This is a genomic window from Marmoricola sp. RAF53, assembly GCF_052114005.1.
Lineage (GTDB): Bacteria > Actinomycetota > Actinomycetes > Propionibacteriales > Nocardioidaceae > Marmoricola.
The window spans coordinates 112,339-167,977 of the sequence record NZ_JBFRDX010000008.1; the positions used below are offsets into that span (position 1 = coordinate 112,339).

Consider the following 55,639-nt stretch of genomic DNA (forward strand, 5'->3'; position numbering starts at 1 on the left):
CGTTCCCGCGCGTCGGTGTACTCGCTCATCAGCTGGCGGGCGCGCTCCGCGGCGGCCACGAGCTCGGGGTCGTCGGCGAAGTACGGCTCTCCGGCGAGCATCCGCTCGCGGGCACTGCGCTGGTCGGTCTGGTCCTCGGTCATGCGCCTCAGCCTAGGCAGTGATCTCGAACGCGCTGCGATCCAGGTGCCGGGTGCGGTCCTTGTACTCGATGACCGTGCCCGGCCAGTTCGTGGTCACCCGGCCGCCCTCGTCGCGGTACCAGCTGTCGCAGCCGCCCCAGACGCTCTCGGTGAGCCGGCGTTGCACCTCGGCGTCGAAGGTCTCCTCGGCGTTCTCCTTGACCGTGACGCTGCCGCCGTCGGCGACCGTCTCGACGAGCTGGCGGATGAGTCCCGACTGCGACTCCATCATGTTGATGATCGAGGAGCCGCCGAGGTTGGTGTTCGGGCCGTAGACGATGCCGAGGTTCGGGAAGCCGGGCACGCAGACGCCGAGGTAGGCGCGGGCGCCCTCCTTCCAGGCGTCCTCCAGTGCCAGCCCACCGACGCCGGTGATCGTCATCGGGGCCAGGAACTCGGTGGCCGCGAAGCCGGTCCCGTAGATGATCACGTCGACCTCGTGCACGGTCCCGTCGGCGCTGCGGACGCCGTTCGGCAGCACCTCGACGACGGGCTCGGTGACCACGTCGACGTTGGGCTGCACGATCGCCGGGTACCAGTCGTTGGAGAACAGCAGCCGCTTGCAGCCGATCGGGTAGTCGGGGCGCAGCTTGGCCCGCAGCACCGGGTCCTTCACCTGGTGGCGCAGGTGCACCCGCCAGGCCTGCTCGAGGAGCTTCTTCATCGGGTTGGTGCCGGTCAGCGACTTGTTGAGCTGCTCCGACATCGTCCAGGTCAGGTTGCGGCCGAACGCCTGCGTCCGGGGGAAGCGGGCGAAGGCCTTGTGGTGGATCCGGGTGTAGGCACGGTCCGGCTTCGGGACGACGTACGGCGCCGAGCGCTGGAAGACGGTGACGTGGCCGGCCTCGGGTTGGATGCCGGGGACGAACTGGATGGCACTGGCGCCGGTGCCGAGCACGGCGATCCGCTTGCCGCGCAGGTCGACGCCGTGGTCCCACTCGGCGGAGTGGAACGCCGGGCCGGCGAAGGAGTCGACGCCGGGCAGGCGCGGGATCACCGGCCGGGAGAGCTGGCCGACCGCGGTGACCAGGAAGTCGGCGGTGAAGGTCTCGCCGGCCGCCGTCGAGACGGCCCAGGTCGCGCTCTCCTCGTCGTACGACGCCCCGGTGACCTCGGTGCCGGTCCGGACCAGGTCGCGCACGCCCTGCTCGGCGGAGACCCGCTCGATGTACTGCAGGATGTCGGCCTGGCCGGAGTAGCGCCGGGCCCAGCCGGGGTTCGGCGCGAACGACCACGAGTAGAGCGACGACGGCACGTCGCAGGCGGCGTTCGGGTAGGTGTTGTCGCGCCAGACGCCGCCGATCTCGTCGGCCCGCTCGAGGATCGTGATGTCGTCGAAGCCGTGGTGGCGGAGCTCGATCGCGGTGCCGAGGCCACCGAAGCCGGCGCCGACGATGACGATCCTGGGGGAGCGGACGGGTGAGGTCATGGCCGCAAGGCTACGTTCCGTGCTCCCGGGGCGGGCTGTCTTCCGCGGCCACCGAATTGACAATTCCGGCCTATCATCGGGGCGTGGTCCAGGTCCTCGATCCCGCCGTCAGCGATGCCGGGTTCCCGCGCAGCGTCACCGGCCTGGCCATCCTGGTCGACCACGCCCGCGAGCACGGGCTCCCGGTCTCCGGAGCCCTGGCCGGCACCGATCTGGGGCCGCGCGACCTGGAGGACCCGGAGCGCGCCGTCACCGCCGACCAGGAGCTCCGGGTGGTCCGCAACCTGAGGGCCGCGGGCCTCGCCGACGGGGCCGCGGTCGGGCGACGCTACCGGGCGAGCTCGTTCGGCATCGCCGGGTACGCGCTGCTGAGCAGCCGGACCCTGCTGGACGCGATGACCTTCGCGCTGCGCTTCCTCGACCTGACCTTCATCTTCGCGCTCCCGCAGGCGCGGATCGGCGCGGACGAGGTGGTCGTCGAGCTCGACGACTCGGCGCTGCCCGCCGACGTCCGGGGCTTCCTGCTCCAGCGCGACATGGTCGCCATGGACGCGGTGATGCGCGAGCTGCTCGCCGGCGACCTCCGCACCACGGTCGATCTGGAGGCGCGCACGATCAGGTTCGCGGCCGCCGATCTCGCCCGGGTGCTGCCGCACGCGAACCCGGCGACGCTGACCCTCTGCGAGCAGCTCTGCGCCGACCTGGCCTCCGAGCGCCGGGACGGGAGCCCGCTGGCCCAGCAGGTCCGGGTGCTGCTCGCGCAGCGGCTCGCCTTCGACGCCTCGGTCGCCGGCGTCGCGGCCGGGCTCGCGATGAGCGAGCGCACCCTGCGCCGGCGGCTCGCCGAGGACGGCACCGGGTTCCAGGTGCTGCTGGACGAGGTGCGCACGTCGTTGGCCGAGAAGCTGCTGGCCACCGGTTCGCTCACCGTCGCCGAGGTCGCGCACCGGCTGGGGTACGCCGAGGCGGCCAGCTTCATCCACGCCTACAAGCGCTGGCACGGCCGCACGCCCAAGGCGCCTGCGAGCCTCTAGGCTGCCCAGCATGCTGATCGCTGCGCTCGTCCTCGCGGGTCTGGCCGCGCTCGTGCACGTCTACATCTTCTGGCTGGAGGCGATCGCCTTCGACACCGCCGGGCGGAAGGCCTTCGGGATCTCGGCCGCGGACGCCGCGGTCATGAAGCCGTGGGCCTACAACCAGGGGTTCTACAACCTGTTCCTCGCCATCGGGACCGCCGCCGGGCTCGGCCTGTACGGGCCGAACCACGACGCCGGAATCACCCTGATCACCTTCACCACCGCGTGCATGGTGACCGCGGCGCTGATCCTGGTCTCCTCGGACCCGGGCAAGGCCCGCGGAGCGGTGGTGCAGGGGTTGTTCCCGGCGCTGTCCCTGATCTGCCTCGGGATCTGGGCACTCGGCTGACGGGGATCAGGTGATGGTCATCCCGCCGTCGACCGGCAGGGTCTGGCCGGTGATGTAGCCGGCCGCGTCCGAGGCCAGGAAGACGACGCTCGCGGCGAGCTCGCGCGGGTCGCCCTTGCGGCCCATCGGGATCCGCTCCTGCTGCTTCTCCAGGTAGCCCGGCGGGTACTGGTCGGTCATCTCGGAGGCGAAGAAGCCCGGCGCGATCGCGTTCACCCGGATGCCCTTGCGGCCGGTCCACTGCTGGGCCAGGTCGCGGGTCAGGCCGATCAGGCCCGCCTTCGACGCGGCGTACGCCGCCTGCGGGAGGCCCGCGGTGGTGATGCCGAGGACCGAGGAGATGTTGATGATCGACGAGCCGGGGTTCATCACCCGGCCGCACGCCTGCGCCATCCAGTAGCAGCCGTTGAGGTTGATGTCGATGACCTCGCGGAACTGCGCGGGCTTCTCGGCGGTCGCCGGGACGGCGGTGCCGATGCCGGCGTTGTTGACCAGGACGTCGACCCGGCCGAACTCCTCCATCGCGGCCTTCACCAGCGCCTTGCACGAGTCCGGGTCGGCGACGTCGGTGGCCACCGAGAGAGCGCGCCTGCCGGCGGCCTCGACGAGGGCGGCGGTGTCGGCGAGCCGTTCGACGCGGCGGGCGCCCAGGACGACGTCGGCGCCGGCCTCGGCCAGGGCCTGCGCGAACGCGACCCCGAGTCCGGAGGAGGCGCCGGTGACGATCGCGACCTTGCCGTCGAGGCGGAACAGGTCGGTGACGGGGGAGGCTTCGCTGGAGGAGGACATGCGCCCGATCATGCCGGACCGGTGATCAGGGCCGGTGCAGGCCCTCCTGGAACACCCGGACGGTGCTCGCCGGGTCCTTCGCCAGAAGGGCGCTCGGCCGGACCGGCCGGGGGACGAAGTTGCCCCCGCAGTTCGGGCAGCGCCCGTCCAGGCAGCGCTCGACGCAGTCGGCGCAGAACGTGCACTCGTAGGTGCAGATCCGGGCCTCCGCCGCGTCGGCGGGCAGGTCGCGGTCGCAGCACTCGCAGCTCGGGCGGAGCTCCAGCACGGCGTCCCCTACCGCGCGGCCGAAGCGCGGCGTGCGCGCCAGGCGCTCTCGACCATGTCGTGCAGGTCCCGCTTCGCGCTCCAGCCGAGCTCGGTGCGGGCCAGGTCGCCGGTCGCGACGATCCGGGCCGGGTCGCCCGCCCGGCGGGGCGCGATCTCGGGGGTGAAGTCGATGCCGGTGACCTCGCGCATCGTGTCCATGATCTGGCGCACCGAGGAGCCGGTGCCGCTGGCGATGTTGTAGACCGGCGCGATCGGCTCGCCCGACTCCAGCTTCCGCGCCGCCGCGACGTGGCCCTCGGCCAGGTCCTGGACGTGGATGTAGTCGCGCACCGTGGTGCCGTCCGGGGTCGGGTAGTCGTCACCGAAGAGCTTCGGCGTCTTCCCCGCGATGAGGTCCTCGAAGACCCGCGGGAACAGGTTGTACGGGCTGGAGTCGTAGAGGTCGTCCGCGCCCGAGCCGACCACGTTGAAGTAGCGCAGCGAGGTCCCGCGCAGTCCGGTGGCCTTCGCCTGGTCGCGGATCAGCCACTCGCCGATCAGCTTGGACTCGCCGTACGGCGACTCCGGGCCGGTCGCGGTCTCCTCGGTGACGACGTCGACGTCCGGGGTGCCGAACGTGGCCGCGCTGGAGGAGAAGACGATGTTGTTCACGCCGGCCGCCGCCATCGCCTCCAGCAGCGTGACGGTGCCGGTGACGTTCTGGGTGTAGGTGTGCAGCGGCCGCTCGACCGAGACGCCGGCGTACTTGAAGCCGGCCAGGTGCACGACGCCGACGATGTCGTGGTCCTTGAGCACCTGGGTGACCAGGTCGGTGTCCAGGATCGAGCCCTCGACGAACGGGGTGTCCGGTCCGACGAACTCGCGGTGCCCGCTGGAGAGGTCGTCGAGCACGACGGCACGGATGCCGACGGCCTCGAAAGCGCGGACGATGTGCGAACCGATGTACCCGGCGCCGCCGGTGACAAGCCAAGACATGGCCCAGACCCTACCCAGCGGGCCGCGGCGGTATCATCACGGACATGAGGTCCGACCTGCTTCTTGCCTAGCCGCATCCCCGACAGGTGATGCGGCTGCCCCTCGTTCCCGAGGGGCTTTTCTGTGTCAGGACGAACCTCCCACGAACCCGGAGAAGGACAGATGAGCGAGCGAGACGAGCAGGTCGGATACGACGTCCACGCGACCGAGGCCAAGTGGCTGCCGGTCTGGGAGAAGCTCGACCCCTTCCGCGCGGACGACGACTCGCCGCGGGAGAAGCGCTACGCGCTCACGATGTTCCCCTACCCGAGCGGCGACCTGCACATGGGTCACGCCGAGGTGACCGCGCTGCACGACGTGATCGCGCGGTACTGGTGGCTGCGCGGGTACGAGGTCATGAACCCGATGGGCTGGGACTCCTTCGGCCTGCCCGCGGAGAACGCCGCGATCCGGAACAACGAGCACCCGGCGACGTACACCTACGCCAACATCGAGACCCAGGCGGCGTCGTTCAAGAAGTACGGGATCAGCTTCGACTGGTCGCGCCGGCTGCACACCTCGGACCCGGAGTACTACCGCTGGACCCAGTGGCTGTTCCTGAAGTTCCGCGAGCGCGGCCTGGCCTACCGGAAGAACTCGCCGGTGAACTGGTGCCCCAACGACCAGACCGTGCTGGCCAACGAGCAGGTCGTCGACGGCATGTGCGAGCGCTGCGGCGCCGAGGTCACCAAGCGCGAGCTGACCCAGTGGTACTTCAAGGTCACCGAGTACGCCCAGCGGCTGCTGGACGACATGGCGCCGCTGGAGGGCACCTGGCCCGAGCGGGTGCTGACCGCGCAGAAGAACTGGATCGGCCGCTCCGAGGGCGCGCACGTCGACTTCGTGGTGCACCTGGCCGACGGCTCCACGCGTCCGCTGACGGTGTACACCACCCGGCCGGACACCCTGTTCGGCGCCACCTTCATGGTGGTCGCCGCGGACGCCGCGCTGGCCGCCGAGATCGTCGCGCCGGAGCAGCGGGCGGCGTACGAGGCCTACCTGGACGAGGTGCGCAGGGCCACCGACATCGAGCGGCTGGCCAGCGACCGGTCCAAGACCGGTGTCTTCCTGGGGGTCACCGCGACCAACCCCGTCAACGGCGAGCAGATCCCGGTCTGGGCCTCGGACTACGTGCTGGCCGACTACGGCACCGGCGCGATCATGGCCGTCCCCGGCCAGGACCAGCGCGACTGGGACTTCGCGAAGGCGTTCGACCTGCCGATCGTCCGGACGGTGCAGCCCACCGAGGGCTTCGACGGCGACGCCTTCACCGGCGCCGGCCCGGCGATCAACTCCGCCAACGACGAGATCTCGCTGAACGGCCTGGCCGTCGCCGAGGCGAAGAGCACGATCATCGCCTGGCTGCAGGACAAGGGCTTCGGCTCCGGCACGGTCAACTACCGGCTCCGCGACTGGCTGCTGTCGCGGCAGCGCTTCTGGGGCTGCCCGATCCCGATCATCCACTGCCCCGGCTGCGGCGAGGTCGCGGTCCCCGAGGACCAGCTGCCGGTGGTGCTGCCCGAGCTGAAGGGGGCGGACCTGAAGCCGAAGGGCGTCTCCCCGCTGGCCGCCGCCGAGGACTGGGTCAACGTCGACTGCCCGCAGTGCGGCGGCCCGGCCAAGCGGGACTCCGACACCATGGACACCTTCGTCGACTCGTCCTGGTACTTCCTGCGCTACTGCTCGCCGAACGACGAGACGGCGGCGTTCGACGTCGAGTCCGTCCGCCGCTGGGGGCCGGTGGACCAGTACGTCGGCGGCGTCGAGCACGCGGTGCTGCACCTGCTGTACAGCCGGTTCTTCACCAAGGTGCTGCACGACATGGGTCTGGTCGACTTCGTCGAGCCGTTCACCGCGCTGATGAACCAGGGCGTCGTCATCAACCAGGGCAAGAAGATGAGCAAGTCCCTGGGCAACGGCGTCAACCTGGGCGAGCAGCTGTCCGAGTTCGGCGTCGACGCGGTCCGGCTGACCCTGGTGTTCGCCGGTCCGCCGGAGGACAACATCGACTGGGCCGACGTGTCGCCGGCCGGTTCGCTGCGGTTCCTGCAGCGTGCCTGGCGGTTGTCCGGTGATGTCGCCTCGCCGGTCGGCGCGGACGTCGCCGGCGGCGACGTCGGGCTGCGCAAGGTGACCCACAAGACGATCCACGAGGCCGAGGCCCTGCTGGACTCGCACCGCTTCAACGTGATGATCGCCAAGGTGATGGAGCTGGTGAACGCGACCCGCAAGGCGATCGACTCCGGCTGCGGTCCGGCCGACCCGGCCGTCCGCGAGGCCGCCGAGACGGTCGCGATCCTGCTGTCGCTGGTGGCGCCGTACACGGCCGAGGAGATGTGGGAGCGGCTGGGCCACGAGCCCACGGTCGCCCGGGTCTCCTGGCCGGTCGTCGACCCGGCGCTGCTGGTCGAGGACTCGGTCACCGCGGTGGTCCAGGTGCAGGGCAAGGTCCGTGGCCGGCTCGAGGTGTCCCCGGACATCTCCGAGGCCGACCTGGAGGCCGCGGCCCTGGCCGACGAGGCCGTGCAGCGGGCGATCGGTGACGCCGTGGTGAAGAAGGTCATCGTGCGCGCGCCGAAGCTCGTCAACATCGTCGTCTGAGGTCCCTCCTACTAGGGTTCTCGCATGCCCGTCGCCCTGGTCACCGACTCGACGGCCTCACTGCCCGGGGCCGTCGCCGAGGCCCGCGCGATCACGGTGGTTCCGCTGCAGGTGGTGATCGGCGCGACCTCCTACGACGAGGGCGTCGAGGGCGGCGCCACGCCGGAGATGCTCGCCGAGGCGCTGCGGGAGTGGACGCCGGTGAGCACCTCGCGCCCGAACCCCGAGGAGATGCTCGAGGTCTACGAACGGCTCGCGGTCGAGGGAGCCACCGAGATCGTCTCGGTGCACCTGTCCGCGGACCTGAGCGGCACCTTCGAGTCGGCGCAGCTCGCGGCGCGGCGCGCTCCGGTGCCGGTGCACGCGCTCGACAGCCGGCAGGTCGGGCTCGGGACCGGTTTCGCGGTGCTCGCCGCCGCGGACGCCCGGGACGCCGGCGGCACCGGCGCCGAGATCGCCGAGGCGGCGAGGACGCGTGCCCGGGCGACCACCTCGCTGTTCTACGTCGACACCCTGGAGTACCTGCGGCGCGGCGGCCGGATGGGTGCCGCGGCGGCGCTCCTCGGCTCCGCGCTGGCGGTGAAGCCGATCCTGCGCGTCGAGGCGGGCCGGATCGGGCCGTTCGAACGGGTCCGGACCTCCGGCAAGGCGCTCGGGCGGCTCGAGGAGCTCGCGGTCGAGGCGGCCGGCGACGCCGCGGTCGAGGTCGCGGTCGCGCACCTGGCCAGCCCTGACCGCGCCACCACCCTGGCCGAGAAGCTGGGCGTCCGGCTCGCCGACGGCCTGGAGGGCCGCGAGGTCGCCGTGGGCGAGATCGGCGCCGTCCTCGGCGCGCACGTCGGTCCCGGGATGGTCGCCGTCTGCGTCGCGCAGCGCGGTGCCCGGTCGGTCCCGGTCGAGGGAGCGGCCCCGGAGTCGTCGGAGGAGAACGCCGGCTGAGCGGGTCGGCCGGCGCACACCCGCCGCTGCCGGCCGCTCGTCCACAGCCCTGCGCACGACGCCCCGGGCACCGGTACGCCGCCCCTAGCGTCGCGGCATGCGACGGGAGTCCTCGGAGGAGATGGCCGCGGCGGTGCGCCGGCGGCTCGAACAGCTGGGTCGTGACCTCGGTCGGCCGGAGGAGGACCTCGTCCGGCCGGAGGTCGTGCCCGCACCCGGCCGGCACTCCCGCGGCCGCCCCGTTCCCGACACCCGGCTTCGCCGCGCGCACCTGCCTCTGCTCGGCTGCCTGGCGGCGGCGGCGCTCGCCGCGGTCGGCTGGTTCGCCGTGCGCGGGGACCCGGATCCGGTCCCGGTCGCCAGGACCGCCCCCGCGGTGTCGTCTTCGGGGCCTTCCTCCGGGCCTTCTTCTGGGCCCTTTTCTGGGCCGTCCTCCGCGGCGGCCCCGGCCGACGCGCGGTCGTCCTCACCCGCGGTGGTCGTCGTCGACGTGGCCGGCAAGGTCCGGCGGCCCGGCATCGCCACGTTGCCGTCCGGGTCCCGGGTGGTCGACGCCCTGCGTCGTGCCGGCGGCGCACGACCCGGTGTCGACCTGTCCGGGCTGAATCTCGCCCGGGTCCTGACCGACGGGGAGCAGGTCCTCGTCGGGACGAAGCCCGTCGGCGGGACCGCGGCGGCCGCTGCCGGTACCGGCGCCGGGACCGGGACCGGCGCGGGGGACCGAGGGCTGGTCAACCTCAACACCGCCGACCTCACCGAGCTCGACGCGCTCCCGGGTGTGGGCCCGGTGACCGCCCGCAAGATCGTGGACTGGCGCACGGAGAACGGGCCGTTCTCCGCCGTCGACGAGCTCCTGGAGGTCGACGGGATCGGGGCGAAGACGCTCGCGGAGCTCGCGCCGTGCGTGACCCTGTGACGCCCCGCGCCCCGGACCTCCGGATCGTCCTGCTGGCCGTGGTGGCGTGGGGGACGGCACTGGTGGCGTTCGCGGGGGCGGGGACCTGGCCGTGGGTGGTGGTGGTCGCCGGACTCGGCAGCGCGTGGCGGGCGCGGTCACCGACCGTCCTCGGTGCGGTGCTGGTCGGCGCTGCGGTCCTGGTCAGCGTGCAGGTCCACCAGCAGACGATCCGGGGCTCGCCGGTGCGCGCGCTCGCGACCCAGCGAGCCGTCGTCTCCGCGGTCGCTCAGGTCGCGACCGACCCGGTGCGTCGCACGGGCCGGTACGGCGAGGTCCTCCGGTTCGAGGCGACGGCACGGGACGTGACCGCCCGGGGCACGCGGCAGCGACTGCGGGCTCGCGTCCTGGTCACGGTCGACGACCCCGACGGCCCGGTCCCGCGAACCGGCGCGCGGGTGCGGCTGGTCGGCCGGCTGCAGCCCGCCCGGGAGCCTGAGCTGGCCGCCACCCTGCACGTGCGTGGCCGGGTCCAGGTCGTGGAGAGCCCGGGGCCGCTCGCCGCGGCGTCCGCGCGGATGCGGACGGCGGTCCGGTCCGCCAGCGCCGGGCTGGCGGACGGACCGGCCGCCCTCGTGCCGGCGCTGGTCGACGGTGACGAGAGCGCGCACGGCGGCACCGGGTCCATCGCGCCGGACTTCCAGGTGGCCGGGATGACCCATCTGCTCGCCGTCAGCGGGACCAACCTGACCCTCATCGTCGGAGCCCTTCTGCTGCTGGCCCGCTGGTGCGGGGTGCGCGCCCGCGGCCTGCTCCTGGTGGGCCTGCTCGGCGTCGCCGGGTTCGTCCTGCTCGCCGGCCCGGAGCCCAGCGTGCTGCGGGCCGCCGCGATGGGGACGGTGGCGCTCCTCGGGACGGGACGCGCGGGCCCGGGACGCGGGCTGCGGGCCCTCGGTGCCGGCGTGCTCTTCCTCGTCCTGCTCGACCCGTGGCTGGCGCGGTCAGTCGGGTTCGCCCTCTCGGTCGTCGCGACCGGCGGGATCCTGCTGCTCGGCCCGCGCTGGGTCGCCGCCCTCCGGGGCTGGATGCCCCGGGCTGCCGCCGAGGCGGTCGCGGTGCCGCTGGCCGCGCAGCTCGCCTGCACGCCGGTCGGGGCCGCGATCTCCGGGCAGGTCAGCCTGGTCGCGGTGGCGGCGAACCTGGTCTGTGCACCGCTCGTCGGTCCGGCGACCGTCCTCGGGCTCGCCGGCGGCGCGGTAGCCCTGCTCTCGACGACGGCGGGCCGGTGGGTCGCCGCACCGGCCGGCTGGGCGGCGGCGGGCATCATCGAGGTCGCCGAACGCGCGGCAGCGCTGCCCGTCCCGGCGATCGGCTGGTCGTCGGGCTCCGGCGCGATCCTCGCCCTGACCTGCCTCTGCCTGGTCGCGGCCGCGGTCCTCGGACGGGTGCTCGCGCGTCCCGGTCGGAGCCTGCTCGCCGCGGGGGTGGTCACGACGCTCGTGCTCGTCCCGGTCCCGGAGCCCGGCTGGCCGCCGGCCGGGTGGGTCCTCGTCGCCTGCGACGTCGGGCAGGGAGACGCGCTCGCCCTGCGGGTCGGACCGGGCACCGCGGTGGTGGTCGACGCGGGCCCGGATCCGCGAGCGGTGGACCGGTGCCTGCGACGGCTGCGGGTGCGGGCGGTCCCGGTCGTCGTGCTCACCCACTTCCACGCCGACCACGTCGACGGCCTCGCCGGGGTGCTGCGCGGGCGCACGGTCGGCCGGATCGACACCTCGCCCCTGGACGACCCGGCCGCGGGGGAGGAACAGGTACGCGCGCTCGCCCGGCGCCGGGACGTGCCGGTGCGCGAGGTCCGGTACGCCGAGACCACGGAGATCGGCCCGGTCCGCTGGCAGGTCCTCGGCCCGGTCCGGGTACCGGTCCCCGACTCGGACTCGCCGCCCAACGACGCCAGCGTGGTCCTGCTCGTGGAGGCCGGTGGGATCCGCCTGCTGCTGATGGGGGACGAGGAGCGGCCGAGCCAGCGGGACCTGCGCCGGGCCTGGCCGGGGCTGCGCGCCGACGTGCTGAAGGTGGCCCACCACGGCAGCGGCAACCAGGACGACGACCTGGTCGCGGGCACCGGTGCCCGGCTGGCGGTGATCTCGGTCGGCCGGGACAACGACTACGGCCACCCGGCCCGGACGACGCTCGACCTGCTCGGCCGGGCGGGGGCGGAGGTGCGGCGGACCGACCGGGACGGCGACGTCGCGGTCGTCGTACGGGAGGGGGAGCTCGCGGTGGTGACCCGCCGGTGACCCAGGGGGCGTCCAGCGGGGGTGCGGCCGCATAGGCTGCGCGCATGGCAACTCCGGACCCTTCCCAGGTGCTCGGCCGGATCACCCTGGTCACCGGTCCCGAGGAGCTCCTCTCCGAGCGTGCGGTCCAGCAGGTGCGGGCCGCGGTGCGGAAGGCGGACCCGGAGGCCGAGTTCAGCGAGACCGCCGCGGGCGAGCTCACGATGGCGACCCTCGGCGAGCTGGCGGCGCCGTCGCTGTTCTCCTCGACCCGGTGCGTCGTGGTGCGGTCCTTCGAAGACCTCCCGGAGGAGTCGGTCTCCGGTCTGCTCGACTACGCCGGTGCCCCGGCCGACGACGTCGCCCTGGTCCTGGTCCACGGTGGTGGTCCCAAGGGCAGCGGGGTGCTCACCAAGCTCCGCAAGGTCGCCAGCGTGACCGAGGTGAAGTCCGCGGCGCTCACGGCGCGGGAGTACCCGAGCTTCGTCGTCGGCGAGCTGCGCACCCTCAAGGTCAAGATCGACCCCGACGCCGCGGCGTTCCTGGTCCAGGCCGTCGGGCAGGACCTCCGCTCCCTGGCGGCCGCGGCCAGCCAGCTCGCCGGCGACTTCGAGGGCCAGCCGATCACCATCGAGATGGTGAAGACCTACTTCGGCGGCCGTGCCGAGGCGAAGTCGTTCGCGGTCGCCGACCACGCGATCTTCGGCCGCACCGCCAAAGCGCTCGAGGAGCTCCGCTGGGCGCTCGACCGCGGCACTGCACCCGTGCTCGTCACCAGCGCCGTCGCCGGCAGCCTCCGCAGCCTCGCCAAGTACAAGTCGGCCCCGCGCGGGATGCGCAACGCGGACCTGATGCGCGAGGTCGGAGTGCCCGGCTGGAAGCTCGACATCCTCCGCGACCAGGCCCGCGGCTGGGACGACGAGGGGATCGCGAAGGCGATCCGGCTGGTCGCCACCGCGGACGCGGAGATCAAGGGCATGGCCCACGACGCGTCGTACTCGCTGGAGAAGATGGTCCTCGAGATCACCCGGGCCCGTCCGTCGCGTTGAACCGGGGGACTAGGGTCGACGGCATGTCCGTGCCCGTGCTCGAGACCGTCCGCCGCGGCCTCGGTGACCTGCTCTTCGAGCGGGTCGCCGGACCGGAGGGGCCGCGCCGCCGCGACCGCATCCACGGCACGCCCGGCCCGCGCTGGCACGCCGAGGACAGCCCGGTCCGCACCGTCCACGGGGACGCGTCGATGTTCGTCGGCGGGATCCGGGCGCTGCTGCTGCAGTCACTGCACCCGGCGGCGATGGCGGGGGTCGCGCAGCACTCCGGCTACCAGGGCGATCCGTGGGGCCGCCTCCAGCGCACCAGCCACTTCCTGGCCGTGACGACCTTCGGCACCGCCGCGGACGCGGAGTCGATGGTGGCCGCGGTCCGTCGGATCCACGAGACCGTGACCGGCACGACCGACGACGGCACGCCGTACGCGGCCGGCGACCCGCACCTGCTGCGCTGGGTCCACGTCGCCGAGATCGACAGCTTCCTCGCCGCCTACCAGCGATTCGGGGCGGGCCGGCTCGCTCCGGCCGAGGCCGATGCCTACGTGGCCGGCGCGGCCCGGGTCGCCGAGGAGCTCGGCGCCACCGACGTCCCGCGCTCGACCGCGGAGCTGGCCGACTGCCTGGCGGCGTACCGGCCGGAGCTGCGCGCGACCGCGGCGGCCCGGGAGACCGCCCGGTTCCTGCTGCTGCGCCCGCCGCTGCCGTTGCCCGCGCGGCTGCCGTACGGCGTCCTGGCCGCGTCGGCGGTCTCGCTGCTGCCGGGGTGGGCGCGGCGCGAGCTCCGGCTGCCGCGACTGCCGGTGACCGAGGCGACGCTGGTCACCGGGAGCGGCCGGCTGGCGACCGGGACGATCCGCTGGGCGATGGCGCCGCGGCGCTGACGACGGCCGGTCAGCAGGCCTTCGGGTTGGGCTGGAGCTTCATCAGCGGGGCGCGCCGGACCTGGTCCTGGTGCTTGCCGACCTTCTTCATGGTCCAGTAGCGCGCCCAGTCCAGGCTCAGCACGGTGTCCCGCATCGGCTTGCCCGCGACCGGGATGAGCGCGAACCGCATCCGCAGGGGCACGTCGAGAAGCGCGGCCGGACGGGTCTCCTTCGCCACCACACGGGCGTCGAGGTAGAACGAGATCCGGTTCTTGCCGACCTCGACCGCGACGGTGTGCCACTGGTCCTGGCCGATGCTGCGACCGCTCTTGACGGACTTCACGAACTGGTTGGCCGGGAGCGTGTTGACCTCCATGCCCGCGGTGCGCGACTGCGACGGGTGGTACTTGAGCATGGTGATGCCCTGGCCGCCGCAGTGCGCGGACGAGCGCGGCGGGATCAGGCCGATCTTCAGGGTGTACGCCTCGGCGCTCTCCACCGCGCTGCGCATCTTGCTGACCTTGAACCGGGTCTCCCAACGGCCGGTGCGCTTCGACAGCGTCCAGGTGGTGCTGAGCCCGGCATTGCGGGTGGCCTTGAGCAGGAGCATGCCGCTGTGGGTCTTGTAGCCGCCCTTGCCGGACTTCTTGAACGCCGACGGGACGCCGCCCTTGAACTCGTACCGGCTCGCGGTCGGGTACCAGCCGTAGGTGGACCCGGCGTGCTGCAGCTCGAACGCGGTGCAGCCGGAGGCCCGTCCGCAGGCACCGGGCTGGGCCTGGGCGGAGGGGACGAGGGCCAGCGAGAGACCCACGCCGGCGACGGCGCAGAGGGCGATCAGTCTGGACAGGAGGCGTGAAGACATCCGAGCACCCTAGGCAGGACCTTGCGCCTGGGCCAAATCGGTGTGAACCAGGTCACAACGGATCCCGGCGCGCTCGGGACGGCAAGAAGGCGCCGACCCCCGAGGGGATCGGCGCCTTCCTGGCAGATCAGGGGAGCGTCAGAGCGACGCGGCCTTCTTCTGGATGGCCGACTTGCGGTTCGCGGCCTGGTTCTTGTGGATGACGCCCTTCGACGCGGCCTTGTCGAGCTGCTTGGCAGCGTCGGCGGCGAGGGTCTTGGCGTCCTCGCTCCCGTTGGCGGCAGCCTCACGGAACTTGCGCACGGCGGTCTTCAGCGACGACTTCACGGACTTGTTGCGCTCGTGCGCGGCAAGGCTCTGTCGGTTGCGCTTGATCTGGGACTTGATGTTTGCCACGGGGGCTCGCCTGTCTCTTCGTGCTTCGTTACGGGTGTGAGTTCTGGGGTGTGGACACCTGGTGCCCAGACACGAGGAGAAACGATACCAGCGCACCGACGGGGCGCCCAAATCGTGGAGTCAGTGCTCGGCGCCCAGGCGGGTGATCTCGTCGGCCTCGACGACCCGGTTCCCCGGTTCGCGGCGCTTCGCCTCGGCGACCATCGCCCGGGCGATGTCCTCGACGCGGGTCGGCCGGTACTTGCCGAGGACCGGGCCCAGCGCCCGCATGGCGCGCAGGCCGAGCTCCTCGGCCGTACGCCGGTCGGCCCGTTGGCCGTCGATCATCGAGGGCCGGAACGCGACCGTGGTCGGGATCCCCATCGCCTCGACGAAGTACTCGGTGTCGCCCTTGACCTTGTTGTAGAAGATCTTCGACCGCGGCGAGGCGCCGAGGGCGGTCACGTGCAGGAACTGGCTGGCGCCGTTGCGGAACGCCGAGCCGGCCAGGGCGATCACCGAGTCGTGGTCGATCACCCGGAAGGCGTTCCGGCCCCCCGCCTTCTTCAGGGTGGTGCCGAGGCAGCAGAAGACGTCGTCGGAGTGCGGCAGCTCGCCGATCGCCGGGAACGGCACCAGGAGCTGGGCGAGCTTCGGGTGCTCCAGGTCGAGCTCGCGCCGCCCGACGCTGACGACGTGGTCCCAGGTCGGGTCCTCGAGGAGGAGCGCCAGCAGGTGTCCTCCGACGAGGCCGGATCCTCCGGCGATCACTGCGGTCCGGGTCATCGCGTCAGTCCCACTTCCGTCTCTGCGCCAGCCACGACCAGGTGGCCGCGGCGTACCACTCCGCGTGCGTGCGGAGGTGGGGCGAGTTCGTCGGCACAGGGCGCGTGCGCGCGCCCAGCATGAAACCACACAGCGCGGCGAGCCAGGCGTCCACCTGCTCGGGATCGGCCTCCCGGGTGAGCGCGCACCCGCCCAGGAACGCCTCGGCGTCCAGTCCGTCGCCGTGCGCCGAGGCAAGCAGCACGACCGCGTCCAGCCAGACCGGGCCGAGGGCGGGCCAGTTCCAGTCGCAGGCCAGGGCGCGGCCGTCGTCGGTGAGCAGGATGTTGTCGTCGCGCAGGTCCGAGTGCACGAACCGGTCCGCCGGGAGCGAGCCGAAGAGCGCGGTGAGCGCGACCGCCTCGTCGCGGTGCGGCCAGGTCTCGGGCACCGTCGCCCAACCGGTGAGCAGCGGCGGCAGGTCCTCCACCAGCGGGTTCAGGTCGAGCCCGTCGGGGACGGTCTCGGTGCTGGCGGCGACCGCGACGGCCAGGTCGAGCGCCCGGGTCAGCTCGTCGGGCCGCCACGGCCGTCGTGGCGCCTGCGCCCGGACCGCCTCGAAGGCGAGCACCACCCAGCCGTCGTCGTCGCGGACCCATTCCAGCCTCGGTGCCGGGATCGCGCCCCCGAGGATCTGGTGCTTGCGGGCCTCCTCGGCGTACGACGCCGCCGTCGGCGCCTGGGCCACGCGGCTGGCCGCCTTCACGAACAGGCTGCTGCCGTCGGCACCGGTGAGGACCGAGGCGAACCCGGGGGTGAAGCCGCCGTCCTGCGAGGTCGCGTCCACCACCTCGGCACCGAGCCGGCGCTCGATCTCGTGGCGCAGCTCCGGCGGCAGGTACGGCCAGGTCAGCCGCCGCGCCGTGGCGCCGCGCGGCACGGGGACCGCCTCGTCGAGCGGGGTCGGGCTGTCGTACGGCATGCGCCGCAGTCTCACAGAAGCGTGCCGAAAACCCGGTGACCCCTGCCGCGGTGACCGCGAGACTCGGGGCATGGCCCGCTTCGTCGTCCCGGACGTCTCCCTCAAGGACTCCTTCCTCGCCGCGATGGCGGAGTTCGCCGCCGAGGGGCGCACGGGAGACGGGTCCGGGCTCGGTCGCGACCTGGACGAGTGGACCGGCCGGTGGGAGAGCGACGAGGGCTTCGCGGAGTACGTCGCCGCCCGGGTGGCCGAGCGGGACACCGTCGTCGACGAGGACTGGGTCCTCAACACGAACCTGTGGTGGGTCGACGAGAAGGGCTACATCGGCCGGATGTCGGTCCGCCACGAGCTCAACGCGTGGCTGCGCGAGGTCGGCGGCCACATCGGGTACGACGTCCGCCGGTCGCGGCGCCGCGAGGGCCACGCGACCGCGATGCTCGCCGCGGCGCTGCCGGTCGCCCGGGCTCTCGGGATCGACCGTGCCCTGGTCACCTGCGACGTCGGCAACGTCGGCTCCCGGGTCGTGATCGAGCGCAACGGGGGAGTGCCGGCGGGCGAGCGCGACGGCAAGCTGCGCTTCTGGGTGCCGACCGGACCTGCGGCCGGTTCCTAGGCCTCGGCCGTCGCGTCGGTGGCCCCCGGGGCCGCCTCCTCGAGCTCGGCCAGCGCCTGCTTGACCGCGTCGGCGAGCGCGTCGACGTCGGGGGCCACCTCCGGGGTGGTGACGAAGCCGAAGTCGACCCAGTCCAGGTAGCTGAAGACGGTGATGTTGAGCGCGACGTCGAGGACCAGCGGCCCGATCGGCAGCAGCGACCGCAGCGGCGCGGTGGCCATGTAGAGCGGGAAGCTCGGTCCCGGCACGTTCGAGACGACCAGGTTGATCGGCGCCAGCGAGTTCGACAGCCCGCTCATCGTGTAAGCGCGGGACGCGATCGTGAGCAGGCCCGGCGGGGTGATGTCGGGCAGCTGCATGATCTGGCGCGCGCTGAGCGCCTTGGCCATCTCCTTGGCGCCCTGGGAGCTCTCGAAGATCGTCCGGATCCGCTCGGCGGGGTCGGCGATGTCGGTGGCCATGTTCACGGTCATCGAGCTGACCTGGTTGCCGACCTGCCCGGCCGTGTCCTCGGTCCGGGTCGAGACCGGGATCTGCGCGATCAGCGGCTTGGCCGGGATGCCCTCGCGCTCGGCGAAGTAGATCCGCAGGGCGCCGGAGACGAGCGCCAGGACGACGTCGTTCAGCTTCACGCCGTACGCGTCCTTGAGGGCACGGACCCGGGAGAGCTCGACGCGCGCGCCGGTGATCCGGCGGTGCGGGCTCAGGGTGGCGTTGAACCGGGTCGCCGGGGCGGAGAAGAACCGCGGCGGCTTGTTCTCGTACTTCCGGGTGGCCAGCTGCTGGCGCACGGTCTGGTTGAGGATCCCGGCGATCCGGGCGGGAGTGCGCACCACCACGTTCACCCAGCCGCCGGCGAGCGCCTTGACCGCGTTCGGGGTGGCGCTGCCGATCCCGTGCACGACCTCGTCCGAGGGCGGCCGCGGCTCCGGGGTGATGTCGAGCAGGATCTCGCCGAGTCCGGCGCCGGAGACACCGTCGACGATCGAGTGGTGCATCTTCGTCAGGGTGGCGACGCGGCCGTGCTGCAGGCCCTCGATGACCCAGAGCTCCCAGAGCGGCCGGTTCCGGTCGAGCTTGTAGCTCATCAGCCGGCTGATCAGCTCGTCGAGCTCCTTGCGGGTGCCGGGCTGCGGGATACCGATCCGGCGGATGTGGAAGTCGGGGTCGAGGGTCTCGTCCTCGACGAACCAGGGCCGGTCGAGCCCGAGCGGGGACTCCACGACCTTCCAGCGCAGCTGCGGCATCTGCGGGAGGCGCTCGATCACGATCTTGCGGACGGCCTCGAAGCTGAAGTCCGGCGCGTCCACGGTGTCGTGGATCGCGACCGCCCCGATGTGCATGTGCCAGGCCGGCGTCTCGCCGTACCAGAATGCCGCGTCGACCCCGCTCATCCGCTTCATGGCGGAAGCGTAGGGGAGCCCGAGGCCCCGCGGGGAGGTACTGACGGGTGCCGTTACCTGGTTCCGGCGGCACCGTGGGCCAGCGACTCCAGCAGCGCGTTGGTGAATCCGGGCAGGTCGTCGGGCTTGCGGCTGGTGATCAGGTTGCCGTCGGTGACCAGCGGCTCGTCGACCCAGTCCGCGCCGGCGTTGCGCAGGTCGGTCTCCAGGCTCGGCCAGGAGGTCACCCGGCGGTCGGCCACCACTTCGGCCTCGGCGAGCATCCAGCCCGCGTGGCAGATGGCGGCCACCGGCTTGCCGCTGGCCACGAAGTCGCGCACGAACCGGACCGCGGTCTCGTCCATCCGCAGCGCGTCCGGGTTGGCGACCCCGCCGGGCAGCACGAGGGCGTCGTAGTCGTCGACGGACACGTCGGCGACCAGCCGGTCCACCGTCCGGGCCTCGGCCTTGTCGAGGTGGTCGTAGGTCTGCACCTCCCCGTCCTGCGTGCTCAGCAGCTCGGGGCGGGCTCCCGCGTCGGCGACGGCGTCCCACGGGTGGGTGAGCTCGACCCGCTCCACCCCCTCGGGGGCGGTCAGGAAGGCGACGGTCTTCTCCTGGAGTGTGGTCATGGGCTCCCGGTGCCCGAAGAGCGCCGGTGCATGCGTGGTCCTGCCCGGCTTCGGCGCGTGGGAGAATGCAGGGCCGGAAGTACGTCGAGCCCGAGAGTGATCCTTGTCCAGTCAGCATGCGCCCGCGCCGGGCAAGACCGACCCCGCGATCATCCGTAACTTCTGCATCATCGCGCACATCGACCACGGCAAGTCCACGCTGGCGGACCGGATGCTGCAGCTCACCGGCGTCGTCGGGGACCGGGAGGCGCGGGCCCAGTACCTCGACCGGATGGACATCGAGCGCGAGCGCGGCATCACCATCAAGAGCCAGGCCGTCCGGATGCCGTGGACGGTGACCGAGGAAGCGGCGGCAGGGCACGGCATCGATTCGGGGCCGGGCACCTACGTGCTCAACATGATCGACACGCCCGGCCACGTCGACTTCACCTACGAGGTGTCCCGGTCGCTGGAGGCGTGCGAGGCGGCCGTGCTGCTGGTCGACGCGGCGCAGGGGATCGAGGCCCAGACGCTCGCCAACCTGTACCTGGCGATGGGCGCCGACCTGCAGATCATCCCGGTGCTCAACAAGATCGACCTGCCGTCAGCGAACATCGAGAAGTACGCGCTCGAGCTGGCCAACCTGGTCGGCTGCGAGCCGGAGGACGTGCTGCTCACCTCGGCCAAGACCGGCCTCGGTGTCGAGGCGCTGCTCAACGAGATCGTCAAGCAGGTCCCGCCGCCGGTCGGCGACGCCGACGCCCCGGCGCGCGCGCTGATCTTCGACTCCGTCTACGACACCTACCGCGGCGTCGTCACCTACGTCCGCGTCGTCGACGGCAAGCTCACCCACCGCGACCGGATCAAGATGATGTCCACCGGCGCGGTCCACGAGATGCTCGAGGTCGGCGTGATCAGCCCGGAGCCGGTCAAGGCCGGCGACCTCGGGGTCGGCGAGGTCGGCTACCTCATCACCGGGGTGAAAGACGTCCGCCAGTCCCGTGTCGGCGACACCGTCACCAGCCAGCACCACGGCGCGTCCGAGCCGCTCGGCGGCTACGAGCACCCGAACCCGATGGTCTACGCCGGGCTCTACCCGATCGACGGCGACGACTACCCGACGCTGCGCGACGCCCTGGAGAAGCTCCAGCTCAACGACGCCGCGCTCGCCTACGAGCCGGAGACCTCCGGCGCGCTGGGCTTCGGCTTCCGCTGCGGCTTCCTCGGCCTGCTGCACATGGAGATCACCCGGGAGCGGCTGGAGCGCGAGTTCAACCTCGACCTGATCTCCACCGCGCCGAACGTCGTCTACCACGTGACCATGGAGGACGGCACCGTCCAGGAGGTCACCAACCCGAGCGAGTACCCGGACGGCAAGATCCGGGAGGTCCTCGAGCCCGTGGTCAACGCGACCGTCCTCGCACCGTCGGACTACATCGGCGCGATCATGGAGCTCTGCCAGACCAAGCGCGGTCAGCTCCAGGGCATGGAGTACCTCTCCGAGGACCGGGTCGAGATGCGCTACGTGCTGCCGATGGGCGAGATCGCCTTCGACTTCTTCGACCAGCTGAAGTCGCGGACCAAGGGCTATGCCTCGCTGAACTACGAGTTCGCGGGCGAGCAGGCCGGGGACCTCGTGAAGGTCGACATCCTGCTGCACGGCGACCCCGTGGACGCGTTCTCCGCGATCGTGCACAAGGACGCCGCCTACGGCTACGGCGTGATGCTCGCCGGCAAGCTGCGCGAGCTGATCCCGCGGCAGCAGTTCGAGGTGCCCATCCAGGCCGCGATCGGCTCCCGGGTGATCGCGCGCGAGACCATCCGCGCGATCCGCAAGGACGTCCTCGCCAAGTGCTACGGCGGCGACATCAGCCGCAAGCGCAAGCTGCTGGAGAAGCAGAAGGAGGGCAAGAAGCGGATGAAGATGGTCGGCCGCGTCGAGGTCCCCCAGGAAGCCTTCATCGCGGCGCTCTCGACGACCGCGCCGGCCGAAAAGGGCAAGAAGTAAGCGCCCCGCCGACCTGGAAATTCCCACCGAGCGTGCTGGCGACGGCCGAGCGCGGTCCGGACCGGGCCGCCTGGGTCGACCGGCTGCCCGGCCTGCTCAACGGGCTCCTCGAAGAGTGGGAGCTGACCCGCGAGGGCCAGACGGTGCACGGCTTCACCGCCGTGGTGGTCCCGGTGATCACCCGGTCCGGCCGGCCGGCAGCCCTCAAGGTCGCGTTCCCCGACGAGGAGACCGAGCTCGAGCACCTGGCGCTGACCCGGTGGAACGGCGACGGCGCGGTCCAGCTGCTGCGCGCGGACCCGCACCGGCGGGCGATGCTGCTGGAGCACCTGCGCGACGTCAGCCTGCTGGAGGCCTGGGACCTCGAGGCGTGCCGGGTGGTCGCCGAGCTCTACGGGCGGCTGCACGTCCCGGCCCCGGCGCAGTTCCGCCGGCTCTCCGGCGCGATCATCGAGCCGCTGACCCGGCTGCGGGCGCTGGAGCGGAACGCGCCGCTGCCGCGGCGGATGGTCGAGCAGGCGATCTCGCTGGCCGGCGACTTCGTCCGCGACGAGGCCACCGACGGCACCCTGGTGCACACCGACCTGCACTACGCGAACGTTCTCCTCGGCGACCGCGAGACCTGGCTGGCGATCGACCCCAAGCCGCTCTCCGGCGACCCGCACTTCGAGGTCGCGCCGATGCTCTGGAACCGCTCGGCCGAGCTCGCCGGGGACCTGCGCAACGGGATCCGGCGCCGCTTCCACACCCTCGTCGACGAGGCCGGCCTCGACGAGGACCGGGCCCGCGACTGGGTCGTCGTACGGATGGTGATGAATGCGCTCTGGCGCCTCACCGACGACCGGTTCTCCCGCGAGATCCCGGACGACGACTGGCTGACGCTCTGCATCGCGGTCGCGAAGGCCGTCCAGGACTGAAGAGCGGTCGCCCGGGTCGGCTAGTCCGGCAGCGACTCCCGCCGCCTGACCAGGTGGGCCCGTTCGGCCTCGTTCCCGACCAGCTCCAGCGCCGCGTCGTACGCCGCGCGCGCGTCGTCGTGCCGCCCGAGCCGCCGGAGCAGCTCGGCCCGGGTGACGTGGAAGGCGTGGTAGCCGCCGAGGTCGAGCCGGTCCACCAGGGCGAGCGCGACCTCGGGTCCGTCGAGCTCGGCGACGGCGACGGCCCGGTTGAGCTCGACCACCGGTGACGGCTGCAGCCGCAGCAGCCGGTCGTAGAGCTGCACGATCTGGGTCCAGTCCGTCATGGACGCGTCCAGCGCGTCGGTGTGCACGGCGCCGATCGCCGCCTGGAGCTGGTAGGGGCCGGGGCGGTTGACCGCGAGGCACTGCCGGACCAGCTCGTGGCCCTCGTCGATCAGCGCGGCGTCCCAGCGGGACCGGTCCTGCTGGTCGAGCGTCACCAGCGTGCCGTCCTCGACCCGGGCGTCGCGCCGGGCCTCGGTGAGCAGCATCAGCGCGAGCAGCCCGACCACCTCGGGGGACTCGCGCCGCATCGCGCGCAGCATGTCCGCGAGCTGCCGGGTGAGCCGGATCGCCTCGGCCGACAGGTCCGGGCGCAGCCCCTCGCCGCTGCTCGCCAGGTAGCCCTCGTTGAAGATCAGGTAGAGGACCGCGAGCACACCGGTGAGCCGCTCGACGAGGTCGGCCTCGCCGGGGACCCGGTAGGGGATGTTCGCCGCCTTGATCTTCTGCTTCGCCCGGGTGATCCGCTGGGCCATGGTCGTCTCGGGCACCAGGAAGGCGTGCGCGATCTCGGGCACGGTGAGCCCGCCGAGCAGGCGCAGCGTCATCGCCACCCGGTTCTCCACGGCGAGCGCCGGGTGGCAGCAGGTGAAGAGCAGCCGGAGCCGGTCGTCGGTGACCGGGCCGGTCGGCTCGTGCGGTGTGTCATCGCTGATCATCAGCGCCTCCCGCTGCTTCGCGTCCCGCTTGCCCTCGCGCCGGATCCGGTCGATCGCCTTGTTGCCCGCGGTCGTGGTCAGCCAGGCGCCCGGGTTCGGCGGGATGCCGTCGGCCGGCCAGCGCTCCAGCGCCGCGACCCACGCCTCGGCGACCGCGTCCTCGGCGAGGTCGATGTCGCCGAGGCGGCGGATCAGCTGCGCGACCACCCGGCCGTGCTCGGCGCGGACGATCCCAGAGATCTGCGCGGAGATCTGGACAGAGATCCGGTCGGCGATCTGCGTGGCCCGGCTCACTCGCCCTGGAAGGGACGGACCTCGACCGGGTTCTTGCAGGCCAGCGAGCCGCGGGCGGCCAGCGCGAGGGCCTCGTCGAGGTCGGCCGCTTCGATGACCCAGAAGCCGCCGAGCTGCTCCTTGGCCTCGACGTACGGGCCGTCGGTGATCACGTTCCTGCCCTCGGTGTTGTCGACGACGGTGGCGCTGGAGACGGGCTCGAGGCCACCGGCGAACACCCAGTGGCCGGAGGCCTGGATCTCCTCGTTGAACTTGCCGGTGTCGGCGAAGGACTGCTGGATCTCCTCCTCGGAGAGCTTCGGCAGGCCCCACTCGTGGATGACGGACAGCAGGTACTGGGTCATGAGGTGCTCCTTGATCGGGGGCGGCGGCGCCACCCCATCTTGTCGTGTCACCCCCTCCACGAACACCGGCTCGGCGGTACGACATCCCGCGACCGGGAATCGGCAAGTATTTTCTGCGACCATTTTTTTTGCTTCGCCCGGCGAGAATCAGGGGCATGGCCGAGCTCGTGTCCGTGAACGTCGGAATTCCCCGCACCGTCGAGTTCGAGACGACCTCGCTGCCGGACACCGGGATCGAGAAGCACCCGGTCGCCGGACCGGTCCGGATCACCTTCGCCGGCGTCGAGGGCAACGAGGTCGCCGACAAGCGCGTCCACGGCGACGAGTTCATGCGTGTCTACGCCTACTCCGTGGAGGACTACGCCTGGTGGCAGGCCGAGCTGGGCCGCCCGCTCCGGCCCGGTCACTTCGCCGAGCAGCTCACCACCCGCGGGATCGACCTCAACGCGGCCCTGGTGGGGGAGACCTGGCGGGTCGGGACCGCGCTGCTCCAGATCGCGCACGTCCGGGTGCCGTGCCTGACGTTCAAGGGCTGGATGGGCCACACCGGGTACGACGCCACCGCCTGGGTGAAGCGGTTCGCGCTCGCCGGCCGGCCCGGCCCGTACTTCCGGGTCCTCGAGGAGGGCGTCGTCGCCGCCGGTGACGCGATCACGGTCGTGGACCGCCCCGACCACGACGTCTCGGTCGGCGAGCTCTTCCGGGCCGTGACGATCCAGCCGAGCCTGCTGCCCCGGCTTCGCGACGTACCGGGGCTGAAGCCGTGGATCTACGAGCGGGCCGGAACCCGGGGCTCCTGAGGGACGTTGTCCGGTTAACGGCCAGTCACCTAGGCACCTCCCTGGTGCGTCCCTTAGGTTACGTCCAAGCCCTTTACCCCTTCCTCGGACGAGAAGCGAGTGCCCTCCATGCCCGTAGTGCGAGACCTGTCGTTCATCGAGAACCGGTCGCCCAACATGGCGCTCCAGTTCCGGGAGCGGGTCGCCAAGACCCCGAACGGTGAAGCGTTCCGCTTCCCGGTCGCCGACGGACAGCCCTGGGAGTCGCTGACCTGGAGGGAGGCCGGGGACCGCGTCGAGCGCCTCGCGGCCGGCCTGCTCGCGCTCGGCATCGAGTCCGAGCAGCGGGTCGGCATCGCCGCCGGCACCCGGGTCGAGTGGATCGAGGCGGACCTCGCCATCCTCTCCGCGGGCGCCGCGACCACGACGGTGTACCCGTCCACGATGGCCGAGGACGTCGCCTACATCCTGGCCGACTCCGAGTCCCGGATCGTGTTCGCCGAGGACGACGAGCAGGTCCAGAAGCTGCGCGACCACCGGGCCGAGCTGCCGGCGCTGTTCAAGATCGTCGTCTTCGACGGGACCACCGACGGTGACTGGGTCATCGGGCTCGACGACCTCGCCAAGCTCGGCGAGGACTACCTGGCCCAGCACCCCGACGCGGTCACGAAGGCGACCGACGCCATCGAGACGAACCAGCTCGCCACCCTGATCTACACCTCCGGCACCACCGGCAAGCCCAAGGGCGTCCGGCTCACCCACTCCTCGTGGACCTACGAGGGCGCGGTGATCCAGTCCAACCAGATCCTCGACGAGTCCGACCTGCAGTTCCTGTGGCTGCCGATGGCGCACTCGTTCGGCAAGGTGCTGCTCTCCGCGCAGCTGGCCTGCGGGTTCGCGACCGCGGTCGACGGACGCGTGGACCGGATCATCGACAACCTCGCGATCGTGAAGCCCACCTTCATGGGCGCCGCCCCGCGCATCTTCGAGAAGGCCTACGCCCGCATCATCACGATGCAGGAGGCCGAGGGCGGTCTGAAGGAGAAGATCTTCACCACCGCGTTCACCGTCGGCCGCAAGGTCGACGCGCTGAAGCTCGCCGGCCAGCCGGTCCCGCTGCCGCTGAAGGTCCAGCACGCGCTCTTCGACAAGCTCGTCTTCTCGAAGATCCGGGACCGTTTCGGTGGCCGGGTGCGGTTCTTCATCTCCGGCTCGGCCGCGCTCAACCGCGACATCGCCGAGTGGTTCCACGCCGCGGGCATCCTGATCCTCGAGGGCTACGGCCTCACCGAGACCGCCGCCGGTGCGTTCGTGAACCACCCCGACGACTACAAGATCGGCACCGTCGGGCCGGTCTTCCCGGGCGGCCAGGTCCGCCTGGGCGAGGGCGACGAGATCCAGATCAAGGGCCCGAACGTGATGGACGGCTACCACAACCTCCCGGAGGAGACCGCCAAGACGCTCACCGAGGACGGCTGGCTGCACACCGGGGACAAGGGCTCGCTGGACGCCGACGGGTTCCTCACCATCACCGGGCGGATCAAGGAGCTCTTCAAGACCTCCGGCGGCAAGTACGTCGCCCCGCCGGCGATCGAGGCGAAGTTCAAGGCGGTCTGCCCCTACGCCAGCCAGTTCATGGTGTTCGGCAACGAGCGGAACTACTGCATCGCCCTGGTCACGCTCGACCCGGACGCGATGACGGCCTGGGCGCTGGAGAACGGCAAGGAGGGGACGGCGTACACCGAGCTGGTCAACCTCCCCGAGGTCCGCGCGATGGTTTCTGGCTACGTCGATGAGCTGAACAGCCACCTGAACCGCTGGGAGACGATCAAGAAGTTCGAGATCCTCGATCACGACCTCTCGATCGAGTCCGGTGAGCTGACGCCGTCGATGAAGGTGAAGCGGAACGTCGTCGAGGAGCGCAACAAGGGCAGGATCGACGCGCTCTACGCCTAGGAGCGCCACCCTCGAGGCGCTGGTGCGGGGGAGCGGGCCTACCCTCGACCCGTGCCCTCGACCCTGCCGGACGGCGATCCCGCGCCCCGCGACGGCAGCCTGCCCGCCGCTGCGCTGGCCGAGCTCGACCGGGCCCGGCTCGGCGCCTACCTGCACGTGCCGTACTGCTCGGTGCGCTGCGGCTACTGCGACTTCAACACCTACACGGCGACCGAGCTCGGCGGCGGCGCCTCGCAGGCGTCGTACGCCGGGACCGCGATCGCTGAGGTCGACCTGCTCGCCCGGCTGCTTCCCGGTGCGCCCGCCGTCGAGACCGTCTTCTTCGGCGGCGGCACCCCGACGCTGCTGCCGAGCGGCGACCTGGTCGCGATGCTCGGTGCCGTCCGCGACCGGTTCGGGCTGGCACCGGACGCCGAGGTGACGACCGAGGCCAACCCGGACAGCGTCACGCCGGAGAGCCTGGCCGAGCTGCGGGCCGGCGGCTTCACCCGGATCTCCTTCGGGATGCAGTCCGCGGTGCCGGCGGTGCTCGCCGTACTGGACCGGACCCACGACCCGGAGCGGGTGCCGCGTGCGGTCGCCTGGGCGCGGGAGGCCGGGTTCGAGCAGGTCAGCCTCGACCTCATCTACGGCACGCCGGGGGAGAGCCTGGCGGACTGGCGGACCTCGGTGGAGGCCGCGCTGGCGTGCGCGCCGGACCACGTGTCGGCGTACTCGCTGATCGTCGAGGAGGGGACGGCGCTGGCCCGGCAGGTCCGCTCCGGGGTGCTGCCCGCTCCCGACGAGGACGACCTGGCCGACAAGTATCAGCTTGTCGACGAGCTGCTGGCGGCGGCCGGCCTCGGGTGGTACGAGGTCTCGAACTGGTCGCGCGACCGCGAGTCGCGCTGCCGCCACAACGAGCTCTACTGGACCTCCCAGCACTGGCTCGGCGTCGGCCCCGGCGCGCACGCGCACGTCGGCGGGGTTCGTTGGTGGAACGTGAAGCACCCGACGGCCTACGGGCAGCGGCTCGCGGCGGGGGAGTCGCCGGCCCACGCCCGGGAGGTGCTGGACGAGGAGACCCGGCGGGTCGAGCGCGTGCTGCTGGAGGTCCGGCTGCGCGACGGCCTGCCACTCGACGTGCTGCCGGACCCCTCCCGGGTCGACCCGGTCGTGGCCGACGGTCTCGCCGAGGTGGCCGGGGACCGTCTCGTCCTCACCCTCCGCGGTCGCCTGCTCGCCGACGCCGTCGTACGGGACCTGCTCGCCTGACGATCGACGTCCCGGCTTCCGACCCGTTGCTGGCGCTTCCAGCCCGATGCATCGGGCTGGACTGTCGGTTTCCCGAGGGGAGAGGGGAAACCGTCAGGCCGTCACGAAGTCGATCAGCTCCTCGACCCGGCCGAGCAGCGCGGGCTCGAGGTCGGCGAACGAGTTCACCTTGCCGAGGATGTGCTTCCAGGCGCGGGCGATGTCGGCCTGGTCGCGGTGCGGCCAGCCGAACGCCTGGCAGACACCCTTCTTCCACTCCAGGTTCCGGGGCACCGTGGGCCAGGCGTCCTTGCCGAGGCGTTCGGGCTTCACGGCCTGCCAGATGTCGACGAAGGGGTGGCCGACGATGAGGACGTGGCGGCCGACCGGGGACTTGGCCACGGACTGGGCGATCCGGCTCTCCTTCGAGCCCGGGACCAGGTGGTCGACCAGCACGCCGACCTTGCGCTCGGGGCCGGGGCCGAAGTCGCGCAGGTGCTCGGACAGGTCGTCGACGCCGTCGAGGTACTCGACCACGACCCCCTCGATGCGCAGGTCGGCGCCCCACACCTTCTCGACGAGCTCGGCGTCGTGCCGGCCCTCGACGAAGATCCGGCTGGCGCGCGCGACCCGGGCCGGAGCGTTCTTGACTGCGATCGAGCCCGACGCGGTGCGGGTCGGAGCGGCGGGGCCGGCCTTCGTCGGGGCGACCAGGATCACCGGGACGCCGTCGAGCAGGAAGCCCGGGCCGAGCGGGAAGGTACGCCGTTTCTGCCGCCGGTCCTCCAGGATCAGGGTGCCGAGGTCGCGCTCGACCTTGACGATCTCGCCGCAGAAGTCGCTCTGCACCTCTTCCACGACCAGGCCGAGCTCGGCGGTCTTCTCGACCGAGCGGCCGTTCTTCGGCTTGCGCCAGTCGGTGGACAGGACGTCGGATCCGTAGCGGTCGTTGAAGGTGGCCACCGGGACACGCTAGGCAACGGCCGCTCCGGTACGGCGGAGGCGCACCGGCCGGCCCGCCAGAGGTGAGAGGCGTTACGGTCGAACGCATGATGCGCAGTTCTCGGTGGGTCGTCATCTCCGTCCTCGTCGTGCTCGGGCTCGTCGGCGGGCCGGTGATCGGAGGGGGCTCGGCGGATGCGGCGGCGCCCGGGGCTCCGGTCAACCAGACCGCTCCGTCGATCTCCGGCGAGGGCCGGGTCGGCACCGTGCTCACGGCCGCGCCGGGGACGTGGGCGCCGGCGGCGACGTCGTACACGTTCCAGTGGCTGCGCGACGGGGTCGCCGAGGGGACGCCGTCGTCGACCCCGACCCGCACCCTGGGCCAGACCGACCTCGGGCACACCTTCGTGGTGCGGGCGGTGGCCACCAACGCCGCCGGCCCGTCCGACCCGGCGGACTCGCCGCCGACCACGGTGACCGCCGGGCGGTTCACCGCCGGGGAGGTGCCGCGGATCGCGGGCGTCCGGCGCTGGGGGCGGACGCTCACCGGCTCGGTCGGCACCACCTCGCCCGCGCCCACCTCGGTGACCGTCCGGTGGCTGCGCGACGGTCGGCCGATAGCCGGGGCCACGAAGCGGACGTACGCCCTCGCGGTGGCCGACTACGGTCACCGGATCGCGTTCCGGGTGCTCCTGCAGCGTCCCGGGTACGCCGCCCTGACGCGCACCTCGCCGGCCACCGGTGCGATCGGCCACCGGGTGGCGGTCCGGAAGCGGTTCACCTACAGCATCACCACCCGGGGCCGGGTCACGGCGGACCTGGCCGCGTTCGCCCGCCTCGCCGCGCAGACGTACGCCGACCCGCGGGGTTGGCGCGCGGCCGGCTACCAATTCACCCGGGTGGCCCGGGGTGGCGACTTCACCCTGGTGCTCGCGACGGCCGGGTCGCTGCCGAGCTTCGGGTCGCCGTGCAGCGCGACCTGGAGCTGCCGGTCGGGGCGCTACGTGGTGATCAACCAGACCCGCTGGTTGCACGCCTCGCCGGCGTGGAACGCCCAGCACCTGGCTCTGCGCGACTACCGGCACATGGTCGTCGACCACGAGACGGGGCACTGGCTGGGACACCGGCACCGAGGCTGCACGGGGAAGGGGCGGCCGGCCCCGGTGATGATGCAGCAGTCCAAGGGCCTGCACGGCTGCCGGTTCAACCCGTTCCCGCTCCCGAGCGAGCGGTGGACGTCCCGCTGAGGGACTCTGGAATATCTTCTTGCATCGTGAGTGTTCACGATATATCGTAAACGTATCGAGAAGTGACGGCCGCTGACCAAGCGCGACGCCGCACCTCGATCGACAAGCAAGGAGAAACACCATGTACACCAAGAACAACAACCCCTGGACGGCCGAGTTCGAGTCCGTCCGCCGCCAGCGCCGCGGTCACGGCGGCCCCCGTCACGGTCGCGGCTACGAGGGCTTCGGCCCCCTGGGCGGCCCGCCGCCGTGGGTCGCGCAGATGTTCGGCCCGCAGTTCGGTGGCCCCGGTGGCAGTCGGGGCGGCCGCCGTACGCGGGTCCGCCGCGGCGACGTCCGCTCCGCGATCCTCGACGTGCTCGGCGCCAGTGCCGAGCCGCTCAACGGGTACCAGGTGATCCAGCAGATCGCCGACCGCACCGAGGGCGCCTGGAAGCCGAGCCCGGGATCGGTCTACCCGACCGTCGCGCAGCTCGTCGACGAGGGCCTGGTCGAGGACGCCCCGAGCGGTCGCAAGACCCTCCAGCTGACCGACGCCGGACGGGCGTACCTGGCCGACAACGCCGACCAGGTCGCCGCGGTCTGGGCGACCTTCGACGAGGAGCCGGCCGACGACGCCGACGACCTCCGCCTGGTCATCAAGCAGACCGTCGGCGCGATCGTCCAGGTCGCCTCGGCCGGTACGCCGGGCCAGCAGGCCCGCGCGGTCGAGATCCTGGCCGAGACCCGCCGCCAGCTCTACGGGCTCCTCGCCGAGGGACCCGACGCGGCCGAGACCGACCCGGAGTCAGGCCCGGAGTCTGACCCCGAGTCCGGCCCGGAGTCCGACCCGGAGTCCGGCCCCGAGTCCGGCGACGCCTGACCCTTCCACCACCCCCGAGCGGCTCTCCCGGATCGATCAGATCAGGGGGAGCCGCTTCTGCGTCCGGGGCAGGTGCTCGTAGCCGCGCCGGACCGCGTGTGCGAGCTCTTCGCGAGGGTAGGGCCAGTCACCGGCCTCGAGCGCCTGACCGACGGGAACCCCGCGGCCGGCCAGGTCGCGGATCGTCTCCGCGACCACGCCGATGGCGGCGCGCTGCTCGTGCACGAAGTCCCGGTCTACCGGAGCGCCGTGCCCGGGGACGACCACGGTGCTCGCCGTGGTGAGGGTGAGCGCAAGGTCCAGGCTGGTCGGCCACTCCATCGGGAAGCAGTCCGCGCCGAACCCGGGGACGGCGGTGCGCTGCGCCGACTCCTCGACCAGGTCTCCGGCCAGCAGCACGTCCGCATCGGGGACCCGCACCACCAGGTCGCCGGCCGTGTGCCCGCGGCCCGGGTGGATCAGCTCCAGCACCCGGTCGCCCAGGTCGAGGGTGAGCGCGGAGGAGAACGTCCGCGTCGGGACAGCGAGCTCGGTCGCGGTCCAGTCGTCGAACCGGGGGTCGGTCTCGGCGGCGGCCTCGGCGCGGATGGTCGCCGAGTGCTCGGGCAGCGCGGCGGCGGCCTCCTCGTGCGCGACCAGCTCCGCGCCCTCGGCCGCGAGCACGGCGTTGCCGAAGGTGTGGTCGAAGTGCACGTGCGTGTTGACCGCGGCGATCACCTGCCCCGTCGAGAGCCGCCGCAGGTCGGCCAGGGTGGCCCGGGCGGCGGCGGAGGAGGCGTTCGTGTCGACGACGACGAGCCCGCGCTCGCCGCCGACCACGGTCACGTTCACGTCGAACCAGTCGTAGCGGGCGACCCAGACGCGGTCGCCGACCTCGGTGAAGTCGGTCACGACGCACACCCTAGGACGCACCCGGGCACGACCCGGCGCCTAGTAGACTTGGCACTCCGCACGGACGAGTGCCAATACCGCCGATCCCGCCCGTGCCCGAGGTCCGGAAGGAGTCGCCGTGGTCGAGGACCGCAAGCTCGCAGTCCTGCGCGCGATCGTCGAGGACTACGTGGCGACCCAGGAGCCCGTCGGCAGCAAGACCTTGGTCGAGCGGCACCGCCTCGGCGTCTCCCCGGCGACCGTGCGCAACGACATGGCCGCCCTCGAGGACGAGGGCCTGATCGCCCAGCCGCACACCAGCGCCGGCCGGATCCCGACCGACAAGGGCTACCGGTTCTTCGTCGACCGGCTCACCACCCTCAAGGCGATGTCGCCGGCCGAGCGTCGGGCCATCGCCGGGTTCCTCGAAGGCGCCCACGACATCGACGACGTCGTCCAGCGCAGCGTCCGGCTGCTCGCCCAGCTGACCCAGCAGGTCGCGATCGTGCAGTACCCGTCGCTGTCGCGCTCCACGGTCCGGCACGTCGAGCTGGTCGCGCTGAGCAGCGCCCGCGTCCTCGCCGTGCTCATCATGTCGACCGGCCGGGTCGAGCAGCGGGTCATCGAGGTGCCGGTCGAGCTGACCGACGAGATCCTCGCCGACCTGCGGATGCGGGTGAACGGCTCGGCCGCCGGCCAGCGGATCTCCGACGCGGCCGCCGCGCTCGGGGCGCTGCCCGAGAACGTCGTGCCCGAGTCGCGGCGTACGTACACCGCGGTCGTCGCCGCCCTGGTCGAGGCGATGTCCGACCACCGCTCCGACGAGCGGGTCGTCGTCGGCGGCACCGCCAACCTCGCCCGGTTCGGCGACAGCTTCGACCAGACCATCAAGCCGCTGCTCGAGGCGCTGGAGGAGCACGTCGTGCTGCTCAAGCTCCTCGGCGAGGCCAGCTCGACGAGCCAGATCACCGTCCGCATCGGCCACGAAGGCCCCTACGACCAGCTCGCGACCACCTCGGTCGTGTCCACCGGCTACGGCGCGTCCGACGAGAGCCTCGCCGCTCTCGGCATCGTCGGCCCGACCCGGATGGACTATCCCGGGTCGATGGCCGCCGTCCGCGCGGTCGCCCGTTACGTGTCCTCCTACCTCGAAGAAGCCTGAGAAAGATCGCCGTGACCTCCGATCCCTACGCCACCCTGGGCGTCGACCGCGACGCCGACGCCGACACCCTCAAGAAGGCCTACCGGCGCCTCGCCCGCCAGTACCACCCGGACGTGAACTCCGACCCGGGTGCGCCGGAGAAGTTCAAGGAGGTCTCCGCGGCCTACGAGATCCTCTCCGACCCGGAGAAGCGCCGGGTCTACGACCTCGGCGGCGACCCGTTCAGCGCCAGCGGCGGCTTCGGCCAGGGGGCCGGGTTCTCCTTCACCGACATCATGGACGCCTTCTTCGGCGGCCAGCAGACCGGCGGCCGGGGCCCGCGCCCGCGCCAGCGCCGCGGCCAGGACGCCCTGGTCCGGCTCGACCTGGAGCTGGCCGAGGCGGCGTTCGGCACCACCCGCGAGCTCAAGGTCGACACCGCCGTGCTCTGCACCACCTGCCACGGCTCCGGCGCCGCCGAGGGCACCCGCCCGGTGACCTGCGAGACCTGCCACGGTCGCGGTGAGGTCCAGCACGTGCAGCGGTCCTTCCTCGGCGAGATCCGGACGCTGCGCCCGTGCGCCGCCTGCCGCGGCTACGGCGAGATCATCCCGGACCCGTGCCGTGAGTGTGCCGGCGACGGACGGGTCCGCTCGCGCCGCGCCCTGCACGTGAAGATCCCGCCGGGCGTCGACACCGGGACCCGGGTCCAGCTCAGCGGCGAGGGCGAGGTCGGCCCCGGCGGCGGCCAGCCCGGCGACCTGTACGTCGAGGTGCACGTCGCCCCGCACCGGATCTTCCACCGCGAGGGCCTGAACCTGCGCTGCACCGTGACGGTCCCGATGACCGCGGCCGCGCTGGGCACCGCGATCGAGCTCCCGCTGCTCGAGGCCGACCTGGACACCGAGGAGATCGAGGTCACCACGTCGCTCACCCTCGACGTGAAGCCGGGCACCCAGTCGGGCACCGAGCAGGTGCTCCGCGGCCGCGGCGTCCCGAGCCTGCGCGGCCAGGGCCGCGGCGACATCGTGGTCACCATCGACGTCGAGACCCCGAACAGGCTCGACGACCGCCAGGAGGCGCTGCTGCGCGAGCTCGCGCAGCTGCGCAACGAGGAAGCCCCCGACGGTCGGATCCAGAACACCGACCACAAGGGCATGTTCGGCCGCATCCGGGACGCGTTCAAGCAGTGAGTCTCCCGGTCTTCGTCACCGAGGGGGTGCGCGGTGCCCGGACCGGGGACCGGGTCCTGCTCGACGGCGACGAGGGCCGGCACGCGGCGACCGTGAAGCGGATCCGGGTCGGCGAGCAGGTCGTCCTCACCGACGGCGACGGCACCCGGCTGACCGGGTCGGTCGTCGAGGCGACCAAGAGCACCCTCGTCGTGGAGGCCGCAGAGGTCGAGGTCGTGCCCGCGGCCACGCCTCACGTCACCGTGGTCCAGGCGATCCCCAAGGGCGACCGCGGCGAGCTCGCGGTCGAGGTGCTGACCGAGATCGACGTCGACACGATCGTGCCCTGGGCCGCCTCCCGCTCGGTCGCCGTCTGGCGCGGCGAGCGTGCGGCGAAGTCGCTGGCGAAGTGGCGCTCGGCGGCGCAGGCGGCCGCGAAGCAGGCGCGCCGGGCCCGGTTCCCGGAGGTGACGACGATGGCGACCACCGCAGAGGTCGCCGACCTGCTGGCCGCGGCCGACCTGGCCGTGGTGCTGCACGAGGCCGCCACCGACGCGTTCGCCGACCTCGACCTCGCCGGGGTCGGTTCGGTCGTCGTCGTGGTCGGTCCCGAGGGCGGGATCAGCGACGACGAGCTGGCCGCGTTCGGCAGCGCGAGGACCGTGCGCCTCGGTGCGTCCGTGCTGCGCACCTCGACCGCCGGCGTCGCCGCGGTCGCGGCCCTGCTGTCCCGCACCCCCCGCTGGCGCTGACCCGAGACCTGCGCCTTCATGCATGCTGCGCTTCTGCGCCGGGTCGAGGTCAGGAGGCGAGCAGGGTCTGCACGCGCGTCACTTCCGCGTCGAGGCCGCGCTGCTCGGCCTTCGTCGGGTCCCGGAACAAGGTCGTGGCGACGCGGCCGTCCTCCAGCCGCCAGGTCCCGCTGAGCAGGCCGTCGAGGAAGAGCGCGTTGCCCACGCCGCCGTTGGCGCCCATCCAGCCCTTCCGGGCCTCGTCCGGCGCGATCCGGTCGCGGTCGGCGTGGGAGAGGAAGACGTTGTCGTACATCCCGAGCAGCGTCACCGGCAGCGGCAGGTCCTCCTCGGCCAGGGGCGCCCCCGGTACGTCGTACAGCGGGCGGCCGGCCTCGTTGCGGTACTCGACGAGCCGCCCCGCCTTCGCCATCGCGCTGAACACCGGGCCGAGCCGGGTCACCAGCGACCACTTCGTCATGTCGGCCGCGCTCGCCGGCCCGTACGCCGCGAGGTAGCGCAGCACCAGTGCCTCCACGTCCGCCTCGGCGAACGGGCGGCCGAGCCAGCGGTCGGCGTACTGGTAGACGACGCCCCCGCTGCGCTTCCAGAGCCCGCGCGGCGGCACCTGCAGCAGCGGCAGCCGCTCCCGGGTGACGTGCCGGAGCGCCTCCTCGGGGACGTCCGGGTGGACCGCGGCGAGCGCCTGCCCGATCTCGGTGTGCGGGCGCGGACCGTCGGCGAGCAGCGGGCGCACCACGGCGTCGAGCTCGGCGGTGGTCAGGTGCGCGGCCGGGCGGCTGGTCTGGTTGCTGCCGCTGACCCGGTCCAGCGCCGGCTGCACCCAGCCGCGCAGCGCGAGCGCGTCGGCGCCGGTCAGCACGTGCACGGTGCCGCGCATCGTGAAGAACCGCACCAGGGTGCGGTCCTCGATCAGGTCGGAGAGGTCCGCGGGGGAGAAGCCGTCGCTCCGTGCGGCCAGCGACAGGTACGGCGGCAGGTTGTCCTGCGCCTGCAGCCCGAGCAGGTGCTCGACCAGCGCCGGGACCCCGGTGACCGACCGGTGGCCGGGCACCAGCTGCTGTCGCACCCACAGCGTCCGGGTGAGCGTGCGGGTCGAGAGCACCTGGGTCGTCACTCGACGATGATCTCCTTGGTGTCCTGGTTCACCGGCCGTCCCTCGCCGGACTCGTCGGTGTCGTGCACCACGATCGTGTAGGTCCCCGGCTCCAGCTCGACGTTGAACCCGTACTCCGACAACGTGCAGCACTCCCGGGCAGTGGTGTAGCCGCTCTTGACGACCGCGTCGCCGCCGGCGAGGACCTCCCAGACCACGTTCGCCTCGAAGGTGGCCGCGACACCGTGGACCTTGACGAGGCGGCCGGTCTTCTCGCCGTTGGCGGGGCCGGTGATCTGCACGGGGGCGAGCACGTCGTCGTCGCTGCCGGCGGTCACCGTGCCGGTGGTGTCCACGCCGAGGACGTGGTCGAGCCGGACGGTGCCGTCCGGGGTGTCGGCGGCGAAGAACACCCGGTGGTGCGAGTCCTCGGCGACCTGGACGGTGCGGACCAGCTGCTCGACCGAGAGCGCGGCCACCTCCTCGCTCATCCCGGCCGGACGGTTCTCGACCGACCGGCCGGCGAAGGTGATCTGGATCTCGCAGTCGTCGGACGAGCAGCCCCCCATCCCGCGGATCTCGGTGCCCGCGGGCCACGCCGTCCGGTAGTCGGGGTCGGCCGGGTCGCCCGCGACGGCGAGGTTCGCGGCGTCCATCGCCAGACCGGTCGTCGGGTCGGTGGCGTCGGTCTGCAGCAGCCGCGTCTCGCTGAACAGCCGGGGACCGGCCGCGGTGTCGCCGAGGAAGTAGACCGGTGACTCCTTCGTGGGCGACCCCGTGCCGGCGGGGGACGCCGCGGGGCCGGTCGAGCGCGCGGTCCCGTCGTCGCGGAGCATCCAGCCGATCCCGCCGACGACGAGGGCCAGCGCGGCCGCGGCGGCGAGCACCGGGACGACCCGGCGCCGCTTCGCGCCGGTGCGGGCGTGGATGTCCTCCAGGCTGCCGTGCGGGGCGATCTGCTCGGCGGTCTCGTGCAGCAGCGCGCGCAGGTCGCCGTCGTCGCCCTGGTCGGTGTTCGTGCTCATCGGTTCTCCTCCAGCAGGTCGGCGAGGTGGCCGCGCAGCGCGGCGCTCGCACGGGACGCGTGGCTCTTGACCGCGCCGGGGCTGATGTCGAGCGTCGCCGCGATCTCGCGCTCGGTCAGGTCGAGGTAGTGCCGCAGCACGAGAACCTCGCGCTGGCGGGTCGGCAGCAGCGCCAGGGCGTCGAGCACGGCGTCGCGGCGCTCGCGGCGCAGCACCGGCTCGTCCGCGGCCGCCTCGTCGGGGAGCGGTTCGGGCCGGTGCCGCGCCACCACGGTGCGGTGGCGCAGGGCGCTGCGGCACCGGTTCACCACGGTCGTGCGCAGGTACGCCGGCGCGCTGCCCTGGTCGATCCGGTTCCACTTCCCGTGCACCGCCACGAACGAGTCCTGGACGACGTCCTCGGCGAGGCCCTGGTCCCGCAGCAGCAGGACGGCGAGCCGGACGAGCGCCGCGTAGTGGCCGGCGTACAGGTCGGCGAGCGCGCGGTCCGCGTCGATGGTGGGCTCCTCGGTGACGGAGAGCGTGGTCGTGTTCACGCTACTTCTACGCCCGAGGCGTCCCGGGGGTTTACACGCCGGGGACCTAGGATCGGCACATGACCGCCGAGCACCAGGACAGCGACTGCCTGTTCTGCAAGATCGTCGCGGGCGACATCCCGGCCGACCTCGTCTACGAGTCCGAGACCGTGATCGCCTTCCGCGACCTGTCGCCCCAGGCCCCGACGCACGTCCTGGTGATCCCGCGCAGCCACTACCCGAACGCGGCCACGCTCGCCGAGGGGGAGCCCGCCACCGCGGCGCACCTCTTCGACGCCGCCCGCGCGATCGCGGACGCCGAGGGCCTGGAGGGCGGCTACCGGCTCGTCCTGAACACCGGTCCCGACGCGCACCAGACCGTCTTCCACCTGCACGTGCACCTGCTCGGCGGGCGCCCGATGGGGTGGCCGCCCGGATGAGCCGCCGGTCACGCCTGACGAGCGCCCTGGGCGCCCTGCTGCTCGGTGCCGGGCTGCTCTCGGCTTGCGGCTCGACGGGCGGCAGGAGCGCCGCGGAGCCGTCGGAGGCCCCCTCCTCCGCGCACTCTCCGGGGCACACCGGCCACAGCCCGAGCGCCAGCCCGGCGACCGCGCTGCCGCTGCGGGCCGGCGAGCACCGGCTCGACCTGACGATGCCGGCGTCGTACACGCCGTCCGCGCCGACCGGCGTCGGCACCGACGACTACCGCTGCTTCCTGCTCGACCCGAAGATCACCACGGACTCCTTCGTCACGGGGTTCGACGTGAAGCCCGGCAACCCCGACGTCGTGCACCACGTGATCATGTTCCGGGTGCCGCCGGACAAGGTCGCCGAGGCGGAGAAGAAGGACGCCGAGACCCCCGGACAGGGCTGGACCTGCTTCGGCACCTCGGGGCTGAGCAACGACCGCGGCGTCGACGACGCGCCCTGGCTGGGCGCCTGGGCGCCCGGCGGTTCCGAGCAGGTCTACGGCAAGGGCCTCGGCGAGGAGTTCGACGCCGGCTCCCGGATCGTGATGCAGGTGCACTACAACCTGCTCGCCGGGACCGAGCCGGACCGCAGCGCGGCCGAGCTGCGGCTGACCGAGGACCCGGCCACGACGCCGCTGGAGACCCAGCTGCTGCCGGCGCCGGTCGAGCTGCCCTGCCGTCCCGGGCACAGCGGCAAGCTCTGCGACCGGGCCGCCGCCCTGGCCGACGTCAAGGCGCGCTTCGGCGACGGGCCGGGCTCGACCGCAGACCTGCTGCACCTGCTCTGCGGGGGCGCGCCGGCCGGCCCGGTGCAGTCCTGCACCCGCACGGTGACCAGCCCCGAGACGATCCGCGGCGTGGCCGGGCACATGCACCTGCTCGGCCGCACGATCAAGGTCGAGACCAACCCCGGGACGCCGCGGGCGAAGACGCTGCTCGACATTCCGGTGTGGGACTTCGACAACCAGGGCAGCCGGCCCACCCCGGCGGTGCACCTCAAGAAGGGCGACACCATCAAGGTGACCTGCCGGCACACCCAGGACCTGCGCGACCAGCTGCCCGCCTTCCAGGGCCAGCCGGACAAGTACGTCGTCTGGGGCGAGGGCACGACCGACGAGATGTGCCTGGGCATCCTGCTGGTCACCCGGCCCTGAGCCCGGCGCCGGCGCCGTCTATCCAGGTGCCCCGCGGACGCCCCTCCCGTAGCATGGAGGGGCAACATCCACCACCAGAAGGGCTGCCCGGACCGGGCACGTATGAGTGAGTCGAGCAAGGAGCGCGGCAGGCGCGCGGACGACGGGTCTCCCGGGACCCTGCACACCGTCGTGGTGCCGACGAGCATCAACATGGTCTCCCTGCTCGGCCCCGGCGACGAGCACCTCGGTCTGATCGAGCAGGCCCTCGAGGCCGACATCCACGTCCGCGGCAACCAGATCACGCTGCGCGGCGAGCCGGGCGAGGTCGCCCTGGCCGAGCGGATGATCGACGAGCTGGTCACCATCGTGCGCACCGGCCAGGGCCTGACCCCGGAGACGGTCGAGCGCGTGATCACGATGCTCCGCGCCGAGACCACCGAGCGTCCCGCCGACGTGCTCTCCCTCAACATCCTGTCTAACCGCGGCCGCACCATCCGGCCCAAGACGCTCAACCAGAAGCGGTACGTCGACGCGATCGACAAGCACACCATCGTCTTCGGCATCGGCCCGGCCGGCACCGGCAAGACCTACCTGGCGATGGCCAAGGCGGTCCAGGCGCTGCAGGCCAAGAAGGTCAACCGGATCATCCTGACCCGCCCGGCCGTCGAGGCCGGTGAGAGCCTCGGCTTCCTGCCCGGCACCCTCAGCGAGAAGATCGACCCCTACCTGCGGCCCCTGTACGACGCCCTGCACGACATGATCGACCCCGAGACGATCCCCAAGCTGCTCACCTCGGGGACCATCGAGGTCGCCCCGCTGGCCTACATGCGCGGCCGCAGCCTCAACGACGCGTTCATCATCCTCGACGAGGCCCAGAACACCTCGCCGGAGCAGATGAAGATGTTCCTCACCCGGCTCGGCTTCGGCTCCAAGATCGTCGTCACCGGCGACGTCACCCAGGTCGACCTGCCCTCCGGCGTGAAGTCCGGCCTGCGCATCGTCGAGGGCATCCTCGACGGCATCGAGGACATCTCCTTCAACCGGCTGACCTCGCACGACGTGGTCCGGCACCGGCTGGTCGGGAAGATCGTCAACGCCTACGAGGAGTTCGACAACCGTGCCGAGCAGCGCCGCACGATGCGGTCCGGCGGAAGGCCAGGAGGCCGCAGTGACGATTGAGGTCCTCAACGAGTCCGGGCTCGACCTCCTCGACGTCCGGCGTACCCAGCAGCTGGCCGCGTTCGTGCTGGACCGGATGCGGGTGCACCCGCTGGCCGAGCTCTGCGTGACCGCGGTGGACGAGGCCACCATCGCCGAGCTCAACGCGAAGTGGATGGAGAAGGACGGCCCCACCGACGTGCTGGCCTTCCCGATGGACGAGCTGCGGCCGGGCCAGGTCAACGAGGAGCCCGAGGAGGGCGTCCTGGGCGACCTGGTGCTCTGCCCGGCCGTCGCGGTCCGGCAGGCCGAGGAGGCCGTCGCCAAGGGCCAGACCGGCTACACCGCCACCGACGAGCTCGACCTGCTCACCGTGCACGGCATCCTGCACCTGCTCGGCTACGACCACGCCGAGCCCGAGGAGCACGCCGAGATGTTCGGGCTCCAGGCGCGTCTGCTCGCGGAGTGGCAGGGCGTGCTCAACGGTGACCCGGCGGTGGACGCCGAGAGATGAGCAGCCACAGTCCGGGCCTGCTGCTGACCGTCATCGGTCTGGTCCTGGTCGCGGGCCTGCTCAGTGCCGCCGAGGCCGCCCTGGCGGGGTTCTCGCGCGCCCGGGCCGAGGAGCTGCTCGAGGAGAACCGCCCGGGCTCGCGGCGGGTGCTGCGGATCCTCGAGGACCCGCCGCGCTACCTCAACGCCACCCTCTTCCTGCGCCTGCTCGCGGAGACCTTCGCGATCGTGCTGGCGACCCTGCTCATCCAGGACGCCGTCGACGCCGGCAGCTGGGTGGTCGTGGTGGTCAGCGTCGCGGTGATGCTGGTGGTCTCGTTCGTCTTCATCGGCGTCGGCCCGCGCACGCTCGGCCGCCAGCACTCGGAGCGGATCGCGCTCAACTGTGCCGCGGGGATCGTCGTCGTCACCCGGGTGCTCGGGCCGATCCCGCAGCTGCTGATCCTGATCGGCAACGCACTCACCCCGGGCAAGGGCTTCTCCGAGGGGCCGTTCGCGTCCGAGGCCGAGCTGCGCGAGATGGTCGACCTGGCCGAGGCGAGCAGCCTGATCGAGTCCGACGAGCGGGCGATGATCCACTCCGTCTTCGAGCTCGGCGACACGATCGTGCGCGAGGTGATGGTGCCGCGCACCGACGTGGTCTTCATCGAGCGGCACAAGACGCTGCGGCAGGCGATGTCGCTGTTCCTGCGCAGCGGCTTCTCCCGGGTCCCGGTGGTCGGGGAGGACCTCGACGACATCGTCGGGTTCGCCTACCTCAAGGACGTCAGCCGCCGGGTCTTCGACCGCAAGGACGCCGAGACCACCGAGCACGTCGACAGCGTGATGCGCCCGGTCCTCTGGGTCCCGGACTCCAAGCCGGCCGACGACCTGCTCCGCGAGATGCAGTCCTCCCGCAGGCACGTCGCGGTGGTCGTCGACGAGTACGGCGGCACGGCCGGCCTGGTCACGATCGAGGACATCCTGGAGGAGATCGTCGGCGAGATCACCGACGAGTTCGACCCCGACGAGATCGGCGTCGAGTCGCTGCCGGACGGCTCGGTCCGGGTGTCCTCGCGGTTCCCGGTCGACGACCTCGACGAAGTGGTCGGCGTGGAGATCGACGACGACGAGATCGACTCCGTGGGCGGCCTGCTGGCCAAACACCTCGGCAAGGTGCCGATCCCGGGTTCCTCGGTCGAGGTCGCCGGCCTGCGGCTCACCGCCGAGGAGGCCAAGGGGCGCCGGAACAAGATCGGGACCGTGCTGATCACGCCGGTGGTGAAGGCCGAGGGCGAGGAGCCCGCCGGAGGAGCACGCCTAGAATCCTCGCGTGGCTGAGAACCTGCAGGCAGAGGACAACAAGCTCGTCGTACTGGCCCGGTCGACCCGGGCCCGCACGGGTGCCGCCCAGGGGGCGGCGCTGCGCGACCAGGACGGCCGTACCTACGCGGGCGCGACCGTCGACCTGCCGTCGCTGCAGGTCTCGGCGCTGGACGTCTGCATCGCGATGGCGGTGGCGAGCGGCTCGACGGGGGTCGAGGCAGCCGTCGTGCTGGGCGACGGGGCGGTCGCCGAGGCCGACCTGGCGGCGTTGCGGGACTTCGCCGGCACCGGCGTCCCGGTGCACACGGGGGCCCCGAACGGGACGGTCAGCGGCACCCTCACCACCTGAAAAGGACCTTGCGGAGGGCCCCTCCGGTAGGGCTAGGGTGCTGGCGTGGGCTTGATCGGGACCACCGCGCACGCCGCAGCCGTCGACCGGCTGCGGGCCTCCTACGCTGCCATCGCGCCCGACCAGCGGGTCCGGCTGGCGAAGCGGACCACGAACCTCTTCCGGCAGCGCGACGCCAGCAGCGCGCCCGGGCTGGACGTCGCCTGGCTCGCCGGCGTCATCTCCCTGGACACCGAGGCGCTCACCGCCGACGTGCAGGGGATGTGCACCTACGAGGACCTGGTCGCCGAGACCCTCAAGTACGGCCTGATCCCGTACGTCGTCCCGCAGCTGCGCACCATCACCCTCGGCGGCGCCGTCACCGGCCTCGGCATCGAGTCGACCTCGTTCCGCAACGGGCTGCCGCACGAGTCCGTCGTCGAGATGGACGTCTTCACCGGGTCCGGCGAGGTGGTCACCTGCAGCCCGGAGCAGAACAGCGACCTCTACCTGACCTTCCCGAACTCCTACGGCTCGCTCGGCTACGCGACCCGGCTGCGGATCCGGCTGGAGAAGGTGCCGCCCTACGTGGCGCTGCGCCACGTCCGGTTCCACGAGACCGACAAGCTGGCCTCGGCGATCGCCGAGATCGCCGAGTCGGGGAGCTGGCAGGGCGTCCGCGTCGACGGCCTGGACGGGGTGGCGTTCCAGCCGGGGGAGTACTACCTGACCCTGGCGACCTGGCAGGACACCGCGACGCAGGAACCCAGCGACTCCGGACCGTCTGACTACAGCGGCGGCCAGCAGATCTACTTCCGCTCGATCCAGCGTCGCGAGACCGACCTGCTCACGATGCACGACTACCTCTGGCGCTGGGACACCGACTGGTTCTGGTGCTCGGGCGCCTTCGGGGCGCAGAACCCGCGGATCCGCCGGTTCTGGCCGAAGCGCTACCGGCGCTCCGACGTGTACATGAAGCTGCTCGGCCTGGACCGACGCTTCGGCATCGCCGACCGGCTGGACCAGCGCGCCGGACGGCCGCTGCGCGAGCGGGTCATCCAGGACGTCGAGGTCCCCGTGGAGCGGATCGGCGAGTTCCTGGACTGGTTCGACGAGGAGATCGGGATGCGGCCGGTCTGGCTCTGCCCGCTGCGCGCGACCCGGTCGTGGTCGTCGTACCCGCTGGAGCCGGGGCGCACCTACGTCAACGCCGGCTTCTGGGGCACCGTGCACGTCGGCCCCGAGCGCGTGGACGCGCCCCGCAACCGGGCGATCGAGGCCAAGGTGCACGAGCTCGACGGCCACAAGTCGCTCTACTCCGACTCGTTCTACGACCGCGCGACCTTCGACGCCCTGTACGACGGCGCGAACCTGGCCGCGGTCAAGCGCCGCTACGACCCCGACGACCGCTTCACGAGCCTGTACGAGAAAGCCGCCCAGAGAAGGTAGGTAACGACGATGAGCATCCTCGCCCCCACCACTTCGATCGCCGACGCGTTCAGCCAGCTCCTCGGCGGCGACCTGCCGTTCCGCTTCACGGCGTACGACGGCAGCAGCGCCGGCCCCGCGGACGCCGAGTTCGGCCTCGACCTGCTCAACGAGCGCGGGCTGTCCTACGTGGTCACCGCGCCGGGCGACCTGGGCCTGGCCCGGGCCTACGTCTCCGGCGACCTGGACATCCTGGGGTCCCACCCCGGCGACCCGTACACCGCGCTGATGCACATCAAGGGCAACAGCGAGGGCCTGAAGTTCCGGGCGCCGTCGCCGGCCGAGGCGGTCGCGCTGCTGCGCACGATCGGGCTCTCGCACCTGAAGCCGCCGCCGATCCCGGCCCAGGAGCACGCGCCGAGGTGGCGCCGGTTGATGGAGGGGTTCCTGCACTCCCCGGAGCGCGACGCCGAGGTGATCCACCACCACTACGACGTGTCGAACCGCTTCTACGAGATGGTCCTCGGCCCCTCGATGACCTACACCTGCGCCTGCTTCCCGACCGCGGCGGCATCGCTGGAGGAGGCGCAGTTCCACAAGTACGACCTCGTCTGCCGCAAGCTCGACCTGCAGCCCGGCCAGCGGCTCCTCGACGTCGGCTGCGGCTGGGGCGGGATGGTCCGGCACGCGGTGAAGTACTACGGGGTCTCCGCGATCGGCGTCACGCTCTCGGCCGAGCAGGCGTCCTGGGCGCAGCAGCGGATCAAGGAGGACGGGCTCGACGACCGCGCCGAGGTGCGGCACCTCGACTACCGGCACGTCGTCGAGGGCGACTTCGACGCGGTCAGCTCGATCGGCCTCACCGAGCACATCGGGGTGGCGAACTACCCGGCGTACTTCGGGTTCCTGCGGGACAAGCTCAAGCCGCACGGCCGGATTCTCAACCACTCCATCACCCGGCAGCACAACCGGAAGCAGAGCACCGGCGCGTTCATCGACCGCTACGTGTTCCCCGACGGCGAGCTGACCGGGTCCGGCCGGATCATCACCGAGATGCAGGACGCCGGGCTGGAGGTGCAGCACGAGGAGAACCTGCGGATGCACTACGCGATGACGCTCGCCGGGTGGAACCGGAACCTGGTCGAGAACTGGGACGCGTGCGTCGCCGAGGTCGGCGAGGCGACCGCGAAGGTGTGGGGTCTCTACATCGCCGGCTCGCGGATGGGCTTCGAGACCAACGAGATCCAGCTGCACCAGGTGCTGGCCACGAAGACGCCCGCCGACGGCAGCACGACGTTCCCGCTGCGCCCGACCTGGTTGGGCTGAGTCCGCGCGGAACGGCACTTCCGACGAGCCCGGAGTACCGGAATCCCGGCGAAGCCGGACATCATGACGCAAGATAGTCCGATGCGTGTCGCTTCTCGGGTCCCGTCCCCCCTGCTCGTCGTCCTCCTGACCCTCGGTCTGACCGTCGGTCTGACCGTGGGCCTGCTCGCCGGGGCCGAGGCCCGTCCGGCCCCCGTCGGCCAGGACCCGGTGAAGCCGGGGCAGGCCTACGCGGGCGACTTCCCGGACCCCGCGGTGATGCGGGTCGGGGCGACGTACTACGCCTACTCGACCACCAGCTACGGCCTGAACGTGCCGATGCTGTCCTCCACCGACCTGCGCAGCTGGAAGGCCGGCCCGGGGACCGCGGCGAACCCGTCCGGGGACGCCCTCCCGCGCACCCCCGTCTGGTCGGCCGGCACCGAGCAGAAGGACGGCCGTTTCCACGCCACCACCTGGGCGCCGACGGTGACCCGGCTCGGCCCGGGGCGGTACGTGCTCGCCTACGCCACCCAGGTGAACCGCCCGGGACAGCTGATGTGCATCTCGGTGGCGACCGCGGCCTCGCCGTACGGGCCGTTCGTGGACCGCAGCGCCGCGCCGGTGCTCTGCCCGCCGCGGGGCGCGATCGACCCGCAGGTCTTCGTGGCGCCGAACGGCCGCCCGTGGCTGGTCTGGAAGCTCGACCACCACCCGGCCGTGCTCTACACCCAGCCGATGACGCGGACCGGGACCGCGCTGGTGCCGGGCGCCCCGCGCCGGTTCCTGGCGAGGATCGCGCAGCCGTGGGAGGGCTCGATCATCGAGAACCCGGCGATGATCCGCTACCGCAACCGGTACTACCTGTTCTACTCGGCGAACTCCTACGCCTCGACGCGCTACGCGGTCGGCTACCTGATCTGCAAGACCTGGTACGGCGGCTGCACCCGGCCCCGGAAGCGCCCGCTGCTCGCCACCGGCGGGGCGATCGCCGGCCCGGGCGGCGCGACGCCGTTCGTGGACACCGGCGGACGGCTCCGGCTGGCGTACCACGCCTGGACCGCCGGCTCGGTCGGCTACCCGAGCTCGTCGACCTGCCAGCAGAGCGCGACCGGCTGCGCGCAGCGCCGGCTCTACATCGCCTGGGTGCGCCCGGACCGGACCGGGAGGCTCGCGGTCGTCCAGCGCCGGATGTGACGCGGTGACCTTCGCTCAGCCCGCGTCACGAATCATCTGAAACCGCCACAAAACGTATGCCTTTCGCGCACCATGGGCGCGTGCTGCTCGCCGCCCGTCGTCCCTTTCTCCTGCTGCTGACCGCCGTCCTGGTCGCCTCGGTGCTCAGCGCCGCCGGTCCCGCCGAGGCCCGCGGCTCCGCGGACAAGTACCGCCCGGGCAGGGTCTACCGCGGCGACTTCCCGGACCCCCAGGTGCTCCGCGTCGGTCACCAGTACTTCGCCTACGCGACCTCGACCGGCCGCCGGAACCTTCCGGTGCTGCGCTCCCGCGACGCCCGGATCTGGCGGGCCCGGGGCGCGGGCCCGCGGAACCCCAGCGGCGACGCGCTCGTCCGGGTCGCCCGCTGGGCCCGCGGGGTGAAGGGGCGGCACGGCCGGGTGCGCGGCACGGTCTGGGCGCCCACGGTGACCCGGCTGGGACAACGGCGCTACGTGCTCGCCTACGCGACCCGGGTCGCCCGGCCGCACGCGCGGCGCGGCCGGATGTGCGTCTCGGTGGCGACCGGCCGCACCCCGGTCGGCCCGTTCGTCGACCGCTCCCGGCGCCCGCTGGTCTGCCCGCGCGCCGGCGCGATCGACCCGCAGGTCTACCTCGCCCCGCACGGCCGGCCGTGGCTGCTCTGGAAGGTCGACTCCCGGCCGTCGCGGCTCCTGACCCGGCCGATGGCCTACCGCGCGACCCGGTTCATGCGCGGCACGCACGCGCTCACCCTGGCGCGGGTCAAGCAGCGCTGGGAGGGCCGCACCATCGAGAACCCCGGGATGATCCGCTACCGGGGCCGGTACTACCTCTTCTACTCCGGGAACCGGTACGCCAGCAGCCGCTACGCCATCGGCTACCTGATCTGCCGCAGCGTCCGCGGCGGCTGCCACCGGCCGCGCAAGCGCCCGCTGATCGCCTCGCACGGCAGGATCGCCGGGCCGGGCGGCGCGGCACCGTTCGTGGACACCGCCGGACGGCTCCGGCTGGCCTACCACGCCTGGCGGCGCGGGAAGGTCGGCTACACCGAGGGACGGGTCTGCACCCGCCGGCCGGCCGCGTGCGGCCAGCGTCGTCTGTACGTCGCCACGGTCCGGCCCGGCCGGCACGGCGTCCTCCGGGTCGTCGCCCGGCACTGACCCGGCCCGGCCGATGACCTAGCCTTCTCGGGTGAACGCCCGCCCCGACGCCCGTGCCCACTCCGGCACCGTCACCCGCCGCGAGGTCCTCGGCGACCACCTGATCCGGATCGCGGTCGGCGGGCTGGACGCGTTCCGCACGACCGGAGTGCCCGACGAGTGGGTGGCGCTCACCGTGCCCGGCCAGTTCCAGACCAGGTACTACACGGTCCGGTCCTGGGACCCGGCGACGCACGAGCTCGTCCTCGACGTCGTGGTCCACGACGAGGGCCTGGTCACCGAGTGGGCCCGGACCGACTGCGTCGGCGACGTCGTCGGCGTCTCCGAGCCGAAGGGCTCCTTCGAGCTGCCGGCCGGCGCCGGCTGGGTCGTCCTCGTCGGCGACCTGACCGCCCTCCCGGCGATCGCCCGGATCGGCTCCGCGGTCGACCTGCCGGTGACGGCGTACGTCGAGACGCCGGACGGCCCGCTCGAGGACTACCTGGACTTCCCGGTGACCTGGGTCGGCCCGCCGGCACCCGGCGAGAGCGGCCTCGCCGACCTCGTCCGGTCGCTCGACTGGCCTGACGGGCCCGGCTACTTCTGGATGGCCGGCGAGTCGGCGCAGATGCGCGAGATCCGCCGCTACGTCCGCCACGACCTCGGCATGGAGTCGGCGGCGTACGACGTGATGGGCTACTGGTCGGGCAGCCGGGGACGGCAGCGACGTGCCGTCGACCCCGGTCCGATCTACGCTGCCGGGAAGGCGGCCGGCAGGACCGACGAGCAGATCTGGGACGACTACGACCAGGCACGAGGGCAGGCATGAGCGATCCTGAATTCCGCAGCGGGTTCGCCTGCTTCGTCGGCCGGCCGAACGCCGGGAAGTCGACCCTGACCAACGCGCTCGTCGGCACGAAGATCGTGATCACCTCCTCGAAGCCGCAGACCACCCGGACGGTGGTGCGCGGGATCGTGCACCGCGAGGACGCCCAGCTGGTCCTCGTCGACACGCCGGGGCTGCACAAGCCGCGCACCCTGCTCGGCGAGCGCCTCAACGACCTGGTCAAGACGACCTGGGCCGAGGTCGACGTCGTCGCGGTCTGCTTCCCGGCCGACGAGAAGCCGGGCCCGGGCGACCGGTTCATCGTCAACGAGCTGGCCAAGGTGCGTCGCTCGGTGAAGTTCGCGATCGCGACCAAGACCGACAAGGTCACCCCGGACCAGCTGGCCGAGCACCTGCTCGCGATCGCCGAGCTCGGCCTCGAGACGAACACCGAGTGGGCCGAGATCGTGCCGGTCTCGGCGAAGTCCGGCGACCAGGTGCAGCTCCTCGCCGACCTGCTCGTCGCGCAGCTCCCGGAGGGCCCGCCGCTCTACCCGGACGGCGACCTCACCGACGCCCCCGAGGAGGCGATCGCGGCCGAGCTGATCCGCGAGGCCGCCCTGGAGGGCGTCCGCGACGAGCTGCCGCACTCGATCGCCGTCGTCGTGGAGGAGATGGGCCTGGACGAGGACCGTCCGGCCGACAAGCCGCTGCTGCGGATCCACGCGAACCTCTTCGTGGAGCGTGATTCCCAGAAGGGCATCGTGATCGGCCACAAGGGGGCGCGGCTGCGCCAGGTCGGCACCGACGCCCGCAAGCAGATCGAGGCGATCCTCGGCACCCCCGTCTACCTGGACCTCCGGGTGAAGATCGCCAAGGACTGGCAGCGCGACCCCAAGCAGCTCCGCCGGCTGGGCTTCTAGTACGCCGACCCGGCGCCGAGCCGCACCATCAGTACGCCGACCCGGCGCTGAGCCGCACCATCAGTACGCCGACCCGGCGCTGAGCCGCACCATCGCGCGGTAGATCCCGTCGCGGAGCCGTTGCTCGGCCCGCTGGTTCCTGCCGAACAGGTCGTCGCGGCGGAACACGTCGACCTCGAAGTCGCAGTGCTCGGCGATCCAGGCCCGCCGGGTTTCGTCGTGCTCGCGTTGCTCGGGGCCGTGGAACGCCGCACCGTCGTACTCGGCGGCGTAGCGCCATTCCCGCGACCCCAGGTCGAGGTACGCGGTCTCGCCCGACCACGGATGAGCGACCTGGATCTGGGTCTCCGGCCGGACTCCCAGCCCCGCGTCGTACCAGCGCAGGCGGAGGACGGACTCGCCGAACGACTCCGAACCGGGATCGGTGAGCGGCGCGAAGGCGCGTAGCTGGCGCACGCCCCGGTATCCCTTGAACCGCTCGACCTCCTGGCACAGCTCGTCCTGGTCGAAGCTACCGAGGCGCAGCAGCGCATCCATCGACGCCAGCGCCGAGTCACGGTGCAGCAGACGTCCGAGGTCGCAGGCGGTCCGCAGCGGGGTCGTGACCCGGATGCCGCGAAGCTCGGTCACGTCGTGCTCGGCGAGCTCCCGCTCACCGCTGGAGGTCAGTGCGTTGCGCAGCCGGTTGCCGGGCGTGTGGAAGACGGAGACCAGCGGCACGCGGAGGTGATCGTTGGGCGCGAGGGCCATCGAGGCGCCGTGGAGCCAGCCTGCCGTCCGGTCGGTCACCACGCAGCCGTGGGGAACGACGAGGCGCAGGCACGCGATCCGCAGATCGAGGCAGTCGCGCAGGGTGGCGGCGTAGTACACGCCGAGGAGGGGACGGGCGAGGAGCCCCGCGCCGAGGATGCGCTGCAGCCGCCTGCAGTCCAGGCCGGCCCGAGCCGCCATCGCTGTGGTGAAGGGCTGGGAGAGGTCGAGCCCGGAGTTGATCAGCCCCTCGGCGGGGTGGTAAGGGCGCGTCGGCATCCGATCACTGTGCGGGCGGCTCCGACATCTGGCGCCGCGGGTGACGGGTCCTGTGGACAGGCCATCTCCGGCGAGGGCTGTGTACGGCGCGAACATGCAGGTCTGCGCCGGGTCAGCGGGCTCAACATGCAGGTCTGCGCCGGGTCGGCGGGTGCCCCTGACAAATGTCACGCCCCGGTCGTGACGCCCGGGCGAGGCGGCCGGGGGTGCGACCCGGCAGGCTGGAGCCATGACGATCTCGGCTCCAGAACACCTCGGGAATCCCGCAGCGGGCGACCGGTCGGCGGCGGTCCGCCTCACCGGCGTCACCAAGGACTTCGGCGACGTGCACGCCGTCCGCGGCATCGACCTGACCATCAACCCCGGCGAGGTGGTGGCCTTCCTCGGCCCCAACGGCGCGGGCAAGACGACCACCATCGACATGGTCCTGGGCCTCTCGCAGCCGACCGGCGGCACCGTCGAGGTCCTGGGGCTCAAGCCGCGGGACGCGATCGCGCGCGGGCTGGTCTCGGCCGTCATGCAGACCGGGGGACTGCTCAAGGACCTGACCGTCAGGGAGACGGTCGCCTACACCGCCAGCCTCTTCGCCGACACCCGCGGCGTCGACGAGGTGATCGCCGACGCCGGCATCACCGCGATCGCGGACCGGACGGTGGCCAAGTGCTCGGGCGGTGAGCAGCAGCGGCTGCGGTTCGCGATGGCCCTGCTCTCCGACCCGGCACTGCTGCTGCTCGACGAGCCCACCACCGGCATGGACGTCGAGGGCCGGCGCAGCTTCTGGTCCTCGATCCGCGCCGACGCCGGCAAGGGCCGCACCGTGCTGTTCGCGACGCACTACCTCGAGGAGGCCGACCAGTACGCCGACCGGATCGTGCTGATCAGCCACGGCCGGATCGTCGCCGACGGCAGCGGCGCCGAGATCAAGGCGCTCACCACCGGCCGGACGGTCCGGGCCACGCTGCCGGACGCCGACACCGACGCCCTGGCCGCGCTGCCCGGCGTGGACGGCGTCGAGGTCCGCGGCGACAGCGTGATCCTGCACGCGACCGACAGCGACGCGGTCGCCCGCTACCTGCTGGCCGAGACCGGCGCCCGCGACCTGGAGATCACCGCCAAGGGCATCGAGGACGCGTTCCTCAGCCTGACCGGTGGCGACGACGAAGGAGAGAACCGATGACCACCGCGACCACCTTCGACCCGGACGTCCGCCGGGTCCCGCCGCTGGGCGGGTTCAACCTCACCATCCTGCGGATCGAGCTGCGCCGGATCCTGCGGAACAAGCGCGCGATGATCTTCACGCTGGTGATGCCGGTGATCCTGTTCCTCATCATCGGCACGAACAGCGCCTACGGCAACGAGCGCGAGGGCTCGGGCAACGTGTCGGCGTACATCATGATCAGCATGGCGACGTACGGCGCCGTGCTGGCCGCCACCAGCGGGGGAGCGGTGGTCGCGACCGAGCGGGCGCTCGGCTGGTCCCGTCAGCTGCGGCTGACGCCGCTGTCCCCGGTCGCCTACATCACCGTGAAGTCGGTCGTCGCGCTCTTTCTCGGCCTCGGCTCGGTCGTCGCTGTCAACGTGGTCGGCGTGCTCAACGGCAAGGCGGACATGCCGGTGCACGTCTGGATCGCCTCGGCGGCGATCGCGTGGGTCGGCTCGATCGTGTTCGGCGCCTTCGGGTTGTTCGTCGGCTACCTGCTGCCCAGCGAGAACGTGATGCAGGTGATCGGTCCGGTGCTGGCGGGCCTCGCCGCGATCGGCGGGCTCTGGTTCCCGATCGCTCCGGGAAGCGTCCTGGACCACATCTCGGCGTTCACCCCGATCTACGGGCTCGCGCACCTGGCGCGGTGGCCGCTCTACGGCGGTGCCCCGCACCTGGTCTGGGTCCTGAACCTCGTCGTCTGGTTCTCGCTCTTCGTCGCCGGTGCGGCGTGGCGGATGAGCAAGGACACCGCGCGGGTCTGAGCGGTCGGACCCGAGGAGGCCACTACCGTGACCGTCATGACGCAGAGCCGACCCGTGGCCCCGCCGGGAGCGTCTCCGGAGGAGGTGTACGCCGGCCAGGGCGGACCTAGGCGGTGGGGGTCCGTCTTCGCCCTGGTCTGGCTGTTCTACCTGCTGAACCCGCTGGAGGCGGGCTGGGAGCAGCGCGACACCGTCGCGGGCTGGATCGGCATCCTCGCCACGCTCGCGTTCGCCGGGGTGTACGCGGCGGTCTTCCTCCGGATGCGGAACAACCGCCCGATGGGCTCGCCGTTCCGCGCGACCACCACCCCGTGGGCCGGCGCGCTGGTGATCGCGGTCGAGATCGTCCTCGGGGTGGTCATCTGCCTCGCCGTCGGGCAGGCCGGCACCGCCACCGCCGTCTACATCGCGGTCACCTGCATGATCTGCCTGCCGACCCGGTGGGCGTGGCTGGTGACCGTGGTCGTCGCGGTGACGACGTACGTCGCGACGCTGGTCGTGGACGGCTGGGAGCAGGACCGCGGTCTGCTCTTCGGGACGCTGGTCGCCGCGCTCGCGATCTGGGGCATCTCGCAGGCGATCTCCCGCAACATCGAGATCCTGGCCGTCCGGGAGGAGAACGCCCGGCTGGCGCTGGAGGACGAGCGGAACCGGTTCGCCCGCGACCTGCACGACATCCTCGGCCACTCGCTGACCGTGATCACCGTGAAGGCCGAGCTGGCGCAGCGGCTGCTCGAGGTCGACCCGGAGCGGGCGAAGGCCGAGGTCGCGGACCTGGAGCGGCTCTCCCGGGATGCGCTCGCCGACGTCCGCCGGGCGGTCGAGGGCTACCGCGAGCTCACCCTTCCCGGCGAGCTGGCCCGGGCCCGGACCGCGCTCGCGGCGGCCGAGATCGAGGCGGTGCTGCCGAACTCGACCGACGACGTGCCGACCGCGCGCCGCGAGCTCTTCGCCTGGACCGTCCGCGAGGGCGTCACCAACGTGATCCGGCACAGCGGGGCCAGCACCTGCACGGTCCGGCTGACCGCGACCAGCGCCGAGGTCGCCGACGACGGCGCGGGTGCGGTGGCGCTGGTCCCCGGCAACGGACTGGTCGGGCTGCGCGAGCGGGCCGCCGCGGTCGGCGGCGCGGTCGTGACCACCCCGCTCGACCCCGGGTTCTCGCTCAAGGTGGTGGCGCCGTGAGCGGCCCGATCCGGATCCTGCTCGCCGACGACCAGGCGCTGGTCCGCGGCGCGCTCTCCGCGCTGCTCGACCTGGAGTCCGACCTGGAGGTGGTCGTCGAGGTGGGCAGCGGCGACGCAGTCGTGCCCGCCGCCCGGGAGCACCGGCCCGACGTGGCGCTGCTCGACGTCGAGATGCCCGGCATGGACGGCATCGCCGCGGCGGCGGCGCTGAAGGCCGAGCTTCCCGAGGTGCGGGTGCTCATCGTGACCACGTTCGGGCGGCCGGGCTTCCTGCGCCGGGCGCTGCAGGCGGGGGCGTCCGGTTTCGTCGTCAAGGACACCCCGGCGGCCGAGCTCGCCGACGCGGTCCGCCGGGTGCACGCGGGCCTGCGCGTGGTCGACCCGGCGCTGGCGACCGACAGCCTGATCGCGGGCGAGTCGCCGCTGACCGTCCGGGAGACCGAGGTCCTGCGGGCGGCGCGCGACGGGGCCTCGGTCGCGGTGATCGCCGGCCGGCTGTTCCTCTCCGAGGGCACCGTCCGCAACCACCTGTCCGCGGCGATCGGCAAGACCGGCGCGAGCAACCGCGGCGAGGCCGTCGTGATCGCCGACGGCAACGGGTGGTTGTGAGGGCGCCGGTCGGTACTCTCCCCGGGTGATCCTCGCTGCGCTCGTCAACGGGTTCTCGGCCACTCGGCCACGAGCAAGCTCGGGCGCTCGCTAGCCTCGACCCGTGACCTCCTGGGACGACCTGTACGACGACGCCGCGCGTGAGCGGATCGTCGCGGAGCCGGCCAAGCGCGTGCCGGCGCCGGTCCGCACGCCGTTCGAGCGCGACCGCGCCCGGGTGGTGCACTCCGCGTCGCTGCGCCGCCTGGCCGCGAAGACCCAGGTGCTCGGCCCGCAGGCCGACGACTTCGTCCGCAACCGGCTCACCCACAGCCTCGAGGTCGCCCAGGTGGCTCGCGACATCGCGCACCCGCTCGGCTGCCACCCCGATCTGGCCGAGACCGCGGCGCTGGCCCACGACCTCGGGCACCCGCCGTTCGGGCACAACGGGGAGGCCGCCCTCGACGAGCTCGCCGGGGACTGCGGCGGGTTCGAGGGGAACGCGCAGACCCTGCGGATCCTCACCCGCCTCGAGGCCAAGTCGGTGGACGCCGACGGGCGTTCGGTCGGACTCAACCTGACCCGCGCCACCCTCGACGCCTGTACGAAGTACCCGTGGCCGCGGTCGGCGGACCGGGCCAAGTACGGCGCCTACGACGACGACCTTCCGGTGTTCACCTGGATGCGCTCGGCGCTCCAGGACGGGACCCCCGCCGGGCGGCGCTGCCTGGAGGCGCAGGTGATGGACTTCGCCGACGACGTCGCCTACTCGGTCCACGACCTGGAGGACGGGGTCGTCGGCGGCCACATCGACCTCACCCACCTGGACCACGCCGACGAGCGCGCCGCGGTGTGGGCGACCGTCCGGGACTGGTACCTGCCGGGGGCCGACGACGACGCCCTCGCCGCCGCGCTGGCGCGGGTCCGCGCGGTCGGTGTCTGGCCGTCCACCCCGTACGACGGCCGCCGGTCGGCGCTGGCCGGGCTGAAGAACCTGACCAGCGACCTCATCGGGGTCTTCTGCGGCAGCGTCCACGAGGCCACCCGGGCGGCGTACGGGGAGGGGCCGCTGGCCCGCTACGGGGCCGACCTGGTCGTGCCGGTCGCGACGGTCGAGGAGATCGCGGTCCTCAAGGGCGTCGCGGCGCACTACGTGATGCGCTCGCCGGAGCGGCTCGCCCTGATGGAGCGGCAGCGCCAGCTCGTGCACGAGCTCTTCGCCGCCCTGGTCGCCTCCGAGGGCAGCGCCCTCGACGCGACCTTCCGGGCGGACCACGCGCTGGCGGCCGACGACTCCGCCCGGACTCGCGTGGTGCTGGACCAGATCGCCTCGCTCACCGACCAGAGCGCGGTCACCTGGTACGCGCGCCTGTGCCGGTAGGACCGCCTCAGCCCCGGAACGGCTCCCGTTCGTACTGGCCGCCGCCCAGGTCGCCGGTCGCCGCCGTGTCGTGCCCGTCGGCCTCGTAGTGCGCGCCGACGTCGCTCCGGTCCCGGTGGGTGAGGTGGTCGACGGTGTCGCTCACCGCCGCCGTCACCTTGTCCTTCAGCGGCCCCGCCTCGGCCTTGGCGGTCTCGGCGGCCTGGTGGGCCGCCTGCTGCACGTGCGGGTCCCCGACGACCCGGAGGGCGAGGTGGCGGATCTGCTCGTAGCGCTCCCGTCCCGCCCGGGCGCCGAGCA

The 55,639-nt window shown here is 72.4% G+C and carries 56 protein-coding genes (2 of these 56 running past the window's edge); 36 read left to right on the top strand and 20 right to left on the bottom strand.

Going from position 1 to position 55,639, the window contains the following annotated elements; genetic code table 11:
- A protein-coding gene (locus AB4Y76_RS09720) for a sugar O-acetyltransferase (RefSeq protein WP_441924602.1) crosses the window boundary here: on the bottom strand, positions 1-143 show its 5' portion. The gene continues 433 nt to the left of window position 1, outside the view; the window shows 143 of its 576 coding nt (coding positions 1-143); it begins with the start codon at positions 141-143; the stop codon falls past the left edge of the window.
- A 10-nt stretch (positions 144-153) separates the two neighbouring features.
- A complete protein-coding gene (locus AB4Y76_RS09725; RefSeq protein WP_441924604.1) occupies positions 154-1,611 on the bottom strand; it encodes a flavin-containing monooxygenase in 1,458 nt (485 codons plus the stop codon).
- An 83-nt stretch (positions 1,612-1,694) separates the two neighbouring features.
- Here AB4Y76_RS09725 and AB4Y76_RS09730 point away from each other — a divergent pair, with 83 nt between their 5' ends.
- Together AB4Y76_RS09730 and AB4Y76_RS09735 are read left to right on the top strand one after the other, a co-directional pair.
- On the top strand, positions 1,695-2,645 hold the full coding sequence (locus AB4Y76_RS09730; protein ID WP_441924606.1) for an AraC family transcriptional regulator ligand-binding domain-containing protein: 951 nt from the start codon (positions 1,695-1,697) through the stop codon (positions 2,643-2,645).
- A gap of 10 nt (positions 2,646-2,655) precedes the next feature.
- The gene (locus AB4Y76_RS09735) at positions 2,656-3,036 is read left to right on the top strand and encodes a DUF1304 domain-containing protein (RefSeq protein ID WP_441924608.1); all 381 of its coding nucleotides are present in this window, start codon (positions 2,656-2,658) and stop codon (positions 3,034-3,036) included.
- A gap of 6 nt (positions 3,037-3,042) precedes the next feature.
- Here the strand turns inward: AB4Y76_RS09735 and AB4Y76_RS09740 are convergent, their stop codons facing one another.
- From AB4Y76_RS09740 to galE, 3 genes are read right to left on the bottom strand one after another with little or no spacing between them, the layout of a single operon-like run.
- Positions 3,043-3,825: an SDR family NAD(P)-dependent oxidoreductase gene (locus AB4Y76_RS09740; RefSeq protein ID WP_441924610.1), complete on the bottom strand. Its 783-nt coding sequence runs from the start codon at positions 3,823-3,825 to the stop codon at positions 3,043-3,045.
- 25 nt (positions 3,826-3,850) lie between these two features.
- Entirely contained in the window at positions 3,851-4,093 is a 243-nt protein-coding gene (locus AB4Y76_RS09745) for a DUF1272 domain-containing protein (RefSeq protein WP_441924612.1), read from the bottom strand.
- An 8-nt stretch (positions 4,094-4,101) separates the two neighbouring features.
- Positions 4,102-5,070 carry a UDP-glucose 4-epimerase GalE gene (gene galE / locus AB4Y76_RS09750; protein ID WP_441924614.1) on the bottom strand — a complete coding sequence of 323 codons (969 nt, stop codon included), beginning with the start codon at positions 5,068-5,070 and terminating at the stop codon, positions 4,102-4,104.
- A gap of 162 nt (positions 5,071-5,232) precedes the next feature.
- Between galE and leuS the strand changes: the two genes are divergently transcribed.
- From leuS to AB4Y76_RS09780, 6 genes are all read left to right on the top strand, one after another.
- A complete protein-coding gene (leuS, locus tag AB4Y76_RS09755) occupies positions 5,233-7,710 on the top strand; it encodes a leucine--tRNA ligase (protein WP_441924616.1) in 2,478 nt (825 codons plus the stop codon).
- 24 nt (positions 7,711-7,734) lie between these two features.
- Positions 7,735-8,649 (top strand): DegV family protein, encoded by a 915-nt coding sequence (locus AB4Y76_RS09760; RefSeq protein WP_441924618.1) that lies wholly within the window; start codon positions 7,735-7,737, stop codon positions 8,647-8,649.
- A gap of 97 nt (positions 8,650-8,746) precedes the next feature.
- Positions 8,747-9,565, top strand: a complete 819-nt coding sequence (locus AB4Y76_RS09765) for a helix-hairpin-helix domain-containing protein (RefSeq protein WP_441924620.1) — start codon at positions 8,747-8,749, stop codon at positions 9,563-9,565.
- The gene (locus tag AB4Y76_RS09770; protein ID WP_441924622.1) at positions 9,550-11,841 is read left to right on the top strand and encodes a ComEC/Rec2 family competence protein; all 2,292 of its coding nucleotides are present in this window, start codon (positions 9,550-9,552) and stop codon (positions 11,839-11,841) included. Before AB4Y76_RS09765 ends, AB4Y76_RS09770 begins: the two co-directional genes overlap by 16 nt.
- Before the next feature lie 44 nt (positions 11,842-11,885).
- The gene (gene holA / locus AB4Y76_RS09775; RefSeq protein ID WP_441924624.1) at positions 11,886-12,869 is read left to right on the top strand and encodes a DNA polymerase III subunit delta; all 984 of its coding nucleotides are present in this window, start codon (positions 11,886-11,888) and stop codon (positions 12,867-12,869) included.
- 23 nt (positions 12,870-12,892) lie between these two features.
- On the top strand, positions 12,893-13,750 hold the full coding sequence (locus AB4Y76_RS09780) for an oxygenase MpaB family protein (RefSeq protein WP_441924626.1): 858 nt from the start codon (positions 12,893-12,895) through the stop codon (positions 13,748-13,750).
- Positions 13,751-13,760: 10 nt separating this feature from the next.
- On the opposite strand, the gene AB4Y76_RS09785 is transcribed toward AB4Y76_RS09780, so the two are convergent.
- The 4 genes from AB4Y76_RS09785 to AB4Y76_RS09800 all read right to left on the bottom strand — a co-directional run bounded on the left by AB4Y76_RS09785 (position 13,761) and on the right by AB4Y76_RS09800 (position 16,719).
- Complete coding sequence (locus AB4Y76_RS09785; RefSeq protein WP_441924628.1) at positions 13,761-14,597, bottom strand: hypothetical protein; 837 nt, start codon at positions 14,595-14,597, stop codon at positions 13,761-13,763.
- Positions 14,598-14,735: 138 nt separating this feature from the next.
- A complete protein-coding gene (rpsT, locus tag AB4Y76_RS09790; protein ID WP_441924630.1) occupies positions 14,736-14,993 on the bottom strand; it encodes a 30S ribosomal protein S20 in 258 nt (85 codons plus the stop codon).
- A 120-nt stretch (positions 14,994-15,113) separates the two neighbouring features.
- The gene (locus AB4Y76_RS09795; RefSeq protein WP_441924632.1) at positions 15,114-15,758 is read right to left on the bottom strand and encodes a hypothetical protein; all 645 of its coding nucleotides are present in this window, start codon (positions 15,756-15,758) and stop codon (positions 15,114-15,116) included.
- A 4-nt stretch (positions 15,759-15,762) separates the two neighbouring features.
- Positions 15,763-16,719 carry a phosphotransferase gene (locus tag AB4Y76_RS09800; protein ID WP_441924634.1) on the bottom strand — a complete coding sequence of 319 codons (957 nt, stop codon included), beginning with the start codon at positions 16,717-16,719 and terminating at the stop codon, positions 15,763-15,765.
- Positions 16,720-16,789: 70 nt separating this feature from the next.
- Here AB4Y76_RS09800 and AB4Y76_RS09805 point away from each other — a divergent pair, with 70 nt between their 5' ends.
- Positions 16,790-17,332, top strand: coding sequence for a GNAT family N-acetyltransferase (locus AB4Y76_RS09805; protein WP_441924636.1), 543 nt, complete (start codon positions 16,790-16,792; stop codon positions 17,330-17,332).
- Here the strand turns inward: AB4Y76_RS09805 and AB4Y76_RS09810 are convergent.
- On the bottom strand, positions 17,329-18,735 hold the full coding sequence (locus tag AB4Y76_RS09810) for a WS/DGAT/MGAT family O-acyltransferase (protein ID WP_441924638.1): 1,407 nt from the start codon (positions 18,733-18,735) through the stop codon (positions 17,329-17,331). The genes AB4Y76_RS09805 and AB4Y76_RS09810 overlap by 4 nt on opposite strands.
- 53 nt (positions 18,736-18,788) lie before the next feature.
- Complete coding sequence (locus tag AB4Y76_RS09815; protein WP_441924640.1) at positions 18,789-19,346, bottom strand: type 1 glutamine amidotransferase domain-containing protein; 558 nt, start codon at positions 19,344-19,346, stop codon at positions 18,789-18,791.
- Between the two features lie 103 nt (positions 19,347-19,449).
- Between AB4Y76_RS09815 and lepA the strand changes: the two genes are divergently transcribed.
- Together lepA and AB4Y76_RS09825 are read left to right on the top strand one after the other, a co-directional pair.
- The gene (lepA, locus tag AB4Y76_RS09820; RefSeq protein WP_441924642.1) at positions 19,450-21,333 is read left to right on the top strand and encodes a translation elongation factor 4; all 1,884 of its coding nucleotides are present in this window, start codon (positions 19,450-19,452) and stop codon (positions 21,331-21,333) included.
- 32 nt (positions 21,334-21,365) lie between these two features.
- Positions 21,366-22,250 carry an aminoglycoside phosphotransferase family protein gene (locus AB4Y76_RS09825; RefSeq protein ID WP_441924644.1) on the top strand — a complete coding sequence of 295 codons (885 nt, stop codon included), beginning with the start codon at positions 21,366-21,368 and terminating at the stop codon, positions 22,248-22,250.
- Positions 22,251-22,270: 20 nt separating this feature from the next.
- Here the strand turns inward: AB4Y76_RS09825 and AB4Y76_RS09830 are convergent, their stop codons facing one another.
- Together AB4Y76_RS09830 and AB4Y76_RS09835 are read right to left on the bottom strand one after the other, a co-directional pair.
- A complete protein-coding gene (locus AB4Y76_RS09830; protein WP_441924737.1) occupies positions 22,271-23,485 on the bottom strand; it encodes an RNA polymerase sigma factor in 1,215 nt (404 codons plus the stop codon).
- A 38-nt stretch (positions 23,486-23,523) separates the two neighbouring features.
- Positions 23,524-23,871 (bottom strand): YciI family protein, encoded by a 348-nt coding sequence (locus AB4Y76_RS09835; protein WP_441924646.1) that lies wholly within the window; start codon positions 23,869-23,871, stop codon positions 23,524-23,526.
- Positions 23,872-24,026: 155 nt separating this feature from the next.
- Between AB4Y76_RS09835 and AB4Y76_RS09840 the strand changes: the two genes are divergently transcribed.
- The 3 genes from AB4Y76_RS09840 (at position 24,027) to hemW (ending at position 27,860) form a co-directional block, all read left to right on the top strand.
- Positions 24,027-24,671, top strand: coding sequence for an MOSC domain-containing protein (locus AB4Y76_RS09840; RefSeq protein WP_441924648.1), 645 nt, complete (start codon positions 24,027-24,029; stop codon positions 24,669-24,671).
- Between the two features lie 108 nt (positions 24,672-24,779).
- Positions 24,780-26,606: an AMP-dependent synthetase/ligase gene (locus AB4Y76_RS09845; RefSeq protein ID WP_441924650.1), complete on the top strand. Its 1,827-nt coding sequence runs from the start codon at positions 24,780-24,782 to the stop codon at positions 26,604-26,606.
- Between the two features lie 51 nt (positions 26,607-26,657).
- Positions 26,658-27,860 carry a radical SAM family heme chaperone HemW gene (gene hemW, locus AB4Y76_RS09850; RefSeq protein WP_441924652.1) on the top strand — a complete coding sequence of 401 codons (1,203 nt, stop codon included), beginning with the start codon at positions 26,658-26,660 and terminating at the stop codon, positions 27,858-27,860.
- A gap of 93 nt (positions 27,861-27,953) precedes the next feature.
- Here hemW and AB4Y76_RS09855 read toward each other — a convergent pair whose 3' ends face one another.
- Positions 27,954-28,802: a DUF3097 domain-containing protein gene (locus tag AB4Y76_RS09855; protein ID WP_441924654.1), complete on the bottom strand. Its 849-nt coding sequence runs from the start codon at positions 28,800-28,802 to the stop codon at positions 27,954-27,956.
- 86 nt (positions 28,803-28,888) lie between these two features.
- Here AB4Y76_RS09855 and AB4Y76_RS09860 point away from each other — a divergent pair, with 86 nt between their 5' ends.
- Positions 28,889-30,028 carry a DUF3152 domain-containing protein gene (locus AB4Y76_RS09860; protein WP_441924656.1) on the top strand — a complete coding sequence of 380 codons (1,140 nt, stop codon included), beginning with the start codon at positions 28,889-28,891 and terminating at the stop codon, positions 30,026-30,028.
- A gap of 121 nt (positions 30,029-30,149) precedes the next feature.
- Positions 30,150-30,890, top strand: coding sequence for a PadR family transcriptional regulator (locus AB4Y76_RS09865; RefSeq protein ID WP_441924658.1), 741 nt, complete (start codon positions 30,150-30,152; stop codon positions 30,888-30,890).
- 36 nt (positions 30,891-30,926) lie between these two features.
- On the opposite strand, the gene AB4Y76_RS09870 is transcribed toward AB4Y76_RS09865, so the two are convergent.
- Entirely contained in the window at positions 30,927-31,781 is an 855-nt protein-coding gene (locus AB4Y76_RS09870; protein ID WP_441924660.1) for an MBL fold metallo-hydrolase, read from the bottom strand.
- Between the two features lie 118 nt (positions 31,782-31,899).
- Between AB4Y76_RS09870 and hrcA the strand changes: the two genes are divergently transcribed.
- The 3 genes from hrcA to AB4Y76_RS09885 are packed head-to-tail and all read left to right on the top strand — an operon-like array spanning position 31,900 to position 34,825.
- The gene (gene hrcA / locus AB4Y76_RS09875) at positions 31,900-32,922 is read left to right on the top strand and encodes a heat-inducible transcriptional repressor HrcA (RefSeq protein ID WP_441924662.1); all 1,023 of its coding nucleotides are present in this window, start codon (positions 31,900-31,902) and stop codon (positions 32,920-32,922) included.
- A gap of 11 nt (positions 32,923-32,933) precedes the next feature.
- Entirely contained in the window at positions 32,934-34,094 is a 1,161-nt protein-coding gene (gene dnaJ / locus AB4Y76_RS09880) for a molecular chaperone DnaJ (protein ID WP_441924664.1), read from the top strand.
- Entirely contained in the window at positions 34,091-34,825 is a 735-nt protein-coding gene (locus AB4Y76_RS09885; protein WP_441924666.1) for a 16S rRNA (uracil(1498)-N(3))-methyltransferase, read from the top strand. The genes dnaJ and AB4Y76_RS09885 overlap by 4 nt, the downstream gene beginning before the upstream one ends.
- A 49-nt stretch (positions 34,826-34,874) precedes the next feature.
- Here the strand turns inward: AB4Y76_RS09885 and AB4Y76_RS09890 are convergent, their stop codons facing one another.
- From AB4Y76_RS09890 to AB4Y76_RS09900, 3 genes are read right to left on the bottom strand one after another with little or no spacing between them, the layout of a single operon-like run.
- Positions 34,875-35,942 carry a winged helix DNA-binding domain-containing protein gene (locus AB4Y76_RS09890; RefSeq protein ID WP_441924668.1) on the bottom strand — a complete coding sequence of 356 codons (1,068 nt, stop codon included), beginning with the start codon at positions 35,940-35,942 and terminating at the stop codon, positions 34,875-34,877.
- Positions 35,939-36,946, bottom strand: coding sequence for a Gmad2 immunoglobulin-like domain-containing protein (locus AB4Y76_RS09895; RefSeq protein ID WP_441924670.1), 1,008 nt, complete (start codon positions 36,944-36,946; stop codon positions 35,939-35,941). Before AB4Y76_RS09895 ends, AB4Y76_RS09890 begins: the two co-directional genes overlap by 4 nt.
- The gene (locus tag AB4Y76_RS09900; RefSeq protein ID WP_441924672.1) at positions 36,943-37,482 is read right to left on the bottom strand and encodes an RNA polymerase sigma factor; all 540 of its coding nucleotides are present in this window, start codon (positions 37,480-37,482) and stop codon (positions 36,943-36,945) included. The genes AB4Y76_RS09895 and AB4Y76_RS09900 overlap by 4 nt, the downstream gene beginning before the upstream one ends.
- 59 nt (positions 37,483-37,541) lie before the next feature.
- Between AB4Y76_RS09900 and AB4Y76_RS09905 the strand changes: the two genes are divergently transcribed.
- The 12 genes from AB4Y76_RS09905 to era all read left to right on the top strand — a co-directional run bounded on the left by AB4Y76_RS09905 (position 37,542) and on the right by era (position 49,189).
- Positions 37,542-37,901, top strand: coding sequence for a histidine triad nucleotide-binding protein (locus tag AB4Y76_RS09905; RefSeq protein WP_441924674.1), 360 nt, complete (start codon positions 37,542-37,544; stop codon positions 37,899-37,901).
- Complete coding sequence (locus tag AB4Y76_RS09910) at positions 37,898-39,085, top strand: hypothetical protein (RefSeq protein WP_441924676.1); 1,188 nt, start codon at positions 37,898-37,900, stop codon at positions 39,083-39,085. Before AB4Y76_RS09905 ends, AB4Y76_RS09910 begins: the two co-directional genes overlap by 4 nt.
- A gap of 102 nt (positions 39,086-39,187) precedes the next feature.
- Positions 39,188-40,246: a PhoH family protein gene (locus tag AB4Y76_RS09915; protein ID WP_441924678.1), complete on the top strand. Its 1,059-nt coding sequence runs from the start codon at positions 39,188-39,190 to the stop codon at positions 40,244-40,246.
- Complete coding sequence (ybeY, locus tag AB4Y76_RS09920; RefSeq protein ID WP_441924680.1) at positions 40,236-40,739, top strand: rRNA maturation RNase YbeY; 504 nt, start codon at positions 40,236-40,238, stop codon at positions 40,737-40,739. The genes AB4Y76_RS09915 and ybeY overlap by 11 nt, the downstream gene beginning before the upstream one ends.
- Positions 40,736-42,058 (top strand): hemolysin family protein, encoded by a 1,323-nt coding sequence (locus AB4Y76_RS09925; RefSeq protein ID WP_441924682.1) that lies wholly within the window; start codon positions 40,736-40,738, stop codon positions 42,056-42,058. Before ybeY ends, AB4Y76_RS09925 begins: the two co-directional genes overlap by 4 nt.
- On the top strand, positions 42,051-42,392 hold the full coding sequence (locus AB4Y76_RS09930) for a cytidine deaminase (protein WP_441924684.1): 342 nt from the start codon (positions 42,051-42,053) through the stop codon (positions 42,390-42,392). The genes AB4Y76_RS09925 and AB4Y76_RS09930 overlap by 8 nt, the downstream gene beginning before the upstream one ends.
- A 45-nt stretch (positions 42,393-42,437) precedes the next feature.
- Positions 42,438-43,820 (top strand): FAD-binding protein, encoded by a 1,383-nt coding sequence (locus tag AB4Y76_RS09935; RefSeq protein WP_441924686.1) that lies wholly within the window; start codon positions 42,438-42,440, stop codon positions 43,818-43,820.
- Between the two features lie 9 nt (positions 43,821-43,829).
- Positions 43,830-45,125, top strand: a complete 1,296-nt coding sequence (locus AB4Y76_RS09940; protein ID WP_441924688.1) for a class I SAM-dependent methyltransferase — start codon at positions 43,830-43,832, stop codon at positions 45,123-45,125.
- 81 nt (positions 45,126-45,206) lie between these two features.
- Entirely contained in the window at positions 45,207-46,301 is a 1,095-nt protein-coding gene (locus AB4Y76_RS09945) for a glycoside hydrolase family 43 protein (RefSeq protein WP_441924690.1), read from the top strand.
- Positions 46,302-46,381: 80 nt separating this feature from the next.
- A complete protein-coding gene (locus AB4Y76_RS09950; protein WP_441924692.1) occupies positions 46,382-47,461 on the top strand; it encodes a glycoside hydrolase family 43 protein in 1,080 nt (359 codons plus the stop codon).
- Positions 47,462-47,492: 31 nt separating this feature from the next.
- A complete protein-coding gene (locus AB4Y76_RS09955) occupies positions 47,493-48,269 on the top strand; it encodes a siderophore-interacting protein (RefSeq protein WP_441924694.1) in 777 nt (258 codons plus the stop codon).
- Entirely contained in the window at positions 48,266-49,189 is a 924-nt protein-coding gene (era, locus tag AB4Y76_RS09960) for a GTPase Era (RefSeq protein ID WP_441924696.1), read from the top strand. Before AB4Y76_RS09955 ends, era begins: the two co-directional genes overlap by 4 nt.
- Positions 49,190-49,249: 60 nt before the next feature.
- Here era and AB4Y76_RS09965 read toward each other — a convergent pair whose 3' ends face one another.
- Positions 49,250-50,218 carry a type IV toxin-antitoxin system AbiEi family antitoxin domain-containing protein gene (locus AB4Y76_RS09965; RefSeq protein WP_441924698.1) on the bottom strand — a complete coding sequence of 323 codons (969 nt, stop codon included), beginning with the start codon at positions 50,216-50,218 and terminating at the stop codon, positions 49,250-49,252.
- A gap of 229 nt (positions 50,219-50,447) precedes the next feature.
- On the opposite strand from AB4Y76_RS09965, the gene AB4Y76_RS09970 reads away from it, so the two are divergent.
- The 5 genes from AB4Y76_RS09970 to AB4Y76_RS09990 all read left to right on the top strand — a co-directional run bounded on the left by AB4Y76_RS09970 (position 50,448) and on the right by AB4Y76_RS09990 (position 55,339).
- Positions 50,448-51,395, top strand: a complete 948-nt coding sequence (locus tag AB4Y76_RS09970; RefSeq protein WP_441924700.1) for an ABC transporter ATP-binding protein — start codon at positions 50,448-50,450, stop codon at positions 51,393-51,395.
- Entirely contained in the window at positions 51,392-52,183 is a 792-nt protein-coding gene (locus AB4Y76_RS09975; RefSeq protein ID WP_441924702.1) for an ABC transporter permease, read from the top strand. The genes AB4Y76_RS09970 and AB4Y76_RS09975 overlap by 4 nt, the downstream gene beginning before the upstream one ends.
- Positions 52,184-52,219: 36 nt before the next feature.
- Positions 52,220-53,368 (top strand): sensor histidine kinase, encoded by a 1,149-nt coding sequence (locus AB4Y76_RS09980; protein WP_441924703.1) that lies wholly within the window; start codon positions 52,220-52,222, stop codon positions 53,366-53,368.
- Entirely contained in the window at positions 53,365-53,979 is a 615-nt protein-coding gene (locus AB4Y76_RS09985) for a response regulator transcription factor (protein WP_441924705.1), read from the top strand. The genes AB4Y76_RS09980 and AB4Y76_RS09985 overlap by 4 nt, the downstream gene beginning before the upstream one ends.
- Positions 53,980-54,082: 103 nt before the next feature.
- Positions 54,083-55,339: a deoxyguanosinetriphosphate triphosphohydrolase gene (locus tag AB4Y76_RS09990; RefSeq protein WP_441924707.1), complete on the top strand. Its 1,257-nt coding sequence runs from the start codon at positions 54,083-54,085 to the stop codon at positions 55,337-55,339.
- Positions 55,340-55,346: 7 nt separating this feature from the next.
- Here AB4Y76_RS09990 and AB4Y76_RS09995 read toward each other — a convergent pair whose 3' ends face one another.
- Positions 55,347-55,639 carry the 3' portion of a hypothetical protein gene (locus AB4Y76_RS09995; RefSeq protein WP_441924709.1) on the bottom strand. Its footprint extends 46 nt past the window's final position, so only the last 293 of its 339 coding nucleotides appear in the window; its start codon lies beyond the right edge, outside the window; the stop codon is at positions 55,347-55,349.

Bases quoted from the DNA above. Each gene is read 5' to 3' on its own strand.
- AB4Y76_RS09725 (WP_441924604.1), bottom strand. From the start codon at position 1,611: ATGACCTCACCCGTCCGCTCCCCCAGGATCGTCATCGTCGGCGCCGGC.
- AB4Y76_RS09735 (WP_441924608.1), top strand. From the start codon at position 2,656: ATGCTGATCGCTGCGCTCGTCCTCGCGGGTCTGGCCGCGCTCGTGCAC.
- AB4Y76_RS09740 (WP_441924610.1), bottom strand. From the start codon at position 3,825: ATGTCCTCCTCCAGCGAAGCCTCCCCCGTCACCGACCTGTTCCGCCTC.
- galE (WP_441924614.1), bottom strand. From the start codon at position 5,070: ATGTCTTGGCTTGTCACCGGCGGCGCCGGGTACATCGGTTCGCACATC.
- leuS (WP_441924616.1), top strand. From the start codon at position 5,233: ATGAGCGAGCGAGACGAGCAGGTCGGATACGACGTCCACGCGACCGAG.
- AB4Y76_RS09760 (WP_441924618.1), top strand. From the start codon at position 7,735: ATGCCCGTCGCCCTGGTCACCGACTCGACGGCCTCACTGCCCGGGGCC.
- AB4Y76_RS09765 (WP_441924620.1), top strand. From the start codon at position 8,747: ATGCGACGGGAGTCCTCGGAGGAGATGGCCGCGGCGGTGCGCCGGCGG.
- holA (WP_441924624.1), top strand. From the start codon at position 11,886: ATGGCAACTCCGGACCCTTCCCAGGTGCTCGGCCGGATCACCCTGGTC.
- AB4Y76_RS09780 (WP_441924626.1), top strand. From the start codon at position 12,893: ATGTCCGTGCCCGTGCTCGAGACCGTCCGCCGCGGCCTCGGTGACCTG.
- AB4Y76_RS09785 (WP_441924628.1), bottom strand. From the start codon at position 14,597: ATGTCTTCACGCCTCCTGTCCAGACTGATCGCCCTCTGCGCCGTCGCC.
- AB4Y76_RS09795 (WP_441924632.1), bottom strand. From the start codon at position 15,758: ATGACCCGGACCGCAGTGATCGCCGGAGGATCCGGCCTCGTCGGAGGA.
- AB4Y76_RS09800 (WP_441924634.1), bottom strand. From the start codon at position 16,719: ATGCCGTACGACAGCCCGACCCCGCTCGACGAGGCGGTCCCCGTGCCG.
- AB4Y76_RS09805 (WP_441924636.1), top strand. From the start codon at position 16,790: ATGGCCCGCTTCGTCGTCCCGGACGTCTCCCTCAAGGACTCCTTCCTC.
- AB4Y76_RS09810 (WP_441924638.1), bottom strand. From the start codon at position 18,735: ATGAAGCGGATGAGCGGGGTCGACGCGGCATTCTGGTACGGCGAGACG.
- AB4Y76_RS09815 (WP_441924640.1), bottom strand. From the start codon at position 19,346: ATGACCACACTCCAGGAGAAGACCGTCGCCTTCCTGACCGCCCCCGAG.
- AB4Y76_RS09835 (WP_441924646.1), bottom strand. From the start codon at position 23,871: ATGACCCAGTACCTGCTGTCCGTCATCCACGAGTGGGGCCTGCCGAAG.
- AB4Y76_RS09840 (WP_441924648.1), top strand. From the start codon at position 24,027: ATGGCCGAGCTCGTGTCCGTGAACGTCGGAATTCCCCGCACCGTCGAG.
- AB4Y76_RS09845 (WP_441924650.1), top strand. From the start codon at position 24,780: ATGCCCGTAGTGCGAGACCTGTCGTTCATCGAGAACCGGTCGCCCAAC.
- AB4Y76_RS09860 (WP_441924656.1), top strand. From the start codon at position 28,889: ATGATGCGCAGTTCTCGGTGGGTCGTCATCTCCGTCCTCGTCGTGCTC.
- AB4Y76_RS09865 (WP_441924658.1), top strand. From the start codon at position 30,150: ATGTACACCAAGAACAACAACCCCTGGACGGCCGAGTTCGAGTCCGTC.
- AB4Y76_RS09895 (WP_441924670.1), bottom strand. From the start codon at position 36,946: ATGAGCACGAACACCGACCAGGGCGACGACGGCGACCTGCGCGCGCTG.
- AB4Y76_RS09905 (WP_441924674.1), top strand. From the start codon at position 37,542: ATGACCGCCGAGCACCAGGACAGCGACTGCCTGTTCTGCAAGATCGTC.
- AB4Y76_RS09910 (WP_441924676.1), top strand. From the start codon at position 37,898: ATGAGCCGCCGGTCACGCCTGACGAGCGCCCTGGGCGCCCTGCTGCTC.
- AB4Y76_RS09915 (WP_441924678.1), top strand. From the start codon at position 39,188: ATGAGTGAGTCGAGCAAGGAGCGCGGCAGGCGCGCGGACGACGGGTCT.
- AB4Y76_RS09925 (WP_441924682.1), top strand. From the start codon at position 40,736: ATGAGCAGCCACAGTCCGGGCCTGCTGCTGACCGTCATCGGTCTGGTC.
- AB4Y76_RS09940 (WP_441924688.1), top strand. From the start codon at position 43,830: ATGAGCATCCTCGCCCCCACCACTTCGATCGCCGACGCGTTCAGCCAG.
- AB4Y76_RS09945 (WP_441924690.1), top strand. From the start codon at position 45,207: ATGCGTGTCGCTTCTCGGGTCCCGTCCCCCCTGCTCGTCGTCCTCCTG.
- era (WP_441924696.1), top strand. From the start codon at position 48,266: ATGAGCGATCCTGAATTCCGCAGCGGGTTCGCCTGCTTCGTCGGCCGG.
- AB4Y76_RS09965 (WP_441924698.1), bottom strand. From the start codon at position 50,218: ATGCCGACGCGCCCTTACCACCCCGCCGAGGGGCTGATCAACTCCGGG.
- AB4Y76_RS09970 (WP_441924700.1), top strand. From the start codon at position 50,448: ATGACGATCTCGGCTCCAGAACACCTCGGGAATCCCGCAGCGGGCGAC.
- AB4Y76_RS09975 (WP_441924702.1), top strand. From the start codon at position 51,392: ATGACCACCGCGACCACCTTCGACCCGGACGTCCGCCGGGTCCCGCCG.
- AB4Y76_RS09980 (WP_441924703.1), top strand. From the start codon at position 52,220: ATGACGCAGAGCCGACCCGTGGCCCCGCCGGGAGCGTCTCCGGAGGAG.